Annotated in this window: 56 protein-coding genes (1 of these 56 running past the window's edge); 32 read left to right on the forward strand and 24 right to left on the reverse strand. The window is 64.0% G+C overall.

Translation table 11 applies throughout. The features are described 5' to 3' along the window. Positions 1-304: 304 nt before the first annotated feature. A complete protein-coding gene (locus tag MF4836_RS24885) occupies positions 305-1,057 on the reverse strand; it encodes an ArsR/SmtB family transcription factor (protein ID WP_078472516.1) in 753 nt (250 codons plus the stop codon). A gap of 321 nt (positions 1,058-1,378) precedes the next feature. Here MF4836_RS24885 and MF4836_RS24890 point away from each other — a divergent pair, with 321 nt between their 5' ends. Continuing rightward, the gene (locus MF4836_RS24890; protein ID WP_078472517.1) at positions 1,379-1,897 is read left to right on the forward strand and encodes a GNAT family N-acetyltransferase; all 519 of its coding nucleotides are present in this window, start codon (positions 1,379-1,381) and stop codon (positions 1,895-1,897) included. A 24-nt stretch (positions 1,898-1,921) separates the two neighbouring features. Here MF4836_RS24890 and MF4836_RS24895 read toward each other — a convergent pair whose 3' ends face one another. After that, on the reverse strand, positions 1,922-2,848 hold the full coding sequence (locus MF4836_RS24895) for a LysR substrate-binding domain-containing protein (protein WP_078472727.1): 927 nt from the start codon (positions 2,846-2,848) through the stop codon (positions 1,922-1,924). Between the two features lie 143 nt (positions 2,849-2,991). On the opposite strand from MF4836_RS24895, the gene MF4836_RS24900 reads away from it, so the two are divergent. Further along, positions 2,992-3,639: a LysE family translocator gene (locus MF4836_RS24900; RefSeq protein WP_078472518.1), complete on the forward strand. Its 648-nt coding sequence runs from the start codon at positions 2,992-2,994 to the stop codon at positions 3,637-3,639. 15 nt (positions 3,640-3,654) lie between these two features. Here the strand turns inward: MF4836_RS24900 and dmeF are convergent, their stop codons facing one another. The 4 genes from dmeF to MF4836_RS24920 form a co-directional block, all read right to left on the reverse strand. Then, on the reverse strand, positions 3,655-4,620 hold the full coding sequence (dmeF, locus tag MF4836_RS24905) for a CDF family Co(II)/Ni(II) efflux transporter DmeF (protein ID WP_078472519.1): 966 nt from the start codon (positions 4,618-4,620) through the stop codon (positions 3,655-3,657). 14 nt (positions 4,621-4,634) lie between these two features. Further along, entirely contained in the window at positions 4,635-4,907 is a 273-nt protein-coding gene (locus tag MF4836_RS24910; protein ID WP_020298789.1) for a metal/formaldehyde-sensitive transcriptional repressor, read from the reverse strand. A gap of 183 nt (positions 4,908-5,090) precedes the next feature. Next, positions 5,091-5,432 (reverse strand): FKBP-type peptidyl-prolyl cis-trans isomerase, encoded by a 342-nt coding sequence (locus MF4836_RS24915; RefSeq protein ID WP_078472728.1) that lies wholly within the window; start codon positions 5,430-5,432, stop codon positions 5,091-5,093. 123 nt (positions 5,433-5,555) lie between these two features. Continuing rightward, positions 5,556-5,861 carry an RcnB family protein gene (locus MF4836_RS24920; protein ID WP_078472520.1) on the reverse strand — a complete coding sequence of 102 codons (306 nt, stop codon included), beginning with the start codon at positions 5,859-5,861 and terminating at the stop codon, positions 5,556-5,558. 196 nt (positions 5,862-6,057) lie between these two features. On the opposite strand from MF4836_RS24920, the gene MF4836_RS24925 reads away from it, so the two are divergent. The 5 genes from MF4836_RS24925 (at position 6,058) to MF4836_RS24945 (ending at position 12,347) form a co-directional block, all read left to right on the forward strand. Next, complete coding sequence (locus MF4836_RS24925; protein WP_020298791.1) at positions 6,058-6,654, forward strand: LemA family protein; 597 nt, start codon at positions 6,058-6,060, stop codon at positions 6,652-6,654. A gap of 24 nt (positions 6,655-6,678) precedes the next feature. Next, the gene (locus MF4836_RS24930; protein ID WP_078472521.1) at positions 6,679-8,625 is read left to right on the forward strand and encodes a M48 family metallopeptidase; all 1,947 of its coding nucleotides are present in this window, start codon (positions 6,679-6,681) and stop codon (positions 8,623-8,625) included. Beyond that, a complete protein-coding gene (locus MF4836_RS24935; RefSeq protein ID WP_078472522.1) occupies positions 8,622-9,152 on the forward strand; it encodes a hypothetical protein in 531 nt (176 codons plus the stop codon). The genes MF4836_RS24930 and MF4836_RS24935 overlap by 4 nt, the downstream gene beginning before the upstream one ends. Positions 9,153-9,252: 100 nt before the next feature. Next, entirely contained in the window at positions 9,253-11,076 is a 1,824-nt protein-coding gene (locus MF4836_RS24940; RefSeq protein ID WP_078472523.1) for a monovalent cation:proton antiporter-2 (CPA2) family protein, read from the forward strand. A gap of 161 nt (positions 11,077-11,237) precedes the next feature. Then, positions 11,238-12,347, forward strand: coding sequence for a DNA alkylation repair protein (locus MF4836_RS24945; RefSeq protein WP_078472524.1), 1,110 nt, complete (start codon positions 11,238-11,240; stop codon positions 12,345-12,347). Between the two features lie 78 nt (positions 12,348-12,425). Here MF4836_RS24945 and MF4836_RS24950 read toward each other — a convergent pair whose 3' ends face one another. The 3 genes from MF4836_RS24950 to MF4836_RS24960 form a co-directional block, all read right to left on the reverse strand. Beyond that, a complete protein-coding gene (locus MF4836_RS24950) occupies positions 12,426-13,022 on the reverse strand; it encodes a hypothetical protein (protein WP_078472525.1) in 597 nt (198 codons plus the stop codon). 141 nt (positions 13,023-13,163) lie between these two features. Further along, positions 13,164-13,541 (reverse strand): hypothetical protein, encoded by a 378-nt coding sequence (locus tag MF4836_RS24955; RefSeq protein ID WP_078472526.1) that lies wholly within the window; start codon positions 13,539-13,541, stop codon positions 13,164-13,166. Positions 13,542-13,577: 36 nt separating this feature from the next. Beyond that, positions 13,578-14,210 carry a TetR/AcrR family transcriptional regulator gene (locus MF4836_RS24960; RefSeq protein ID WP_078472527.1) on the reverse strand — a complete coding sequence of 211 codons (633 nt, stop codon included), beginning with the start codon at positions 14,208-14,210 and terminating at the stop codon, positions 13,578-13,580. 153 nt (positions 14,211-14,363) lie between these two features. Here MF4836_RS24960 and MF4836_RS24965 point away from each other — a divergent pair, with 153 nt between their 5' ends. The 3 genes from MF4836_RS24965 (at position 14,364) to MF4836_RS24975 (ending at position 19,504) form a co-directional block, all read left to right on the forward strand. Then, the gene (locus MF4836_RS24965) at positions 14,364-15,857 is read left to right on the forward strand and encodes an MFS transporter (protein WP_178102987.1); all 1,494 of its coding nucleotides are present in this window, start codon (positions 14,364-14,366) and stop codon (positions 15,855-15,857) included. A 220-nt stretch (positions 15,858-16,077) separates the two neighbouring features. Further along, on the forward strand, positions 16,078-17,715 hold the full coding sequence (locus MF4836_RS24970) for a GMC family oxidoreductase (protein WP_078472529.1): 1,638 nt from the start codon (positions 16,078-16,080) through the stop codon (positions 17,713-17,715). A gap of 166 nt (positions 17,716-17,881) precedes the next feature. After that, on the forward strand, positions 17,882-19,504 hold the full coding sequence (locus tag MF4836_RS24975; RefSeq protein ID WP_078472530.1) for an MFS transporter: 1,623 nt from the start codon (positions 17,882-17,884) through the stop codon (positions 19,502-19,504). Between the two features lie 59 nt (positions 19,505-19,563). Here the strand turns inward: MF4836_RS24975 and MF4836_RS24980 are convergent, their stop codons facing one another. The 3 genes from MF4836_RS24980 to MF4836_RS24990 all read right to left on the reverse strand — a co-directional run bounded on the left by MF4836_RS24980 (position 19,564) and on the right by MF4836_RS24990 (position 23,632). Next, a complete protein-coding gene (locus MF4836_RS24980) occupies positions 19,564-22,026 on the reverse strand; it encodes a TonB-dependent siderophore receptor (protein ID WP_078472531.1) in 2,463 nt (820 codons plus the stop codon). 107 nt (positions 22,027-22,133) lie between these two features. After that, entirely contained in the window at positions 22,134-23,111 is a 978-nt protein-coding gene (locus tag MF4836_RS24985) for a FecR domain-containing protein (protein ID WP_078472532.1), read from the reverse strand. Then, on the reverse strand, positions 23,108-23,632 hold the full coding sequence (locus MF4836_RS24990; RefSeq protein ID WP_238596197.1) for a sigma-70 family RNA polymerase sigma factor: 525 nt from the start codon (positions 23,630-23,632) through the stop codon (positions 23,108-23,110). The genes MF4836_RS24985 and MF4836_RS24990 overlap by 4 nt, the downstream gene beginning before the upstream one ends. Positions 23,633-23,817: 185 nt before the next feature. On the opposite strand from MF4836_RS24990, the gene MF4836_RS24995 reads away from it, so the two are divergent. From MF4836_RS24995 to MF4836_RS25005, 3 genes are all read left to right on the forward strand, one after another. Beyond that, positions 23,818-24,555, forward strand: a complete 738-nt coding sequence (locus tag MF4836_RS24995) for a glycine-rich domain-containing protein (protein WP_078472534.1) — start codon at positions 23,818-23,820, stop codon at positions 24,553-24,555. An 87-nt stretch (positions 24,556-24,642) separates the two neighbouring features. Then, positions 24,643-24,939, forward strand: coding sequence for a hypothetical protein (locus tag MF4836_RS25000; protein ID WP_078472535.1), 297 nt, complete (start codon positions 24,643-24,645; stop codon positions 24,937-24,939). 36 nt (positions 24,940-24,975) lie between these two features. Then, positions 24,976-25,305: a DHCW motif cupin fold protein gene (locus MF4836_RS25005; RefSeq protein WP_078472536.1), complete on the forward strand. Its 330-nt coding sequence runs from the start codon at positions 24,976-24,978 to the stop codon at positions 25,303-25,305. Between the two features lie 3 nt (positions 25,306-25,308). Here MF4836_RS25005 and MF4836_RS25010 read toward each other — a convergent pair whose 3' ends face one another. Next, positions 25,309-27,669 carry a DNA polymerase II gene (locus MF4836_RS25010; protein WP_078472537.1) on the reverse strand — a complete coding sequence of 787 codons (2,361 nt, stop codon included), beginning with the start codon at positions 27,667-27,669 and terminating at the stop codon, positions 25,309-25,311. 570 nt (positions 27,670-28,239) lie between these two features. On the opposite strand from MF4836_RS25010, the gene MF4836_RS25015 reads away from it, so the two are divergent. Both MF4836_RS25015 and alr read left to right on the forward strand, forming a co-directional pair. Then, positions 28,240-28,569 carry a hypothetical protein gene (locus MF4836_RS25015; protein ID WP_020298805.1) on the forward strand — a complete coding sequence of 110 codons (330 nt, stop codon included), beginning with the start codon at positions 28,240-28,242 and terminating at the stop codon, positions 28,567-28,569. 283 nt (positions 28,570-28,852) lie between these two features. Further along, a complete protein-coding gene (gene alr / locus MF4836_RS25020) occupies positions 28,853-30,091 on the forward strand; it encodes an alanine racemase (RefSeq protein WP_078472538.1) in 1,239 nt (412 codons plus the stop codon). Between the two features lie 72 nt (positions 30,092-30,163). Here alr and MF4836_RS25025 read toward each other — a convergent pair whose 3' ends face one another. Both MF4836_RS25025 and MF4836_RS25030 read right to left on the reverse strand, forming a co-directional pair. Continuing rightward, on the reverse strand, positions 30,164-30,742 hold the full coding sequence (locus tag MF4836_RS25025; protein WP_078472539.1) for an antibiotic biosynthesis monooxygenase: 579 nt from the start codon (positions 30,740-30,742) through the stop codon (positions 30,164-30,166). A 71-nt stretch (positions 30,743-30,813) separates the two neighbouring features. Further along, on the reverse strand, positions 30,814-31,458 hold the full coding sequence (locus MF4836_RS25030) for a hydrolase (RefSeq protein WP_020298808.1): 645 nt from the start codon (positions 31,456-31,458) through the stop codon (positions 30,814-30,816). A 162-nt stretch (positions 31,459-31,620) separates the two neighbouring features. Here MF4836_RS25030 and MF4836_RS25035 point away from each other — a divergent pair, with 162 nt between their 5' ends. The 9 genes from MF4836_RS25035 to MF4836_RS35620 all read left to right on the forward strand — a co-directional run bounded on the left by MF4836_RS25035 (position 31,621) and on the right by MF4836_RS35620 (position 38,370). Beyond that, entirely contained in the window at positions 31,621-32,520 is a 900-nt protein-coding gene (locus MF4836_RS25035) for a LysR family transcriptional regulator (protein WP_078472540.1), read from the forward strand. A 77-nt stretch (positions 32,521-32,597) separates the two neighbouring features. After that, entirely contained in the window at positions 32,598-33,257 is a 660-nt protein-coding gene (locus MF4836_RS25040; RefSeq protein WP_078472541.1) for a methyltransferase family protein, read from the forward strand. A 130-nt stretch (positions 33,258-33,387) separates the two neighbouring features. Next, on the forward strand, positions 33,388-33,570 hold the full coding sequence (locus MF4836_RS25045) for a hypothetical protein (RefSeq protein ID WP_078472542.1): 183 nt from the start codon (positions 33,388-33,390) through the stop codon (positions 33,568-33,570). A gap of 145 nt (positions 33,571-33,715) precedes the next feature. Beyond that, complete coding sequence (locus tag MF4836_RS25050) at positions 33,716-35,026, forward strand: NAD(P)/FAD-dependent oxidoreductase (protein ID WP_078472543.1); 1,311 nt, start codon at positions 33,716-33,718, stop codon at positions 35,024-35,026. A 180-nt stretch (positions 35,027-35,206) separates the two neighbouring features. Further along, positions 35,207-36,211 (forward strand): hypothetical protein, encoded by a 1,005-nt coding sequence (locus MF4836_RS25055; RefSeq protein ID WP_078472544.1) that lies wholly within the window; start codon positions 35,207-35,209, stop codon positions 36,209-36,211. A gap of 8 nt (positions 36,212-36,219) precedes the next feature. Beyond that, complete coding sequence (locus tag MF4836_RS25060; RefSeq protein ID WP_238596198.1) at positions 36,220-37,203, forward strand: DUF2628 domain-containing protein; 984 nt, start codon at positions 36,220-36,222, stop codon at positions 37,201-37,203. Further along, positions 37,200-37,586, forward strand: coding sequence for a GFA family protein (locus tag MF4836_RS25065; protein WP_078472546.1), 387 nt, complete (start codon positions 37,200-37,202; stop codon positions 37,584-37,586). Before MF4836_RS25060 ends, MF4836_RS25065 begins: the two co-directional genes overlap by 4 nt. After that, complete coding sequence (locus tag MF4836_RS25070; RefSeq protein WP_078472547.1) at positions 37,583-38,047, forward strand: hypothetical protein; 465 nt, start codon at positions 37,583-37,585, stop codon at positions 38,045-38,047. Before MF4836_RS25065 ends, MF4836_RS25070 begins: the two co-directional genes overlap by 4 nt. A 29-nt stretch (positions 38,048-38,076) precedes the next feature. Then, complete coding sequence (locus tag MF4836_RS35620) at positions 38,077-38,370, forward strand: hypothetical protein (protein WP_078472548.1); 294 nt, start codon at positions 38,077-38,079, stop codon at positions 38,368-38,370. Between the two features lie 127 nt (positions 38,371-38,497). Here the strand turns inward: MF4836_RS35620 and nadE are convergent, their stop codons facing one another. From nadE to MF4836_RS25090, 3 genes are read right to left on the reverse strand one after another with little or no spacing between them, the layout of a single operon-like run. Further along, positions 38,498-39,334, reverse strand: coding sequence for an ammonia-dependent NAD(+) synthetase (gene nadE / locus MF4836_RS25080; RefSeq protein WP_078472549.1), 837 nt, complete (start codon positions 39,332-39,334; stop codon positions 38,498-38,500). Between the two features lie 12 nt (positions 39,335-39,346). Next, positions 39,347-40,564 (reverse strand): nicotinate phosphoribosyltransferase, encoded by a 1,218-nt coding sequence (gene pncB / locus MF4836_RS25085; RefSeq protein WP_020298819.1) that lies wholly within the window; start codon positions 40,562-40,564, stop codon positions 39,347-39,349. Between the two features lie 9 nt (positions 40,565-40,573). After that, entirely contained in the window at positions 40,574-41,221 is a 648-nt protein-coding gene (locus MF4836_RS25090; protein WP_078472550.1) for a nicotinamidase, read from the reverse strand. A 191-nt stretch (positions 41,222-41,412) separates the two neighbouring features. On the opposite strand from MF4836_RS25090, the gene MF4836_RS25095 reads away from it, so the two are divergent. Genes MF4836_RS25095 through MF4836_RS25105 form a run of 3 tightly spaced genes read left to right on the forward strand, consistent with a single transcriptional unit; the run spans position 41,413 to position 43,176 of the window. After that, positions 41,413-41,958: an adenylyltransferase/cytidyltransferase family protein gene (locus MF4836_RS25095; protein ID WP_078472551.1), complete on the forward strand. Its 546-nt coding sequence runs from the start codon at positions 41,413-41,415 to the stop codon at positions 41,956-41,958. A 1-nt stretch (position 41,959) separates the two neighbouring features. Continuing rightward, on the forward strand, positions 41,960-42,667 hold the full coding sequence (locus MF4836_RS25100) for an NUDIX hydrolase (RefSeq protein WP_078472552.1): 708 nt from the start codon (positions 41,960-41,962) through the stop codon (positions 42,665-42,667). Between the two features lie 8 nt (positions 42,668-42,675). Continuing rightward, on the forward strand, positions 42,676-43,176 hold the full coding sequence (locus MF4836_RS25105; RefSeq protein ID WP_078472553.1) for an NUDIX hydrolase: 501 nt from the start codon (positions 42,676-42,678) through the stop codon (positions 43,174-43,176). An 86-nt stretch (positions 43,177-43,262) separates the two neighbouring features. On the opposite strand, the gene MF4836_RS25110 is transcribed toward MF4836_RS25105, so the two are convergent. Continuing rightward, entirely contained in the window at positions 43,263-44,171 is a 909-nt protein-coding gene (locus tag MF4836_RS25110) for a LysR family transcriptional regulator (RefSeq protein WP_078472729.1), read from the reverse strand. Positions 44,172-44,273: 102 nt separating this feature from the next. On the opposite strand from MF4836_RS25110, the gene MF4836_RS25115 reads away from it, so the two are divergent. Continuing rightward, on the forward strand, positions 44,274-45,449 hold the full coding sequence (locus MF4836_RS25115; RefSeq protein WP_078472554.1) for an aspartate aminotransferase family protein: 1,176 nt from the start codon (positions 44,274-44,276) through the stop codon (positions 45,447-45,449). Positions 45,450-45,459: 10 nt separating this feature from the next. Here MF4836_RS25115 and MF4836_RS25120 read toward each other — a convergent pair whose 3' ends face one another. From MF4836_RS25120 to MF4836_RS25130, 3 genes are all read right to left on the reverse strand, one after another. Continuing rightward, positions 45,460-46,851 carry an MFS transporter gene (locus tag MF4836_RS25120; RefSeq protein WP_078472555.1) on the reverse strand — a complete coding sequence of 464 codons (1,392 nt, stop codon included), beginning with the start codon at positions 46,849-46,851 and terminating at the stop codon, positions 45,460-45,462. A gap of 102 nt (positions 46,852-46,953) precedes the next feature. Then, the gene (locus MF4836_RS25125; protein WP_078472556.1) at positions 46,954-47,493 is read right to left on the reverse strand and encodes a DUF4174 domain-containing protein; all 540 of its coding nucleotides are present in this window, start codon (positions 47,491-47,493) and stop codon (positions 46,954-46,956) included. Between the two features lie 82 nt (positions 47,494-47,575). Further along, the gene (locus MF4836_RS25130) at positions 47,576-48,508 is read right to left on the reverse strand and encodes a LysR family transcriptional regulator (protein ID WP_078472557.1); all 933 of its coding nucleotides are present in this window, start codon (positions 48,506-48,508) and stop codon (positions 47,576-47,578) included. Between the two features lie 105 nt (positions 48,509-48,613). Between MF4836_RS25130 and MF4836_RS25135 the strand changes: the two genes are divergently transcribed. Beyond that, the gene (locus MF4836_RS25135; protein WP_078472558.1) at positions 48,614-49,354 is read left to right on the forward strand and encodes an SDR family oxidoreductase; all 741 of its coding nucleotides are present in this window, start codon (positions 48,614-48,616) and stop codon (positions 49,352-49,354) included. 7 nt (positions 49,355-49,361) lie between these two features. Here MF4836_RS25135 and MF4836_RS25140 read toward each other — a convergent pair whose 3' ends face one another. Beyond that, positions 49,362-50,393: a suppressor of fused domain protein gene (locus tag MF4836_RS25140; RefSeq protein WP_078472559.1), complete on the reverse strand. Its 1,032-nt coding sequence runs from the start codon at positions 50,391-50,393 to the stop codon at positions 49,362-49,364. 610 nt (positions 50,394-51,003) lie between these two features. Between MF4836_RS25140 and MF4836_RS25145 the strand changes: the two genes are divergently transcribed. The 3 genes from MF4836_RS25145 to MF4836_RS25155 all read left to right on the forward strand — a co-directional run bounded on the left by MF4836_RS25145 (position 51,004) and on the right by MF4836_RS25155 (position 54,401). Further along, the gene (locus MF4836_RS25145; protein ID WP_078472560.1) at positions 51,004-51,993 is read left to right on the forward strand and encodes a response regulator; all 990 of its coding nucleotides are present in this window, start codon (positions 51,004-51,006) and stop codon (positions 51,991-51,993) included. Positions 51,994-51,997: 4 nt separating this feature from the next. Beyond that, entirely contained in the window at positions 51,998-52,945 is a 948-nt protein-coding gene (locus MF4836_RS25150; protein WP_078472561.1) for a sensor domain-containing diguanylate cyclase, read from the forward strand. A gap of 133 nt (positions 52,946-53,078) precedes the next feature. Next, entirely contained in the window at positions 53,079-54,401 is a 1,323-nt protein-coding gene (locus MF4836_RS25155; protein WP_078472562.1) for a YncE family protein, read from the forward strand. A 51-nt stretch (positions 54,402-54,452) separates the two neighbouring features. Here MF4836_RS25155 and MF4836_RS25160 read toward each other — a convergent pair whose 3' ends face one another. Continuing rightward, a protein-coding gene (locus tag MF4836_RS25160) for a TonB-dependent siderophore receptor (RefSeq protein WP_078472563.1) crosses the window boundary here: on the reverse strand, positions 54,453-55,145 show its final stretch. 1,428 nt of this gene lie beyond the right edge of the window; the window shows 693 of its 2,121 coding nt (coding positions 1,429-2,121); its start codon lies off the right edge, out of view; its stop codon occupies positions 54,453-54,455.

The raw sequence follows: 55,145 nt of genomic DNA on the forward strand, positions 1-55,145 counted from the left end.
CAGGCCCCGGTGGGATTGGGCGCGGCTTCATTGATGGCAATGCCGAGGGCGGTGCTGGTGCTCATGAGTAGTTCTCCGCGCGGGGCAGGGAGGTCGCGATGTGGGTCCAGGCCGCGTCGTCATAGGCTTGGGCGATGCCGTGCTGGACGCCCGGGGCGCAGGGTTTTCTCGAGTGCGGGAATTTAGGAGGGAGAACACGCGGGGGGCTATAAGGGGAGTCTGAAACTCACCCTGGTCGGGAAGACAATGAACGGATGATGGGAGCGGCCCCTGGTTATCGCACCAGGGACCGCCCGCTGGCGCTTCATGGCCTCGTCGGCGATTCGCCGTGCATTTCCGACAAGGCCAAGCCCGCCTCGGGCAGTTGCAGGGCGAAGCGTGTCGACAGCTGCTTGCGCCCCTTGGTAGTCAGGGTCAGGGCGCGGCTGTCCAGGTCCTGGCTCAGCCACTGACATTGCAGTGCGTGTTGCAACAAGGCCGCGCCCAGGGCCCCACCCAGGTGCGGGCGGCGCATGCTCCAGTCCAGGCACGGGCAGGCAAAGCGTCGGCGCAAGGTCTTGAGCCCTTCGACCTCGATCCCCAGCCCCGCAAAGAACGCCTCGCCGGACGCGCTTAGGTGGTACTGCCGCGCGCTGTCTTGCAACTCCTGCAACCAACCGGCTTCGCACATCCGATCATGCAGCAGCACAGCCAGGGTGCCGGCCATGTGGTCGTAGCAGGTGCGGGCAAATTGCAGGCGGTCCGGGGTGCGCGGGCTGAAGCGCGGAGCGCTGTTGTGACCGATCACCATCAGGGCTTCCAGGGCCTGGGCCACGCGCGGGTCGGCCAGGCTGTAGTAACGGTGGCGGCCCTGCACTTGCAGGCGTACCAGCGACAGCTCCTTGAGCTTGCCCAGGTGCGCGCTGGCGGTGGAGGCGCTGACATCGGCCAGTGCCGCCAACTCGGTGCTGGTACGGGCATGGCCATCCATCAGCGCACAGAGCATTTTGGTGCGTGCCGGTTCGGCGATGGCTGCGGCCACCTGGGATACCGCGCTGTCGTGTTGTTGCGCACTCATGGTTCGCTCCGGAACGAAGGGTGATCGGCATCGGGAAGTGGATAGTAGCAAGGCGCGGTTTCCGTAGCCGCAGTTGCAGCCCCCCACTGAGAGCGCTGGGGGGAGGATGAGGTCTGGCTGCAACGGTGTCTGCCGAGGAACGGGTCATGAGCGCACTTCCAGGCAGATAGAAGCTCCACGGCCTAGCGGCGGATCCTGTCGAACATTGGTCTGGGATGTGCGCAAATCGGCTGAAAAAATGCACTTTCAGCCCATTCTGTCGGGGTGGCCTGTTTATGATGGGCCGCTGCCATCGACTAACCCTCAAGGAGGACAGGCCCCATGCCCTTTCAGGTTCGCGACGCGCTTTACGCCGACAGCCCGCGCATCAGCCAGATCGCCGCCCAGACCTTTGCCCTGGCCTGCCCGGCCAATACGCCGCCCGCGGAGATCACGGCCTTTATCCAGGACCAGTTGCAGGTAGAGCATTTCAATGCGGCCCTGGATGACCCGGAGCAACAGCTGCGGGTGTTGGTGCACCAGGGCCAGGTCATCGGCTACAGCCTGGTCAAACTGAGTCCGCAGGCCCTGGGTATCGCCGAGGCAGACCAGGTGCCAGAGTTGACCCGCTGCTACCTGGCGGCGGATTTTCACGGCAGCGGCGGCGCCCAGTACCTGTTGCAACAGACGCTGGAATCGCTCACCCAGCCCATTCGGCTGACGGTCAGCGAAGCCAACGCACGGGCGATCCGTTTCTACCAGCGCAATGGCTTTATCAACGTCGGTGAAACCACCTTCCAATGCGGCGCCGACCTACACCGCGACTGGGTCATGCTGCGCCAGCCACCCGCCACGGTCTGATCCGGCGCCAGGCGCGCACTGCGCCTACACCGGGGGCAGGTAATTGAGGTCGATGCCGGCGAGACTTGGCAGGTCGCCGATCAGGAAATCCCGCAGGCGGAGGATTTTCTCCCGGCGCGGGCCGGCCTTGGGCCAGACCAGGTAATAACCGTCCCCCGAGGCCACAGCGCTGTCGAATGGCAAGCCGACCTGGCCGTCACGAATGTCGTCGGCCACCAGGTGCAGGTCACCGATCGATACCCCGTGGCCGCGCATGGCCGCGCTGATGCCCTGATCGAGGGTGTCGAATACCTTGCCGCGATCCAGCCGTACCTGCTCCAGCCACCCTTGCGCTGCGAGCCAGCGCCGCCAATCGCGGCGGTCTGGCGAGGGGTGGATCAATTGCGCTTCCTGCAAGCGCTGCAGGTTCCAGGGCGTGGTCGGCGCGGCTTCGGGGGCGCAGATCGGGATCAGCCATTCATCGAACAGCTTGCAGCCCTCGACCCCGGCGCCGAACTGCCCGTTGCCCAGCAAAATCGCGCAATCGTAGGGCTCGGCCTGGAAATCCACAGCGTCCACATCCATCCACACACTGGCCAGTTGCACCTCCAGTTCGGGCTCGGCCTGCCTGAGGGTCTCCAGGGCGCGCAACAACCAGCGCATGGTCAGGGTCGACGGCGCCTTGAGCCGCAGTTGCAGGGCGTTGCCGCGAAACGGCAGGCAGGCCTCTTCGATAATCCGAAAGCCCACCTTGAGTTCCTGGGCCAGGCGCTGGCCGGCATCGGTGAGCGTCACCTTGGGTCCCTTGCGCTCGAACAGGCGGCAATCGAGGGCGCTTTCCAGGGTGCGGATATGGCGGCTGATCGCGCTCTGGGTCAGTGCCAACTCGGCCCCGGCCTGGGTAAAGGAGCAGGTCCGGGCCGCCACCTCAAAGGCGCGCAGGGCATAAAGCGGAGGAATACGTTCGGCCATCAGCGGCTCCGACAATGATAAATACTCATGCAAGGTTACAGCTTTATCGGTTTTTAAACCCGCCGTCAGCCGGTCAAGCTGTGCCGGACCATGACGCATCGGCCGTTCGATGCACCTCTCACTCGTTACAAGGCGGACCGTTCGTGCAACTCCAACTTTCCCTGGTGGGGCTTTATGTATTCAGCGTGCTGCTGCTGGTGGCGACACCGGGGCCGGTGGTGGCGCTGATCGTCAACACCAGCCTGCGGGCCGGTCCACGGCGCGCCGTGCTGACCGCCCTGGGCACCAACGCTGCGTCGTTGCTGCTGGCCCTGGTGGCGGTGCTGATTCTAGGCGGCAGCCTGAAGCTGGCGCCGTCCCTGCTCAACTGGGTGAGCCTGCTGGGCTGCTGTTTTATCGGTTACCTGGCATGGCAGGGGCTGCGCAGCCTGCGGGCGCCAGAGCGCTCCGCCAGCCCCGAGGGATCACGGCCGCAGCGGGCAGGCGGGAATCTGCTGCAAGGTTTTCTCGTGGGGGTTTCCAACCCCAAGGACATCCTGTTCTTTGTCTCGTTCTTTCCCCGGTTCATCCAGGTCAGCCCGTCGTTCAGCACCAGCGTGAGCGTGCTGATCGGGCTGTGGGTGGTGATCGATTTCGCGGTGCTGGCGGGCTATATCCTGCTTTCGCGCCACGCCCTCACGCTCAAGTACCAGCGGGCCGTGACCTGGGCTTCCAGCCTGGTGCTGCTGGTGGTGGCGCTGAGCGGGATCGCCTACTCGGCCCACGGGCTGTTGGCGCCCGACAATGCCTGAGGGCGCCGGGCGCGATTACAGGCTGCGGTACTCCAGGGTCAGGTGCGCCAACTCGTGCACCGCGGCCAGGCGCTGGCGCAACGCCTCGGCACTCAGCGACGGCTGGGCCAGGACGCTGACAATGGCCGCCCGCGCCTGGGGCCCGACCTGCCACACATGCAAATCGGTGATGCTGGCGTCCCCACTCGACTCCACCAATTGCCGAATCTCTGCGGCCACCTGCTCGTCGCTGGCGTCGAGCAGCACGGCGGCGCTGGTCTTCATCAGGCTGTAGGCCCAGCGGGCGATCACCACCGCGCCGACGAGGCCCATCAGCGGGTCAAGCCAGACCCAACCCAGGTAACGCCCCGCAAGCAACGCGGCAATCGCCAGCACCGAAGTCAGGGCATCGGCCAGCACATGCACATAGGCCGAACGCAGGTTGTTGTCGTGATGGGCGTGGGCGTGTTCATGGGGATGGTCATGGGCATGTTCATGCCCGTGTCCGTGCTCCGCATGCTGCCCATGCCCATGATGGGTGTGATGGCCGCCCAGCAGCCAGGCGCTGAGGATATTCACCGCCAGCCCCGCCACCGCAATCAGTGTGGCCTCGGTAAAGGCCACCTGGGTCGGCTGGAACAGGCGCAGCAGCGACTCGGCAGCAATGCCCAGCGCCACCAGGCCCAGGATCATCGCCGAGGCAAAGCCCGCGAGGTCGCCGACCTTGCCGGTGCCGAAACTGAAACGCGCGCTGCCTGCATGGCGTCGGGCATAGCCGTAGGCCGCCGCCGCAATGCCCAGGGCGCCGGCGTGGGTCGCCATGTGCAGGCCATCGGCCAACAGGGCCATGGAGCCGGTGATATAGCCGGCGGCAATTTCGCCGACCATCATCACCAGGGTCAGCGCCACCACCCACAGGGTTCGGCGCGCGTTATCGTCGTGGCCGGCGCCGAGAAACAGGTGAGGATGAGAAAAATGCCGGGCTTGGGCTGCAATGCTCATGCGGGAGTCCCCTGTCAGGAATAGCGGCGGATGGCTTCGAGCAACTCGTCGACGCCCTTGGCCCGCTCTGCATCGCTGAGCTCGGGGTTGGCCACATGCTCCAGGGCATGGGCCTCGATGATCTCGCCCATCAACCCATTGATGGCGCCACGGGTCGCGGCCACCAGGTGCAGGGTCTTGGCGCATTCGGCGCCGGACTCCAGCGCCCGTTCCACGGCCTGGACCTGCCCGAGAATGCGCCGGACCCGTTTCAGCAGTTCATCTTTCTGTGCATGCGTGTGCGACATACCTATACCCCCTACCCCTATGTGGCAAGCATCTTCACCCCTGGCCGGCCAGCCTGGCAAGCATGCCGCCAAACATTTGGATGGGTGGCAACGCCTGCCCGTTATAGAGCAGCACGGCAATGGCAGGGTGGCCCACGGGCAATAGCCGCCCGGGCCACGGAGTGGAGGTAACTGCGGGTCGGATCAGTCGTCGCGGGTCAGCACTTCCAGCAATTCGATCTCGAAGATCAGATTGGAATGGGGCTTGATATGGGCCCCCATGGAGCGTTCACCGTAGGCCAGGTGCGCCGGTACCAGCAGCTTGCGCTGGCCGCCGACTTTCATCCCCATCAGGCCCTGGTCCCAGCCCTTGATTACCCGCCCGGTACCAATCACGCACTGGAATGGCTTGCCGCGCTCGTAGGAGGAATCGAAGCTCGTGCCATCTTCCAGAAAGCCCCGGTACTGGGTAGTGATCAACGCCCCCTTGACCACGGCCTTGCCGTCGCCCAACTGGGTATCGATCACCTGTAATTGGTCGCTCATCTGCTCGTTCATCATTGCCCCTCGTTCAACGCTCCCCGCCGCCGGGGAATGCGCGCAGGGTTTTCGCAGAATTGCTCGCGCTTGGCAAACCCCGCGACGCGCTGGCGACGTCCGGCCAGTGCCTCAGCGCTTGACCGGCGCCATGTCGAGGATCTTGCCGCTGGTGATTTCCACCAGCACGTACTGGTCCTTGATCTGCACCCACTGGCTTTGCTCCTGCGGTGCCTTCAGGCCTTTTTTCTTCCAGTCGTGGATGGCCGAAACCTCACGCTGATACAAGTCCGGGGCACGGTCGCCGACCACCAGCTCGCGCCCGTTGAAGGTCGAGGACACGCTTTTATCGGCGGCCTCCTGGGCCTGGGCCAGGGGCACCATGGCAGACAGGCAGGCGGTCAGGGACAGGCAGGCAATCAGTGGTTTGACGCTCATGAGGCACTCCAGAATTCAAGGCATACCCTGGGTCGGACCGCGGCGCGGGGAAATCATTCACAGCCCTTGCCGATGGACGTCGGGGCCAGCGCTCCGACGGCAAAAAAGCGATCCCCAGGCGACCAACGCGGCGCGTGAAGAGAAAAAATTCGGTTACCATGCGCCCCACAAAAACCACCTGGATAAGGACATCACCATGGCTATTTCCACCCTCGTCGCCTTGGCCATTCTGGCCGTGCTGGTGATTGGTGCCATCAGCATCTACAACACCCTGGTCAACCGCCGCAATCGCTATCAGAACGCCTTCGCCCAGATCGAAGTCCAGCTCAAGCGCCGCTATGACCTGATTCCCAACCTGGTGGAAACCGCCAAGGGCTATCTCCAGCACGAGCGCGAAACCCTCGAAGCGGTGATCGCCGCGCGCAACACCGCCCTCGCCGGCCTCAAGGCGGTCGCGGCGCAACCGGGCAGCGCCCAGAGCATGGCGCAACTGGGCCAGGCCGAAGGGGCCCTGACCAGCGCCATGGGCCGCCTGAACGTGACCATGGAAGCCTACCCGGACCTCAAGGCCTCGCAGAACATGCAGCAATTGAGCGAAGAGCTGAGCAGCACCGAAAACAAACTGGCCTTCGCTCGCCAGGCCTACAACGACTCGGTCATGGCCTACAACAGCTATCGCCAGAGCTTTCCGCCAGTACTGCTGGCCGGGGTCCTGGGCCATGGCAGCGACGCCAGCCTGCTGGAATTCGCCGACAGCGCGGCGATCCAGCAAGCGCCCAAGGTTGCGTTCTAACCCGCTTTCACCACGGACGGTCCGATGAATTTTTTTGAACACCAGGCCCGTGCCAAACGGCGCACCCTGCAGCTGGTAGTGCTGATGACCCTGGCGGTGATCTCGCTGATCGCCGTCACCAGCGTGGTGCTGATCGTGGGTATGCAGCAGCTCCAGCAGGAAATGAAAATCGAGGCGGGCATCAACTGGCAAATGGTGCCGAGCATCGCCGCTCTGGTACTGGTGGTGGTCATCGGTGCCAGCCTGAGCAAGCACGCGCAATTGCGCGCCGGCGGCAAGGTGGTGGCCGAGCGGCTCGGCGGCCGCTTGATCAACCTCGAACCCCGGGGGCTGGAGGAGCAGCGACTGCTTAACGTGGTCGAAGAAATGGCCCTGGCGTCCGGCACCGCAGTGCCCCAGGTGTACGTGCTGCCGGATGCCGGGATCAACGCCTTCGCCGCCGGGCTCACGCCCCAGGACGCTGTGGTCGGGGTCACCCACGGGGCGATCATGGTCCTCAACCGCGATGAACTGCAGGGGGTCATCGCCCATGAATTCAGCCACATCTATAACGGCGACATGCGCCTCAATACCCGGCTGGTGGCGATCGTCCACGGCATCCTGGTGATCGGCCTGGTGGGCAATGTGATTGCCAGCGGCTCCAGCGCTCTCAATAGCAAGTCCGGGCGCAGCCAGGCGGGGACCGTGGGATTGTTTATCGGCATGGCCCTGGTCCTGCTGGGGTCGGTGGGCACGTTTTTCGGCAATCGGATCAAGGGCGCCATCAGCCGCGAACGCGAGTTCCTCGCCGACGCCTCGGCGGTGCAGTTCACCCGCAACCCGACCGGCATCCTCGGCGCCCTGAAAAAGATCGGCGGCTACTCCGCCAGCTCCAAACTGGACGCCGCCCACGCCGCCGAATTCAGCCATCTCTACTTCAGCGAAGGCGCGACGCTATCCGCCAGCGGTGGCTCGGCGACCCACCCACCCCTGGGCGAACGCATTCGCCGGATCGAGCCGAGCTGGGACGGCAACTTCCCCAGCGTGGCCCTGGTCGAGCTGCCCGCCGCCAGCGGCAGCAGCGATCTCGATTTTTCCGAAGTGCTCAGCTCCCTGCCCAGCGTCGCCCCTGCGCCGGCGGCACTGGTGTTTGACCTGGCCGCCGTGCAGGCCTCGATTGCCACCATCGGCGCGCCGCAACAGGGCCACCTGCACGCGGCGCAACAGACCCTGGCCAGCCTCGACCCACGGCTCAAGGACAGCGCCCGCAGCAGCACCGGGGCCCAGGCCCTGGTCTACGGCCTGCTGCTGTCGCCAATCGCAACGGTCCGCGACCTGCAACGGCAACAGCTGGCCGGCAGCACCGACGCTGTGCTACGGGGCGCCGTCGACTCCCTGAGCCCGGCTCTGGAGCAGCTTGATCCGGGCCTGCGCCTGCCATTGCTGGACCTGGTCATCCCGGCCCTCAAGCAACTGGACAAGGGCGCACTGCAGGTCTTCATGGACAACCTCCGGCACCTGATCGAGGCTGACGACAAGGTCGAGCTGCTGGAGTGGACCCTGTTGCGCATCGTGCAGCGCAATGTCGAAGGCCTGCCGGCCGCCGAGTCCAAATGGACCCTGGCCCAGTGCAGCGCTGAACTGGCGGTATTGCTCGGGGCCCTGGCCAACGCCGGCCAGGCCGACCCGGAGCAGGCACGCCTGGCCCTGACCTGTGCCTGGGCCGAGCTGCCATTCGAGCGCCCGCAAGCAACTGAAACCGACCTTGAACACCTGGACCAGGCCCTGCTCCGCCTGCGCCAGCTGACACTGGAACAACGCCCGACGCTGCTCGGCGCCATGGCCCGCTGCATCGGATACGACGGCGAAGTGACAGTGGCCGAAGCCGAGCTGATGCGCGCGGTGGCCGACCTGCTGGATTGCCCGATGCCACCCCTGCTCGCCCAGGCCCCGGCGCCCCATACTGCCGCTGCCCCCCAGGCCACGGCGTGAGCGGCCAACACTGCCGCACCTCCGGTGCCGAACGCCAGGCCCTCGACCTGCAACGACTGCGCAGCCTGATCGGCAAGCGCCTGGCCGGGCTGGACAACGAGCGCTATTTTTTTGCCGGCGAGCGGGTCATGGATGACTGCGGCGACCTGCAATGGCGCTGCAGCGATGCCAGCCTGCTGTCGATGTTCCTGCTCAGCGACGGCGAAAGCGTCGGCACCGACCACCAGCCCCTGCACCTGACGCCCGCCTTCGAGCTGGAGCCGGGGCAACGCTGCGAATGGCGCGCCGAAGACCTGCTGGCCACCCTCGACGCCGGCCATCTGGCGGGTCAACTGATCACCGATGTCGCCGCGCTGTTCGATACATGGCCGCACCTGGACACAAGCATTCTCAGCGGCTTCATGGTCTGCTTTGAACACGGCGACTTCCTGGTCTATTACAACCAGGGCGACAACGCGGTGGCCCTGCTGAACCGCCTGCCGCCGGCGGCCGCAGAATTTACCAGTACCTGGCGCAGCCAGTTGTGACGCCAGCGGCCATCGATCGGTCGTAACCTTATCCCCCTATCCTGGGTCGCGCCCTGCTGGCCAAGGTCAACCAGCGCTGCCCATCCCCCGGAGTAAGCCCATGCCCCATGAAGGCAACCTGTTACAAGCCGCCGTCGTGTTTCTGTTCGCGGCGGTGCTGACCGTGCCCCTGGCCAAGCGCCTGCAACTGGGGGCGGTCCTGGGCTATCTGTTTGCCGGGGTGATCATCGGCCCGTCGGTGCTGGGGCTGATCGGCAACCCGCAGAGCGTCAGCCACATTTCCGAACTCGGGGTGGTGCTGCTGCTGTTCATCATTGGCCTGGAGCTGTCGCCGCGACGGCTATGGGTGATGCGCAAGGCGGTGTTCGGCGTCGGCCTGGCCCAGGTGCTGCTGACCGGGGTGGTGATCGGCAGCATGGCCCTGCTGGTGTTCGGCCACCCCCTGAACAGCGCCATCGTCCTCGGCCTGGGGCTGGCGTTGTCCTCCACCGCCTTCGGCCTGCAAAGCCTGGCCGAACGCAAGGAACTCAACAGCCCCCACGGGCGCCTGGCGTTTGCCATTCTGCTGTTCCAGGACATTGCCGCCATCCCGCTGATCGCCCTGGTACCGGCCCTGGCCGGCGGCGATCACCACACCAGCACCGCCCAGGACATCACCCACGGCCTGCAGGTGCTGGGCAGCATTGCAGTTGTGGTGGTTGGCGGGCGTTATCTGCTGCGCCCGGTGTTTCGCGTGGTGGCCGCCACCGGGCTGCCCGAGGTATCCACCGCCACCGCGCTGCTGGTGGTCATCGGCACCGCCTGGCTGATGGACCTGGCCGGGGTGTCCATGGCCCTGGGCGCGTTCCTCGCCGGCCTGCTGCTGGCCGACTCGGAATACCGCCACGAACTGGAAGCCCAGATCGAACCGTTCAAAGGCTTGCTGCTGGGGCTGTTTTTCATCAGCGTCGGCATGGGGGCCAATATCAGCCTGCTGTTCAGCGCACCGCTGGCGGTGCTCGGGCTGACCCTGTTGCTGATCGGCCTCAAGCTGCCGTTGCTGTACGTGGTCGGGCGCCTGGCCGGGGGGCTCGGGCGCTTGAGCGCGGTGCGCCTGGGGGTGGTGCTGGCGGCGGGCGGCGAGTTCGCGTTCGTGGTGTTCAAGATCGGCCGTGACCAGGGCCTGTTCGAGGCGCGGCTGTATGACCTGCTGGTGCTGACCATCACCTTGTCGATGGCCATGACCCCGCTGCTGTTGCTGGCCTGCTCGCGCCTGCTGGTGCCCAAGAGCAAGCCGGTGGAAGTGCCGGCGCACCTGCGGGACATCGACAGCGACGCGCCACGGGTGGTGATCGCCGGCATGGGCCGCATGGGGCAAATTGTGGCGCGGATTCTCAAGGCGCAGAAAGTGCCGTTCGTGGCCCTCGACACTTCGGTGGAAACCATCGAACTGACCCGCAGTTTCGGCGGTATGCCGGTGTTCTACGGCGACCCGATGCGCCCCGAGATCCTCAATGCGGCCAAGGTCGGCGAGGCCGAGTTTTTCGTGATCGCCACCGATGACCCGGACACCAACATCCAGACCGCCGCCCTGGTGCGCAAGCTGTACCCGCACATGAAAATCATCGCCCGTGCCCGCAATCGCCAGCACGTGCACAAGCTGGTGGACCTGGGCGCCGAAGCGGTGCGCGAAACCTATTATTCGAGCCTGGAAATGAGCCGGCGGACCCTGGTCGGCCTCGGCTTGAGCCAGGCCCAGGCCGACTCGCGCATCCAGCGTTTCACCCGCCACGACGAACAAGTGCTGCAAGCCCAGCACGCGGTGTACGACGACGCGGCCAAGGTACTGCAGACCGCCCAGGAGGCGCGCAATGAACTGGCACGGCTGTTTGCCGCCGACCAGTTGGACGAGCAGGTCGAAAGCCCATTGCCGCCACCGCGTTAAGCGCCCTGGCGTTGAATCAGGGGCCACAGGGTTTTGCGAGGGCTGCGCCCTCGAACGGGAGCACGCTCCCTCGCCACATCCTCTCCGGCAGCGGCTCCTGACATAAACTGTCAGGGCCCTGCTGTAGAGTGTTCGCGCCCTGCCACTGACTGGATCTGCCGATGACCACCGCCGAGCAAAGCGCACCTGCGCTGAAGGAAATCTTCAACCAGCAACGCCTGGAACATATCGCCGACGAAATGCTGGCGGTGTATCCGGGGTTCGATCGCCGGGGGTTTCTCAAGCACGCGAGCCAGGGCCTGGCCGAGTTATCGGTGATGCAGCGCCTGGCCCGGGTCAGTGACAGCCTGCACAGCGTGCTGGCGCTGGACTACGAAACCAGCCTGGGGTTGCTGGAAGCCCTGGCGCCGCGCCTGGACAGCCGGTTTGTGTGCATGTTCCTGCCGCACTACGTGGCCAGTCATGGCACCCATGCCTTCGAGCGCTCGATGCAGGCGCTGAAGTTTTTCACCGGGTTCGGCTCCTCGGAATTTGCCATACGGCCTTTTCTGCGCAGCGACCCGCAGCGCACCCTGGCGTTGATGCAGCAGTGGGCGCTGGACCCGGATGAGCATGTGCGGCGCCTGGCCAGTGAAGGCAGCCGCCCGCGCCTGCCCTGGTCCTTTCGCCTGGAGCAGATCCAGGCCGACCCGACGCTGGCCGCGCCGATCCTCGACGCGCTCAAGGCCGACCCCAGCCTGTACGTGCGCAAATCGGTGGCCAACCACCTCAATGACATCACCAAGGATCACCCGAGCTGGGTCCTGGACCTGATCGAAGGCTGGTCCCTGGACAACCGCCACACCGCGTGGATTGCCCGGCATGCCCTGCGCAGCCTGATCAAGCAGGGCGACCGCCGGGCCCTGGCAATCATCGGCGCCGGTGCCCGGGCCGAGGTCGAGCTGCTGGACCTGCGGATCGAACCGCCGACCATTCGCCTGGGGGAGCGGGTGAATCTGTCCTTCACCCTGGCCTCGACGGCTGCCGCCAGCCAGAAGCTGGTGGTCGACTACGCCATCGATTACGTCAAGGCCTCGGGCGCCACGTCGGCCAAGGTGTTCAAGCTCAAGGCGCTGACCCTCGCCGCCCATGCCCGCGAAACCCTGAGCCGCGCCCAGCACATCCGCGAACTGAACACCCGCCGGCATTACGCCGGCAGCCACCGGGTGCACATCCTGGTCAATGGCGAATGCCTGGGCAGCACGCAATTTGAGTTGTTGGGGGAGGATTGAGCTGTGCGAGAACCTACGAACACCTGACACTCTGCGGCGTTTTAGAGGGCCAGGGCGGCCTCGCGGGCTCGGCAGCGGCTACAGAGGTGGGGGCCAGGCGCGACGCAAGCGGTCAAAGGCGGGGTTGCCGGTGCGACGCGAGGGCACCGACTCCAGCGCCAAAGGGTGCAGGGTGCGCTTGACCATAGAGGTCGCCAGGTCCTGGCAAGGCCCCGCCTCGGGAAAGTTGCGCTCCAGGGTTGCAACCCGGTACCCGGCTCTTCGATCCCACTGGCTGAAGCGGACCACGGTGCTCCCCTCGATAATCACCGCGCCTTCCCTGCGCTCATCATCAACAAAATAAAACTCCAGGGCGCCCTGGTTCGGTTGCTCCAGCCCCCTGAGCCGTAGGTAGCATGCCAGCAGCGAAGTCAGGCGCAAGCCCTTGCCCAGTTCCAGGCCGGGGCCAAGGCGGCGCTCGGCATCAAAGTAGACCTTCAACAGCACACCCAGCTCACGACCCTTGCGGGTGAGCACCGCCGGCTTTTCGTAAAGATGAAACTCCAGGGGTTCCCCCACCCGATCAAAGCCCTGGGCAAGCAGCTGTGTCGGGCTCAGCGCGGCAAGCTTCAGCAATCTGGGGCCAGCGTCGAAGGCCCCTTGCACCAGGCCGGCGAACAGCGATTCAAACTCCATCTCAAGCCCCCTGCGCCAGGGTCATGGGCCGAGCCTCGCGCACGGCCCCGGCGTCGACACTCGACATCGCGCCCGAGTCGGCTCGGCAGACCCGGAACCCGCTCGCCCTCTCAAGGCGATCGGGCAAGCCGCGATGACGACTCATCCGCCATCCGCCGAGAGTTCCACCAGGTTGTCGTCACTCTCACCACAGCCAAACCCGACAATCGAGTCACCCGTCCAGTGCACCTCGGTCATCGCCACGCAACTGTTGTAGAACTGCCCCTCCAGAGTCCCGTCGGCCCTGAACACCCGTACATAGCCACCGGTGTTGTACAACGACTGCGCGCCATCACCGGGCATGCCGATGCTGGGGATCCAGCGGCTCCAGCTGAACAGCCGGTACTTCTGGTAGTAGAACGCCTTGTTCGGGCTGTAGTCCGGCTTCTGATAGGTGTAGCCGTAATAGAAGGCGTAGTACCCCTGAAACGCCAGGAACACAGCGACCACGGCGCAGAGAATGCGGGTGCGTTTTTTCATCGAGCAGGTAAGTCCTTTTACAGAAAATGACTGGGCCTAAGCCCTGGGTACACCGAGCATGCGCAAGCAGGATTGGATGATGACGTCGGCCAGGGCCTGGCTGTCACCTTGACGGGCGGCGATCACATCGTCAGTGGCGCCGTGCACCCCGGCATAGATCAGCGAGGCCACGATGCCGGGGTGCGACAGCGACCAGGTGCCGGCCTGCTGCCCACCTTCAAGGATGCCCTGCAGTTGGGTGAGGATCGCGCCCTTGTCCGGGTTGTCGCGGTCATGGTGGTGATGGTTGGTGTAGACGATGTCGTGAATCCGGTAGGTCGCCAGGTACGTGTCGACACTTGCGCGGATCCAGCTCGACAGGCGTGCCACCCAATCGTCGGCGGCGCAGGCCTCGACCGCCTGCTCCAGGCGCTGGAGAAAATGCGCGGTGTAGCGCTCGCCAAGGGCCACCAGCATCTCGTTCTTCGAAGCAAAGTAGTGATAGAAGGTGCCCTTGGCGACCTGGGCCCGCTCGACGATTTCACTGATGGTGGTGGCTTCCACACCCTGGCTCAGGAACAGGCTTTCGGCGGCTGCCATCAGTTCGTCCAGGCGCACTTCGGCAGGTTTGGTTCGGGGGCGTGGCAGGTCTGGCGCCTGCTGTTCATCCCTGGTGCGTTTCACGGTCATCGGCGGGTCCGGCCTGGCAGACAAAGGTCGACAGTTTAGGGGAATCGCCGTGCGCTAGCGACAGCAGCGCACTTCATAATCCATTGACCGACGGTCAGTCGAATACTTATGATGCCGTCAATCACTTCCCTTCCCCCCTCCGGGAGTTGTCTCATGCAGCGTTATCGCCGCCCGGCCCTGGTGGCCGCCGCCTACCTCGGCACCTTCCTCGCGACACTGGATATCAGCATCGTCAACGTTGCCCTGCCGACCTTGCAGCACGCGCTGAACACCGACCTTGCCGGGTTGCAGTGGGTGGTCAATGCCTACGCCATCTGCCTGTCGGCCTTCATGCTGTCGGCCGGCCCCCTGGGCGATCGCTACGGTCACAAGCGCTGCTGGCTGATCGGCGTGGGGTTGTTCAGCATTGGCTCGGCACTCTGTGCCTGGGCCGGCGACCTGCCGCAATTGCTGGCCGGGCGCGCAGTGCAAGGGCTGGCCGGGGCGCTACTGATCCCCGGGGCGATGCCGATTCTCAGCCATGCCTTCCCCGACCCGAAGCAGCGCGCCCATGTGATTGGCGGCTGGTCGGCGTTCACTGCCATGGCCCTGATCCTGGGGCCGCTGGTGGGCGGCGTGCTGCTGGACTCGCTGGGCTGGCCGAGCATTTTCCTGATCAACCTGCCGCTCGGCTTGCTGGCCATCGTCCTGGGTACCTGGGGTATCAGCGAACGCAAACACCCCGAGCACGCAGCACTCGATCCAGCCGGCCAGGTGCTCAGCGTGCTGTGGCTGGGGGCGCTGACCTATGGCCTGATCGTCGCCGGCGATGAGGGCTTCAGCGGCCCCACAGCCCTCACGGCCCTGGTCCTGGCTGGCGTGATGCTGGTGCTGTTCGTGCTGGTGGAGCGCCGGGTCAAACGCCCTCTGGTGCCGGTGCAACTGCTGCGCCAGGGCCCGTTTGCCGTGGCCAACCTGGCCTCGTTCATGCTGGGGTTCTCCAGCTACAGCAGCCTGTTTTTCTTTTCGATTTTCCTGCAGCAGATCCAGGGCTGGTCGGCCTCGGAAACCGGGGTGCGCATGCTCCCGCAATTTATCGTCACCGGTTGTGTATCGATGCTTTTCGGCCGCCTGGCGGGGCGCCTGCCGGTGCCGCAATTGATGATCATCGGCTATGGCCTGATTGGCCTGTCGATGTGCGCCATGAGCAGCTTCGACGCCCACACGCCCTACGGGTGGGTGGGCTCGCTGTTTGCGGTATTGGGCCTGGGCATGGGCCTGGCGGTCCCGGCGACCGGGCTCAGCGTGATGGCCACGGCGCCAGCGGAACGCGCGGGGATCGCCTCGGCCACCATGAACGCCCTGCGCCAGACCGGAATGAGCGTGGGCATTGCCCTGCTGGGTAGCCTGATGAGCGCCCAGGCGGTACGCCGGCTCAGTGAGTCGGCCCGGGCCAACGGCTTTACCGACGCCTTGCCGATGGCCCGGGCAGCGGTCAACCAGCACTATTTCCCCAGCCATTGCGGGTTGTTTGCCGAGCTCTACAGCAGCGCCATGAGCAGCGGATTTCGCCTGGCCATGCTGCTCGCCGGCGCCAGCAGCCTGATCGCCATGGGCCTGCTGCTGCACACCCACCGCCGCCAAGAACGACGTCCAACCTCCCCGTAGCCGCTGCGGCCAGGCACGGGCCGCGTGCGGACGCGGGCCCCAACCCGCGCCTCGACAACCCAGCGCCGCCGCTGGCCCATTCAGCGCAACCTCCAGGTCAAAACCGGCAGCAGAAAGTCTGTGATTTAAACCACACAGCCACCGAGCGAAAGCTACCCTTGCAGGGCAACGCAACGAATCAGGACGATTCACCACAACAAGAATCCACACGAGGTCATGGATGCTGCCTGCCTTTGATCAATACGACTACATCGTGGTCGGTGCCGGCCCTGCCGGCTGCCTGCTGGCCAATCGCCTGTCGGCCAACCCGCAACACCGGGTCCTGCTGCTGGAAGCCGGTGGGCGCGATAACTACGCCTGGATCCATATCCCCGTCGGCTATCTGTTCTGCATCGGCAACCCGCGCACCGACTGGTGCTTCAAGACCGAGGCCGAACCCGGCCTGCAAGGACGCAGCCTGAGCTACCCACGGGGCAAAGTGCTGGGCGGCTGTTCATCGATCAACGGCATGATTTACATGCGCGGCCAGGCCGGTGACTACGATGGCTGGGCAGCCGACGGCAACCCGGGCTGGAGCTGGCAGGAGGTGCTGCCGCTGTTCAAGAAGAGCGAAAACCACTTCGCCGGGGCCTCGCCCTTGCACGGTGCCAGCGGTGAGTGGAGGGTCGAGCGCCAGCGCCTGTCGTGGCCGATACTCGACGCCTTTCGCGACGCCGCCGAGCAAAGCGGCATTCCTCGCATCGATGATTTCAACGGCGGTGACAATCAGGGCTGCGGCTACTTCCAGGTCAACCAGAAGGCCGGGGTGCGCTGGAACGCCGCCAAGGCCTTTCTCAAGCCGATTCGCCAGCGCCCCAACCTCACCGTGCTCACCGACATCGAGGTGGAACGGGTGCTGCTGGAAAACGGCCGCGCGGTGGCCGTCCGGGCACGATGCCAGGGCCGGCTGCACAACTTCAAGGCGCGCCGCGAGATCATCCTCTGTGCCGGTTCGATCGGTTCGCCATGCATTCTCCAGCGCTCGGGCATTGGCCCCGCGTCGCTCCTGCAACACCTCGGCCTGGGGGTGGCCCACGAGCTGCCCGGGGTCGGTGCCAACCTGCAGGATCACCTGCAACTGCGGCTGATCTACAAACTGGAAAACGCCCGCACCCTGAACCAGATCGCCGGCACGCTGTGGGGCAAGATGGGCATGGGCCTGCGCTACCTGTACGACCGCAGTGGCCCGCTGTCCATGGCCCCGAGCCAGCTTGGCGCGTTTGCCCGCTCCGGGCCGGAACAGACCTCGGCCAACCTCGAATACCACGTGCAACCGCTGTCCCTGGAGCGCTTCGGCGAACCGCTGCATGCCTTCCCGGCGTTCACCGCCTCGGTCTGCGACCTGCGCCCGCAGAGTCGCGGCCAGGTGGTAATCAGCTCCCTGGACGCCGGCGCGGCCCCCGTGATCCAGCCCAATTACCTGAGCCATCCGCACGACCTGCGAGTGGCCGCCGACGCCATCCGCCTGACCCGACGCATCGTCGCCGCTCCGGCCCTGCAAGCGTTCAAACCCAGCGAGTACCTGCCCGGCGCCGAGCTGCAAAGCCAGGAGCAACTGCAGGAAGCCGCGGCGCGCATCGGCACCACCATCTTCCATCCGGTGGGCACCTGCCGCATGGGCCAGGATCGCCAGGCGGTGGTGGATGCCGAACTGCGGGTGCATGGCATCCCGGGGCTGCGCGTCGCCGACGCCTCGATCATGCCGCGCATCACCTCGGGCAACACCTGTTCACCCACCCTGATGATTGCCGAAAAAGCCGCCGAGCTGATTCTGGCCCCGGCCACCCGGAACATCAGCCAACAGCCGCAACTTGCCTGACCCGTACCAGCGGCTGGCCGGCGAGCACGACCCGAAGCATGGAGCCCGGGCCGTGGAACAAATCGCCGGCACGCCGGCTCCTACCAAGAAGCTGTGACGCGCTAACCGCGCCGATACTGGCGTTGGCAGTGGAACAACAAAAATAATCACTGTGAGGGACACCTGTATGTCAGACCACGCTCAGCCCCTGAACCCGCCCCTGGCCGCCGCCACTGGCAAAGGCAGCCGCAAAGTCATCTTCGCCTCGTCCCTGGGGACGGTATTCGAGTGGTACGACTTTTTCCTGTATGGCGCCCTCGCGGCCGTCATCAGCAAGCAGTTCTTCGCCGGGGTCAACGACACTACGGCCTTTATCTTCGCGCTCATGGCGTTTGCCGCCGGCTTCGTGGTGCGCCCGTTCGGCGCGCTGGTGTTCGGGCGCCTGGGGGACATGATCGGGCGCAAATACACCTTCCTGGTCACCATCATCCTCATGGGGGTAGCGACCTTCGCCGTGGGCCTGCTCCCGACCTATTCGAGCATCGGCATCGCCGCACCGATCATCCTGGTGCTGCTGCGCATGCTCCAGGGCCTGGCATTGGGCGGTGAGTACGGCGGCGCCGCGACCTACGTCGCCGAGCACGCGCCGGCCGGCAAGCGCGGCTTTCACACCAGTTGGATTCAGTCCACCGCGACCCTCGGCCTGTTGCTGTCGCTGCTGGTGGTGCTGGGTTGCCGCTACTTCACCGGCGATCAGTTCGAAGTCTGGGGCTGGCGCCTGCCATTCCTGCTGTCGATCGTGCTGCTGGGGATTTCCACCTGGATCCGCATGAGCCTGCACGAGTCGCCGGCCTTCCTCAGAATGAAAGAGCAAGGCCGCGCCAGCAAGGCGCCGATCCGCGAATCCTTCGGCAAATGGGAAAACCTCAAAGTGGTGCTGATCGCCCTGTTCAGCATCAATGCCGGGCAAGCGGTGACCTTCTACGCCGCACAGTTCTACGTGCTGTTCTTCCTCACCCAGTTCCTCAAGATGGACCCGGCCCTGGCCAATATGCTGTTGATCATCAGCGTGGTGATCGGCGCGCCGTTCTTCATCTTTTTCGGCTGGCTGTCGGACAAGGTCGGACGCAAGCCGGTGCTGATGGTCGGCCTGTTGCTGGCCACTGCGCTGTACTTTCCGATCTTCAAATCCCTGGCGCACTACGCCAACCCGGCCATCGACCAGGCCAGCCGCCAGGCACCGATCAGCGTGATCGCCGATCCGGCCACCTGCACCTTCCAGTTCGACCCGGTGGGCAAGGCCAAATTCGACAGCCCGTGCGACAAGGTCAAGACCTTCCTGGTCAAACAGGGCCTGCCCTACAGCAGCGTCGCCGCCCCGGCCGGGAGCTCGGTACAGGTCAGCGTCGGTGAGTTGAAGCTCGACGGTTTCGACGAAGCGGCCCTGCGCGGCGCGGTGACCCTGGCCGGCTACCCGCAACAGGCTGACGCACAGAACGTCAACAAAACCATGGTGGTGGTGCTGATCGTGGCTCTGATCCTGATCGCGGCCATGTGCTACGGGCCGCTGGCAGCGCTGATGGTCGAGCTGTTCCCGACCCGCATCCGCTACACCTCCATGTCCCTGCCCTATCACATCGGCAACGGCTGGTTCGGCGGCTTCCTGCCCACTGTGTCCTTTGCCCTGGTGGTCTACACCGGCGATATTTTCTACGGTCTGTGGTACCCGGTGCTGGTCACCGGGGTCAGCCTGGTCGTAGGGCTGATCTGCCTGCGGGAAACCAAGGATGTCGATATCGACAATAACTGAGGCCGTTTTGACGCCGCACCGGGCCAGGAGAACCTTGGCCTGGCCCGGCGTTTTTTTGCCTAGTACTTGGCCCTGAGGGCGAGGTTGAAGTTGCGCGGCTCGCCGTAGAAGTTCCAGTAATTGGTGTTGCCGGTGGTCTGGATGTACTTCTTGTCGAAGACGTTATCCAGGTTGTACTGCACTTCCAGATTCTGGTTGATCTCGTACACCGCGTGCAGGTTGGTGAGGGTGTAGGGATCCTGCTGGATCTTGAAGGACCTGCCGGCCTCGGTATAGGTCATGCTGCTCTGGGCATAGAAGCTGCCACCAACCCGGGCCTTGTTCAACACCCCCGGCAGGCGGTAGTCGGTGCTGACCTTGAACAGGTGACGTGGCGATGAGGCCGAAGAGTCCTCACCTTTCTGACTGCCGCCGATGTACTTGGACTGGGTGTAGGTGTAGCCGGCGGACAGGTTCCAATCAGCGCTCAAGGCTCCGTTCAGCTCCAGATCCAGGCCACGGCTGCGGACTTTGTCCGAAGCACGGTAGCAGCCGTTGGGCAAGGCCGGACACAGGGTTGCCGCTTCATTACCGTCAATCGCTTCGGCGCGGCCGGTCTGGTCGGTCTGGAACAGCGCCAGCGCCGAGGTCAGGCGCTTATCGAGGAATTCACCCTTGAGGCCGATCTCATAGTTGCTGCCGGTCATGGGGTCGAGGATCGAACCATCCACCCCGAGGTTGTTCTGCGGCTTGAAGATTTCGGTGTAGCTGGCGTAGGCCGAGAACTGTTGGTTGAGCTCCTGAACCAGGCCGGCATAGGGCGTGAACTGACGGTTTTTCGCGTAGTCGCTCTTGTTGCGTGTGGTGACCTGGGTCAGGTTTTCGCTCTTGAACCAGCTGACCCGGCTGCCGAGGATCAAGCGTGTGGAATCGCTCAGGCTGAAACGGCCGGCAGCGTATACCCCCTGCTGTTCCTGGGTGATGTTGTACTTCCATTTATTGACGCTCAGGGCCGTAGGCGCCGGCGGGTTGAAGGCACCCGGGTCGTTGACGTCAAAGACGTAGTTGTAGGTCAGGTCGTTGCCGCCGTGGTAGTCGAAGTCGTCGATCCGCGCATTGCTGCCCAGGATCAGTTCGTGCTGTTTGCCGAACAACTGAAACGGGCCGGTCAGGTAGCTGTCGACGCTGGTCTGGGTGTCGTTGTAGCGGAAATGACGGGGTTGCAGGCGAAAGCTGCTGTCGGTGTTGGCGACCTTGGTCGTGAAGTTGCCGAGGAAGTCGGACTTGGCCCAGGTCTGGTTGGCGGCCAACACCAGCTTCCAGTCGTTATCGAAGTCATGCTGGATATCACCGAACACCGTGGTGTTGCGCTTGTCGAGGTGGTTCCACTTGCCGGTCAGGGAAGTGGAGCGGGACAAGGGGTAAAACGCACCGTTTTCCTGGGTCGGCAGGCCGGACCAGTCGTAGCCGGAGTTGCGATCCTTCTGGTAGGTGAAACCCAGCGTCGCCATTGTCGAATCCGACAGGTCGGCTTCGACGATGGCGTAGAACACCTGGTTTTCTTTCTGCGCGGTGTCCAGGTAACTGTTGGCGTTGTTGTAACTGATCACCGTCCGCCCGCGCAGGGTGCCCGGCTCGTTGAGCGGCGACGACAGATCGAGCAGGGTGCGGTAGTCATCCCAGGAACCGACCGAGGTTTCCACCAGCACCTGAGGTTCGACAGTCGGGCGCTTGCGCACCAGGTTGATTGCCGCCGATGGGTTACCCGCCCCCTCCATCAGCCCCGTGGCGCCCCGCACGATCTCGACCCGATCGTAGATCTCGGTGGTCGGTTTGGCGATCGCATCCATCGAGTAAGCGTTGCTGATATTGGTGGGGATGCCGTCGATCTGCAGGGTCTCTACCAACTGCCCGCGGGCCATGTACATCGAACGCTCGGCGCCGTTCTTGAGCACGGTGATACCGGTGGCGTTCTGCAGCACGTCATCGAGGTTTTTCATGCCTTGGTCATCCATCCGCTGGCGGGTGACCACGGTGACCGACTGCGGGGTTTCACGCAGCGACAACGGCAGTTTGGTTGCGGTCGCCGAGCGCCCCGTGGTGTAGGAGTGGGTACCCTCGGTAGTCGCCCCCAAGGCACTGCCGGTGACCTGGGTCGCCTCCAGTTGCACGGCCCCGGCCGGCAGCGCCTGCAAGAACCAGGTGCCCTGGCTGCCGAGACTGGCCATCAGGCCGCTGCCGCTCAACAGGCGCTGGAGCGCCGAATCGACGGCAAATTGCCCCTGCAAAGCTGCCGTGCGCTTGTTTCTGACCAGCGCCGGATCAAACGACAAACTGATGGCCGCCTGCTCGGCAAACCGGTTCAAGCTGTCTTCAAGGCTGCCGGCTGGAACATCATAGGGGCGGGCCTGCACCGCATCAGCCGCCTGGACACAGAACGGGGCCGCCAGCAACACGGCGCCCGGGGTGAACAGAGCCACGCGCAGGGCGATTGCCAGGTGACTGCGGCGGGTTTTAATCGGGGTTACAGAACGGGACTTCAATGCAGCGCTCCTTACGATTGGCAGGTGTTATTCCTGTTTGTCGAAGGAGCGGAAAAAAGCCGTAAGTCTTTTTGATAATTATTCCTGTCTGCCTCTGTCGCGTCCGCTCAAGCCGCAACAATGCGCACCCAATAGCGAGTCCGGCGCTCGATACGCACCGGCAGCGACTGGCTCAACCCAGCCAGGGCGCGGTCGATGTCCTCAAGCTGGAACACCCCGGAAATGCGCAAATCGGCCACCGCCCCATCACACAGCAACCACCCCGTGCGATAGCGCCCCAACTCCTCGACCAACTGCTGCAGGCGCATCTGCCGCGCCACCACCGCACCTCGAGTCCAGGCACTGGCCTGCAACACGCTGCCCTGGACCTGCTCGACCCTGCCCGCACGGATCAGGCACTCGTTGCCAGCCGTGATCAGCGGCCCCCGGCCACTGGCCAGATGCACCGCCACTGTGCCCTCCTCCACGCTCAAGCGCGTGCATCCGGGCTCCTGGCGCACGTTGAACGCGGTACCGATCGCCTCCAGACGCGCCTCTGCAGTCTGAACGTAGAACGGCCGACGCCCCTGGAGCCCGTCGGTGTCGGCGCCGGTCCGGATGAATATCTCGCCTTCACGCAGGATAATCAGACGCCGCTCGGCACTGAACTCAGCGTCGGCGCGGCTATGGGTATTGAGTTGCAGCAGCGTGCCGTCGACCAGTTGAAAACGCTGGCGCTCGCCGGTACGGGTGACGTAGTCGGCGCTGGCCCCGCGCCAGGTCTGCTGGATCGCCACAGCCCCCAGCCCGCTGGCGCAGATCCCCAGCCCCAACAGCTTCAAGGCCTGGCGGCGGCTGTGGCTCGCCGCCGCGTTGGCCAGGGTGTCGCGCGCGAGCCCAGCAGTCAGTTGCGCGGCTAACCGAAAGCGCTGCTCGTTGACCTGCAAGGCTTGCCAGGCATTTTCGTGAGTGGGTTGCGCACGCCGCCACTGTTCGCAAGCGGCGTGCATGGCCGGGTCGGCCGCACCGGATTGCAGGCGCACCAGCCATTGGATCGCCTGGTCGAGCACCGCTTCGGGAATATCGTCCCGTGGCAATCCGCTCACATCAGGCCCCGAGCCAGATAGCAATGTCGGATCGCAGTGGCCATGTATTTCTCCACCGAACTTTGACTCACCCCCAGGCGCTCGGCGATCTCCCGATACCCCAGGCCTTCAAGGCGCGAGAGCAGGAAGGCGGTACGCACTTTGGGGCTGAGGCCGTCGAGCAACGCGTCGATCTGGGTCAGGGTTTCCAGCAGGATCAGGCGCTCTTCAGGCGACGGATGCTCGGGCTCGGGGAGCAAGGCGATGGCATTGAGGTAGGCGCGCTCGATCTTCTGCCGCCGGAATCGATCAACCATCAAGCCCTGGGCAATACTGCTGAGCCAGGCTCTGGGCTGACGCAGTTCCGCGACCCGGTCGGGTTTGCCGAGCACGTAGAGAAAAGTGTCCTGGGCCATGTCCGCGGCGTTGTCGGTGTCGCGCAAACGGCGGCGCAGCCAGGCGAACAGCCAGCCGTGATGATCGTGGTAAAGACGGCCGATGTCCTGATGCAACCTAAGCGGGCCGGGGGAAGATGGCGGCACTGGAACCCTCAGCTCATGGCAAGCGCGAAAATGCGGATAAGAATTGATCGCAATCATAGGCACTCGCCGCTGCGGACTCAAGGCATGTGTGTACCGATGCTGCGCATGCACAGGGCCCGACCTCTTGAACAATCCCGCCAGTTGCGCCACTGTCAGCGCACTTTTTTGGCTGATGGATCGCCTGCATGCCGTTTATTCTCCCTGCTGTCCTTGGACTGGTGCTGCTGGCGATGCTTTGGCGGCGCCAGAAAGCCCTGACTGCGCTGCGCCGCGAAGCCTATATCCGCAGTTTCACCTTGCCGCCCAGGTTGTTCGAACCGCTGCGCGCGCAGCACCCGCACCTGGACCTCAAGCACTGCCAGCTGGTGGCCCAGGGCTTGCGCCAGTTCTTCATGGCCTACCTCAAGAGCGGCCAGCGCTATGTGTCGATGCCGTCCCAGGTGGTCGACGATCTATGGCATGAGTTCATCCTTCACACCCGGGACTATCAGGAGTTCTGCGACAAGGCTTTCGGCCAGTTCCTGCATCACACGCCGGCGGCGGCGCTGGGCCAGGGCGCCGAGAAAAAAAGCGACATCGGTTTACGCCGCTGCTGGTGGTTCGCCTGCCACGACGAGAACATCAACCCGAGCAAGGCCACGCGCCTGCCGTTGTTGTTCGCCCTCGATGCCAAGCTGAAAATCGCCAACGGCTTTCACTACGTGGTCGATTGCCAGTCGCTGCAGCGCGTGACCGAGAGCGGCACCCAGACCACGGTTGTCCATTGCGGCAGCGAGCTGTACAGCTCCAGCAGCGACAGCGATTCCGGCTCCAGCTTCGGCAGTGACGACTCCCGATTCGACGGCGACTCCGGCAGCAGTGACGGCGGAGGCGACAGCGGTGGTTGCGGCGGGGGCGGTTGCGGGGGCGGCGGCGGTGATTGAGCAACGACCGCTTCAGCGTGATGAACGAGCACCCGACGTGGCACGCGCTACGCTTTGAGAGTCCATCTGCGTTCAAGGAATCTTGCGATGAAAAAAATCCTTTCCCTCGCCACCCTGTTGCTTGTCGCCGGTGGCGCCCATGCCGAAGGCGTTCCGGCATTCAACGTCGACTGCCCGGGCAATCTGGCGGTCAGCGCCGACCAGGGCGGGCCAGTGTTGATCAATGGCAAGGAAGCCAAGACCCGTGCCGTCAACGAGCGTTTTTTTGAAGCCAAGGCGACGGACGTGACGATTTCCATCAGCCTCTCCGACGATGATTCGGTGATCGTGAGCTACACCGGCAAGCACGGCGCCAATGGCATCTGCACCTCGGTCGATGACTGAGCCCTTCCCCTCCACACCTGAACAGATGAGTGATCGATGGATATTGCTGGCATCCCTTTTGGCACCACCGACTGGTCCGATATCGAGCCTACCGAACACCGTGGCGAGACCGGCTGCGCCTACTGGCGCACCCGGCAGTTTGGCGCGATCCGAGTGCGCATGATCGAGTACAGCGCGGGCTACCTCGCCGATCACTGGTGCTCCAAGGGCCATATCCTGTTTTGCCTGGAGGGCGAGTTGCACACTGAACTGGAGGACGGCCGGCAGTTCGTACTCGGCCCCGGCATGAGCTACCAGGTGGCCGACAACGCCGAACCCCATCGCTCGTTCACCGCGCTCGGCGTCAAGCTGTTCGTGGTCGACTGAGGCCTAGAACAGCCCCAACTGCCCGCCGATCAGGGTGCTGAAATCATCCTGCACAAAGGGCAGGATCGCATCCGCCACCGGCTGCAATTGCCGGGTCACGTAGTGGTCGTAATCGATGGCGGCCTGGCGATTTTCCAGGGGCTCGGGGCCGGCCAGGGTGATCACGTAGCTGATCGAACCACCGTTCTGGTACTGCCGTGGACGGCCGTGCAGGTCGTTGTATTCATCCGCCAGGCGTGCGGCCCGCACATGGGGCGGGACGTTGCGTTCGTAGTCGTCGAGCCGGCGACGCAGGCGCTTGCGATAGACCAGTTGCTGATCCAGCTCGCCGGCCAGGGTACGCCGCACATAGTCGCGCACATAATCCTGATACGGCTGGCGGTGGAAGATCCGCTGGTAGAGCTCCTTCTGGAACTCCTGGGCCAGGGGCGACCAGTCGGTGCGCACGGTTTCCAGGCCCTTGTACACCATCTCCTCGCGCCCGTCGGCGTGCAGCACCAGGCCGGCGTAGCGCTTCTTGCTGCCCTCCTCGGCCCCGCGGATGGTCGGCATCAGAAAGCGACTGAAGTGGGTTTCGAACTGCAACTCCAGGGCACTTTCCAGCCCGTACTCGTCACGCAGGTGATCGCGCCACCACTGGTTGACCTGCTGCACCAGGCCGCGGCCGATGCGCGTCGCGTCCTCCTCGGCATGGGCGTGACCGAGCCAGACAAAGGTCGAGTCGGTGTCACCGTAGATCACGGTGTGGCCCTGGGCTTCGATCAGTTCGCGGGTGCGGCGCATGATCTCGTGGCCGCGCAAGGTGATCGAAGACGCCAGGCGCGGATCGAAAAACCGGCAACCGCTGGAGCCAAGCACACCGTAGAAGGCGTTCATGATGATTTTCAGCGCCTGGGACAACGGCTGGTTGTGCTCGCGCTTGGCCTGCTCGCGGCCTTCGGAAACCCGGGTGACGATGGCCGGCAGGCAATGCCTTGAACGGGAGAACCGCGCGCCGCGAAAACCCGGCACCGACTCGTTGTCCCCGGGGTGGCGCAAGCCGTCCACCAGGCCCACCGGGTCGATCAGGAAACTGCGGATGATCGATGGGTACAGGCTCTTGTAGTCCAGCACCAGCACCGACTCATAAAGCCCCGGCCGCGAGTCCATGACAAAGCCGCCGGGGCTGGCCTCCGGCGGGCGCTCACCCAGGTTCGGCGCAACAAATCCCTGGCGGTGCATCAGCGGCATGTACAGGTGGGTAAAGGCGGCGACCGAGCCGCCATTGCGGTCGGCGGGCAAACCGGTGACGGTGGCGCGCTCCAGGAGAAAAGTCAGCAGCTCGGTCTTGGCGAAAATCCGCGTCACCAACTCGCAGTCCTTGAGGTTGTAGCGGGCCAGGGCCGGTTTGTCCTCGGCGAACATGCGGTTGATTTCATCCATGCGCTGGTAGGGCGTGGAAATCGCCTTGCCCTCACCCAGCAGAGTCTGGGCCACGTTCTCCAGGCTGAAGGACGGAAAACTCCAGGTGGCCGAGCGCAGGGCCTCGATCCCATCGATGATCAAGCGCCCCGCCGCCGAAGCGAAGTAATGGGTGCGGGTGCCGTGCTCGCGCCATTGCATCTCCTCGCCCCCACGCCCCAGGCGCAGCGGCACCGCCAGGCGCCGGGCATGTTCGTGCAGCACCCGCAGGTCGAACTGCACCAGGTTCCAGCCAATGATCGCGTCCGGGTCGTGCCGGGCCAGCCACTGGTTGAGCCGCTCGAGCAATTGCACGCGGTTGTCGCAAAACTCAAGGTCGAAGTCCACAGCGCTGTCGCTGTCCGTGGCACGCCCGAGCATGTACACCTGGCGCTGGCCACAGCCTTCGAGGGCGATGGAATACAGCTCGCCCTGCTCGCTGGTCTCGATGTCCAGGGACACCAGCTTCAGCGTCGGCCGGTATTGCGGGGCGGGTTTCATCTGCGCCTCGAGCAACAGGCCATTGGCGTCCGCCTGGCCGCCGAACCATACCGGCGCCGTAATGAAACGCTCCATCAGGTAGCGCTCCGGCGGACGGATATCGGCCTCGAACACATCGACACCGGCGCGCCGCAAGGTCTTGTCGAGACGAATCAACTGATTGTGCTGCGGGCAATACAGGCCGAGCACCGGACGGTGCTGGAAGTCGCACAGCTCCAGGGGGCGCAACTCGACATCGGGGTCATCGACCAGCAGGCGCTGGGCCTGCTCACGCTGCTGCGCGGCAATGAACGCCACGGAATTCTGCACGGGCAGGCGGATCTGTCGGGGACCGTTGTCGGTCGCCAACCAGAATTCGACTTGCGTGCCTGCCGGCGTGTCACGCCAGTGCCGGGTCAGGACGAAGCCCTGCTGTAAATCCACCGCTGCAACCTCGAGAAGACGTTTTCAAGGGCGCGATTCTACCTGTCATCGCCTGCGATAGCCCGCGCCGGTGATGGCATTCCAGCTTTGTCGGACAATATGTAGTGCTCTAAAATTTTCACTACAAAACCGTTGACGAGGGGAATTTGCCCTTGCATGATGCAGACGTCTCCCCGATCGGGAGACGCGGCAAAGGTGTTATGAGCAAGCTCGTCTGACCGCCGAGCTGTGACCCGGATGTGTACTGCCCACAAGGCAGATTGATGAAACTGACCTGGCATGAACGTCCAGTACAAGGACGAGACGCTAGCGAGAACTCTTCAAGATGCTTGTGGCCGATGGCGGAAATATCGGCAGCTTCATTCAGGTTTGCGCTGCTTCTCCTCGTTGTGACGCTATTGCGTAGCAGTTAATCAAGGCAACTACACGCATCAGGCTCTGGGCCTTATCTGTATCCGACAGACACCCTCTGTCGCCCTGTTTCCGGTATCAGGGTTCAACTTACCGACGTAGCAACATGAATTAGCGACTCAACTAGATAGATCGATAAATGGTCAAGGGGCTTATAAAATGAATCTGAACAACCAACCCACTATTGATGAACTGGCTCACCTCTTTGCTAAGCAGAAGGACAGCCTGGACAGCCATATTCTGTGGATAGCCAAGTCAGGTCAGGTGCATATCGACTGCCTGTCGCCCCACACCCATGAACAAGAGTTCGACCAGCACCAACAGGACCTGGCGGCCCGCCTGAAGATGTACCGTCGCGGCCAGGGTTATGTCGGCAAGAAAGCTGCAGCAGACAAAGACTTCATCGGGCAGGTACTTGAAACCCTGAAGACTGAATGGCAATCGCTGCAGAACAAGTCGGAAGTTCGGGTTATCGATCGTTTCTGTTAAGTACAACTATCGAGCCTTTCCAGGCTGATATGACAAGGGGCCACTCGGCAAATGAGTGGCCCCTTTTTAATGGCTTGATTGTTTTTTAAGCACGTATCGAAGTTGCAGTCGTCCCCCCGCCATCAACAGCGTTATCCGCTGCCTCCACCGCCCAACACCACATAAACCCACCTCGGCTTTGCTGAAAAATTCCCGGGCTGTTCGCTCGGTGCCTGATGGACTTGGTCACGACCTTGCCTGCCAACGCATAGGGCTCATTTCCCCACAGAATGGAAAGCTCGCCATGCAACGTTTCTCCCTCAATACCCTGGCCCTCGCCCTGACCCTGGCCACCGCGTGCGGCACCTTGAACGCCGCCCCGCTGTTGGACCCCAGCCCACAGCTCACGCCCTCCGCCCCCCATGCGAACCCGGCCAACAGCTGGCTGGAGATCGACCAGGCCGCCTTCGAAGGCAACATCGCCAAACTCCAGCAGCGTCTAGCCGGCCGCAGCCAGCTGTGCGCGGTGATGAAAGCCGACGCCTATGGCACCGGCATCGGGTTATTGATTCCCTCGGCGATCCGCATGGGGGTGTCCTGCATCGGTATCGCCAGCAACGAAGAAGCCAGGGTCGCGCGGGCCCAGGGTTTTACCGGGCGCCTGATGCGCCTGCGCAGCGCCACCCTGGAAGAGATGGAAGGCGCCCTGAGCTACAACCTCGAAGAACTGGTGGGCAACCTGGAGGTGGCGCGGCAGATGAACGCCCTGGCCAATCGGCACGGGACAAAGCTGTCGGTGCACCTGGCCCTGAACTCGGCCGGCATGAGCCGCAACGGCCTGGAAATGAGCACGGTCGAGGGTAAGCGCCAGGCCGTGGCCATGACCCGGCTGGACCGGCTCCAGGTGGTGGGGATCATGACCCACTTCCCGGTCGAGGAACGAGAGGACGTGCTGCATGGCCTGGCGCTGTTCAAGGAGCAGTCGGCCTGGTTGATCGAGCACGCCCAACTGGACCGCAGTCGCCTGACCCTGCATTGCGCCAATACCTTCACCACCCTTGAAGTGCCCGAAGGCTGGCTCGACATGGTGCGCCCGGGCGCCGCGCTGTACGGCTACCCGGTGGGTGGCCACCAGGAGTTCCAGCGGGTCATGCAGTTCAAGTCGCGGGTGGCGGCGGTCAACCCCTACCCGGCCGGCAGCACCATCAGCTACGACCGGACCTACACCCTGAGCAAGGACTCGCAGATCGCCAACATCCCGGTCGGTTATTCGGACGGCTACCGCCGAGGTTTTTCCAACAAGGCCTCGGTGCTGATCCATGGCCAACGCGCGCCGGTAATCGGCAAGGTCACCATGAATACCCTGATGGTCGATGTCAGTGCCATCAAGGGCGTCCGGCCCGGGGACGAAGTGGTGCTGTATGGCAAGCAGGGTGATGAGGAAATCACCCAGGGCGAATTGGAGACCATCAACGGCGCCCTGCTGGCCGACCTGTACACGGTCTGGGGCAACTCCAACCCGAAAGTGCTGAAAGGACGCTAGGCAAAGTGCACCCTCGCGCCCCCTGCACAGTACCTTGACCCGCAGGGGCTGCGAGGGCGTGCTGGGGCACGATCAGCCCACGGGCCGCGCTTGCAGCCATTGGCTGAATAAGCGGGTCACGCGGGGCATGAACACATACACCACCAACAGCACGATGCTCAGGGTGATCAGCACATTGGCCTGGACATAACCACCCAGCCACGGCCACCCGGCGAACAGCGGTTTCCACAGCAGCGGCACAAGGAAGGTCAGCGGCAGGATCACCAGGAAGGTGACACAGGCCTGCTTCCAGCGCGGTGGCGGAGTCGGTGCACCGGATTCAGGCGGAGTGAACCAGAACTCGCGTTCGGCGTTGATCTCAGTCTGGTCGCCATCGGCCAGCAACGGCCGGGCCTGCTGCACCAGGTCGCGGCGATCGTCGGAATCCAGCCATTGCTGCAACTGCCCGGTGCTGGCAAAGCGCAGCACACTGGTGAACAGCGCCAGCCCGGCGTGGTGTCCGCGCACCACATCAATGCCCAGGTGGCCCGGGTAGGTGCGGGCCTTGGCGATGATCTGGCGCAACCAGGTTTCGTACTCCTGGTCGCGGCCCTGCTTGATCCGGTGCCGCACCAGCAGCGTGACCACGCCATCGGCAAGTTCGATATCCATGAAAGGCTCCAGCGGTAGGTGACACTGCACACGCGTTCGGGCGCCACCCGGGCGCCCATCGCGGCCTGGCCTTACTTGACCTGACGCTGCGGCGCGCCGTGGACCATGGTGTAGGCGTAGTCCACGCCCATGCCGTAGGCGCCGCTGTGTTCCAGCACTAGGCCCATGACCGCGTCGTAGGTTTCTTTGTGCGCCCAGTCACGCTGGTATTCGAGCAACACTTGCTGCCAGGTCACCGGCACCGCGCCGGCCTGAATCATGCGCTGCACCGACATGTCGTGGGCTTCCTTGGTGGTACCGCCGGAAGCGTCGGTGACGATGTACACCTCATAGCCTTCGGCCAGGGCTTCCAGGGCCGGGAAGTTCAGGCAGACCTCGGTCCACAGCGCGGCCATGATCAGTTTCTTGCGCCCGGTGGCTTTTACCGCCTCGACCAGCGCCTTGTCTTCCCAGGAGTTCATCGAGGTGCGCTCGATGGGCTGCTGGTCCGGGAACACCGCCAGCAGTTCCGGCCAGATGTAGCCGCTGAAGCTCTGGGTTTCCACCGAGGTCAGGATGGTCGGCACGTTGAAGATCTTCGCCGCCTTGGCCAGGGCCACGGTGTTGTTCTTCAGGGTCTGGCGATCGATCGATTGCACGCCGAAGGACATCTGCGGCTGGTGGTCGATCAGGATCAGGGTGGAGTTGGACGGGTTGAGCAATTCACGAATGGACATGGCGCGTTCCTTTTGATGTCGGTGTGTTCGGTTCGATGAGTGAGCCGCGGCGTGCTTCGTGGAAGACTGTTTGCTGCCGGCTTGGTGGCTAATTTAGGCGCTCGACAAAAAAGGGACAATCCCACAAAATCGAGAATCATTAATTCTAAATAAGGGACAATCATGGACCGCATCGAATGCATGCGCGCCTTTGTCGTCACCGTCGGTGAAAACGGCTTTGCCGCTGCCGCCCGGGCGATGGACGTGCCGCGCTCGAAAGTCAGCAAGCAGATCCAGGCGCTGGAAGACGCCATCGGCGTGCAGTTGTTGCAGCGCACCACTCGCAGCCTGCACCTGACTGAAGCCGGCGCCGAGTACTACGACGCGGCACGCGAAGTCCTGGCCTCGCTGGATGAAGCCGAGCAGCGTGCCCGCGACGGCATCGGCGAATTGCGCGGCGTGCTGCGGGTCAACGCGCCAATGTCCTTTGGCTTGCGCCGGCTCGGACGCCTGGTGCCGCTGTTCCATCAATTGCACCCGAACATCGAACTGCAACTGGTGCTCAGCGACCAACAGGTGGACCCGGTACGCGGCGGCTTCGATGTGACCATCCGCATCGCCAGCCTGCCGGACTCTTCGATGGTTGCCCGGCTGCTGGCGCCGGCGCCGAGGATCATGGTCGCCGCGCCGGCCTACCTGGCCCGCGCCGGCGTCCCCCAGGTGCCCCGCGACCTCAGCCAGCACCAGTGCCTGAACTATGGCTACCTGCAAAGCGGAGTCAGCCTGCAACTGAGCAACGGCAAGGACACCCAGCGCGTGACCGTGACCGGCCCGCTGCACGCCAATAACTGCGACCTGCTGGCCCAGGCCGCCGAGGCCGGGATGGGCATTGCGCTGTTGCCCAACTTTATCGTCGAGGACGCTTTGGCCGCCGGACGCCTGGTGCCCGTGCTGTGCGAATGGCAGGCACCGCCGATCACCATCAACGCGGTCTACCCTTCGGCGCGCCGGGTGCCGCAAAAGACCCGGGCCTTTATTGATTTCCTGGTGGAGCAGCTCGCGGAAAAACAGCCGGCGCCCTGACCGGCGATGAAATTCCGATCGGCAGCGAACGGCCTCCTACACTGAACAAGTAGCCCTCGCGAAACAGGAGCGCCGTGATGAAAATCTCCCCCAGGCTGGCTGTTTTCACTGTGCTCGGCACCCTGCTCTACCTGGGGTTGGCGATCATTGGCAGGGGCGGGTTTGCTGCATTCTTCGCCCATCCGGCGTTGTGGGTGTTGGTGCTGGCCACCCTGGCGATGACCGGCGCGACGTTTTTCAGCGAGGGCAACCTCAGCTCCGGCGAACGCGAAGACACCGGCAACCGCTGGGTGCTGCCCGCCTTTGCCGTGATCGGCCTGCTGCAGGCGTTCGTTCCCGCCTACAGCGACCGGCTGCACCTGTGGACATTCAATAAGGGCGATGTGCGCTGGGTGGGCGTGGTGCTGTTCGTCGCCGGTGGCGTTCTGCGGCTGTGGCCGGTATTTGTGCTGGGCAAGCGTTTCAGCGGCCTGGTGGCGATCCAGCCCGGGCACCAGTTGGTGACCACCGGCCTCTACGCCACCCTGCGCAACCCCAGTTACCTCGGGCTGCTGATCAACTCCATCGGCTGGGCCTTGGCGTTTCGCTCCAGCCTCGGCCTGCTGCTGACCGCGCTGATGCTGGTGCCCCTGGTAGCCCGTATCCATGCCGAAGAGGCACTGCTGCGCCAGACCTTCGGCAAGCGCTACAACGCTTATTGCGCCCACACCTGGCGCCTGATTCCGTGGATCTACTGAACGCACCCGGCGCACCGGCAAGCCGGATATTTCACCCCCTCCCCCTTGGCAGCACGGCCCGGCCCCGGTAAAACGGTGTGCCTGTGTTCAGCATTCCCCGACCTGAACCGACCACGAGACGCCTCGGCTGATGCAGCCCTGCCCCCTGCGAGACGCACCGCAAACCTTCGTGCAACTGGCCCAGCCCAGTGGTCGCAGCGTGGGCGTCGGGCTTGGCATCAAGAGTCGCCTGCTGGTCAACCTGCCCATGGCCCTGTGCCGTTCCCGCCTGCGTCATTCCTCGCGCCCTCCGGATCATCCGCAACACGCCTGATCGCCCTCCCGCGCCTCCTGTCTGGCAGCTCCCGTTACCCATTGGTCACGGTCGACGCCGATTGTCGCGGATAGCGCCTCAGGCCTGATTCGGCGGCCGGCTGCCCTGGGCACCGGTCGATTCCCTGTATTGCCGAGGATCACCCATGACTGCTATCCAGAACCCGCTGGCCGCCAGCCAGCGTTGCCCGTCCTACTACAGCGCCACCCTGAATGACCCCACCGCCTACCCCACCCTGCAAGGCCAGGTCGCGGTGGATGTCGTCATCATCGGCGGCGGTTTCACCGGAGTCGCCAGCGCCGTGGAGCTGGCGGAAAAAGGCCTGAAGGTCGCCATCGTCGAAAGCCACCGGATCGGCTGGGGCGCCAGCGGACGCAACGGCGGCCAGGTCACCGGCAGCCTTTCGGGCGACCAGGCGATGCGCAAACAGATGCGCGCCAAACTCGGTGCCGAGGTCGACGATTTCATCTGGCACCTGCGCTGGCGCGGGCACCAGATCATCCAGCAGCGAGTGGACAAATACGCCATCGCCTGCGACCTCAAGCACGGTCACCTGCACGCTGCCTACAAGCCCAGCCACCTGCCCGAGCTGCGGGCCGATCACGAGGAAGCCGTACGCCGCGGCCTGGGTGACCAGGTCAGCCTGCTGGACCGCGAGCAAGTGCGCAGCCTGCTTGGCAGCGAGCTGTACCACGGCGCATTGAAGAACACCCGCAACATGCACCTGCACCCGCTGAACCTGTGCCTGGGCGAGGCGCGCGCAGCCCACAGCCTGGGGGCGCTGATTTTCGAACACAGCCCGGTGCTGGAAATCATCCACGGTGCCCAGCCGGCAGTGATTACCGCACAGGGTCGGATCGACGCCAAGCAGGTGCTGCTGGCCGGCGACGTCTACCACAAACTGGAGCCGGGCCAGCTCAAGGGCAAGATCTTCCCCGCCATGGGCGGCATCGTCACCACCGAGCCCCTGGGCGACCTGGCGCAACGCCTGAACCCCGAGGACCTGGCGGTGTACGACTGCCGCTTCGTCCTCGACTACTACCGCATGACCGCCGACGGGCGCCTGCTGTTCGGCGGCGGCGCCAACTACAGCGGCAAGGACTCGCGGGACATCGCCGGCGAACTGCGACCCTGCATCGAGCGCACCTTCCCGGCGCTCAAGGGCGTGGGCATCGATTTCCAGTGGAGCTGCGCCATGGGCATCGTGATCAACCGCATCCCGCAACTGGGCAAGCTCTCGGACAACGTCTGGTACTGCCAGGGCTACTCCGGGCACGGCATCGCCACCAGCCACATCATGGGCGAGATCATGGCCCAGGCGATCACCGGGCAATTGGAGCACTACGACACCTTCGCCGCCTGCCGCCACATCCGCGTGCCCTTCGGCGACCAGTTGGGCAACCCGATGCTGGCCGCCGGCATGTGGTACTACCAGATGCTCGAACGCCTGCGCTGACGACGCGCTGCACCCAGGGCCGGAGTCATCAAGCCGGGATCGCAGACGCTGCTTGATGACTCGCCCTGTTTTTCAGTAGGCTGCGCCCCGTCAAAGGCATGGATCGCCCCCACTGACGGGAGGTTCAGGCGCACCCTTCAACCTGCACCCGCCACTGGCCGGTGCCAAGCGAGCTCCCCCGTGACCCGAACCCTGGACCAGGCAACCATCGAGCGCATCAATCAGCACCTGATGCGGACCAGAAGGGGTGACGCGCTGGGCGCCTGGTTCAACTTGATCTTTTACCTGCCCCCCTGCCTGTTCGGTATTTACCTGCTCGACGGACCGCTGTTTGCCAAGGTAATCCTGGGTGGTTTTATCTGTTTCCTGGCCGTCGCCTGGTGCCTGGTCAAGCGCACGAACAATCAACAGCGGCCAGCCAGTGATGTCAGCGGCATCGAGGTGCAACAACTGGAGGGTTACTTTGACCGCCAGAGGGTCCGTACCAGCACGGGCCTCGATTACAAGTACAGCTTCGGCTCCTACACCCTGCACTTGCTGACCTTGCCCGGGAGTTTTTTCAGCGGCGATGACCAGTTGAAACTCAACCGCCGCTACCGGGTCGATGCGCTGTATCTCACTGAACCGGTCGCCTACGAAAGCGGCTACTACCTGCTGCGGGAAACCTTTCAGGAAATCACCGACGACAGCGACCTTTCAGCCGAACAGAAAGCACAGGTCGCCGAGCGTGAAACGCGCATCAACCAACAACTCGAAGCCCAATACAAGCGCCTCTACCGTATCTACCAAAACCCTCAGGGCGAATTGGAAGCCATAGGCGAAGGTTTCAACTTCGCGGCGTTTTTTCTCGGCGTGTTGTGGTCGTTCTCCGCACGCGTCGACAGAGCCACCTGGATAGCCCTCGCGGCACTGGGCCTGTCCCTGTTCGCCGCGTGGGCTGACGACAACTACCACTGGTTAACCCTCTGCCTGTTTATCATCGCCGCAGTCTTTGGCGCGTGTGGCAACCTGTGGCGAGAAAAACAGGCCCGAGACAAAGGCTTTGTCGAGGTCGACAGCGTGCTGTCCTGCAACCCGGATCAGGCCAAGGTCGCCTATAAACGCAAGATCGAAGAAGCCCAGTGGCACGTGACCGACCTCACTCCCGAAGGGAGCCCACAAAAGCCCGAGGCTTGCACTCAATGAGCAGCCCCGTGACCCGAACCCTGGACGCGGCAACCATCGAGCGCATCAACAAGCAATTGCTGCGCAACAATTACACTGATGTGGGGGAAGTCGGGGTGGTGTCGACCATCGTCCTGATCCCCTGCCTGATCCTTTTATCGCTGATGGACGGGCCACTGTTTGCCAAGGTCATCCTCATCGCATTTCTCTGTGCCCTGGCCGGCGCCTGGTACCTGGTCAAGCGGGCCGAAGCCCAGGAGCGGCCAGCGCCTGATGTCAGCGGCCTCGAGGTGCAACAACTGGAGGGTTATTTTGACTGGCAGCTCGCACGTCTAGGCGGCAGGCCCATTTTCAAATACAACTTCGGCCCCCACCACCTGCATATGGAGACCTCGGCCGCGAGTTTCTTCCATGGCGACGAGCAGTTGAAACTCAACCGCCGCTATCGGGTCGATGCGGTGTTTATCACCGGCCGGAGCTGGTACGACACCGGCTACTACCTGCTGCGGGAAACCTTCCAGGAAATCACCGACGACAGCGATCTTTCAGCCAAGGAGAAAGGGCTGGTCGCCGCGCGTGAAAAACGCCTCAACAGCATGCTCGAGGCTCGATACAAGCGCCTCCACCGTGTCTATCAAAACCCCCAGGGCCAACTGGAAGCGATTGGCGACGGCATCAACTTCGCGGCGTGCCTGTTTGGCGTGTTCTGGTTGTTTTTCGTCGGTCTCTACGGTCTCGCCTGCATTGCCCTGATGGTGCTGGGGGTGGCCCTGTTCGCGGTGATAGCTGACCCTGACAGCCACTGGTTTGCCCTCGGCATGCTCAGCATCGCCGTCATCTTTGGCGCGTGTGGCAACCTGTGCCGAAAAATGCAGGTGCGGCGCAAGGGGTTCGTCGAAGTCGACAGCATCGTCTCCTGCAACCCGGATGAGGCCAAGGTCGCCTATAAACGCAAGATCGAAGAAGCCCAGTGGCACGCGCCCGTCCACAACCCCGAAGGAAATTCGCAATGAGCGCATCGACTTACCACGGCGGTTGCCTGTGTGGACGCATCCGATTCCAGGCCCGGGGGCCTGCCGAGAACCCGCACACCTGCTCCTGCAAATACTGCCAACGGCACACCGGTTCGCTGACCGCATCCTGGGTCGAGTTCCCCCTTGAGCGGGTAAGCTGGACCGGCCCGGGCGGCGCGCCCTCCACCTTCAGGTCATCGGACTACTCGAGCCGGGCTTTCTGCGCGAGCTGCGGCAGTTCCCTGGGTGCGATCGACGATGCGCCGACCATCGCCCTGCTGCTGGGCTGTTTCGATGACAACCAGCACCCGGCGCTGATGCCCACGGCTCATTCCTACAGCGATGAGCGCCCTACCTGGTGGCATGTCGGGGACAGGCCATGAGCGAAACCGGCCTGGAATCCGCAGAAAAAATCGCCTCGCTGATCTGGACCTGGTACGGCCAGGACGAGTGGCGAAAAATCATTCTGGTGGGTGAACTGGCGCCGACCCTGGTGTTTTTGAGCAGCGATGCCAACGCCCAGCAGCAAGACATCGGCTGTTGCGCCGAATGCAACCTGTGGTCGCACTTCCTCGAATACCTCGACACCTTTGTGCAACGCTTTCCCGCGCACCTGCAACCGCAGTTGTGCCTGCTGCTGCGCAGGTTATTGAGCGCCTGCGAAGCCTTGAGCCCGGCCGCCTACGGCACCCTCGAGAGCAATGGCTTCGAAGACCCGCAATGGGCGCCGTTGCGCGAAATGGCCAGCGAAGCGCTCGAGCAGATGGGCTGGCCGGAGCTGGCCGAACACCTGCCCGCCCTGACCGACGACTGCCGCGCCGCCCTGCGCAAATGGCCGGACTGAAACACACCTTTTGATCGCCGGAGCCTGACATGAGCACACCCCAAGAACGCCTCTTCGCCCTGGCGCTGTACCACATGCGCCAGCAGCTGTCGCACAAGTTCGGCGCCTGCACCGACGGCGACCTGGGGGTCAGCCTCGCCGCCAACCTGGCGTATGCCCTGCACAACAACGCACTGGATGTACTCGAAGGCCGGGCCTTTGATATCGAACAAGCACTGGAAAGAATCGAAGGCATCGACCGCCTCCTGGGCACCCGCGACTGCCGCCAACTGGCCGAGCAGATCCGCACCGACCTCGCCGCCCAAAAACCCGACACCCTGTAGCGTTGCGTAGCCGCTGCCGAGCAGCGCGAGGCGGCGCTGGCCCTCGAGGACGCCGTGGGGTGTCAGGTACATGAGGCGGTGTTGGTGAGGGCCAGCGTCCGAACGCGGCCCGAGCCTTCGGCAGCCGCTACAAACCGCTGTTCGGCGTGCGTGGCAGTTCGCGTTTGTGGGCGGTGTTGCGGTAGGCGGTTTCGATGAGGGTGCGGCTTGGTTCGGTCACCGGGCGTCCCATCAGGTAGGCATCGATCTCCTCGTAAGTGCAGCCGTAGGCCTGTTCATCGAGTTTGCCGGGGGCCAGTTCCTCGAGGTCGGCGGTCGGCGCCTTGCGCACCAGTTGCGTAGGCGCGCCGAGTGCATCGGCCAGCAACCGCACCTGGGTCTTGGTCAAGCCGGACAGCGGCGCCAGGTCACAGGCACCGTCCCCGAACTTGGTGAAGAACCCCATCAACGCCTCCGCTCCATGGTCAGTCCCCACCACCAGGCCCTGGCTGAAGTTGGCGATGGCGTACTGCGCCAGCATCCGTGCCCGGGCCTTGACGTTGCCCTTGGCGAAATCCGTCAGCTCGGCACTGGGCTGCAAGCCCTCGATCTGAATGCTCGCCATCAGCCCATCGACACAGGCCGCAATGTTGCTGGTGGTGATCAGGTCCGGCTGGATAAAGTCCAGGGACGCCTGGGCATCGCGCTCATCGGCCTGGGTCTTGTACGGCAGGCGCACCGCGATAAACCGAGCCTCGGCGCCCTCCTCACGCAGCTGCTCCACTGCCAGTTGGCACAGGCGCCCGGCGGTCAGCGAGTCCACCCCGCCGCTGATGCCCAGCACCAGCGCCTTGCAGCCGGAGCCGCGCAACACCGACTTGATAAACTCGACCCGGCGGCTGATTTCCCCCTGCTCGCCGCCCGCCACCAGTTGCCGATCAATGCCCAGCTCCAGGGCAATCCTGTCTTGCAATTGCGTGCTCATATCCAGCTCCCGTTACTGATTATTCAGATCGACGTTGAACACCTGCGCCGCATAGCGCAGGAACGACACGTCCTCACAGACGTTCTTGATCGGGTCATCGGAGAACTTCACCACCGGCTCGCCGTGTACCCTCACCAGCTTCATCACGATGCTCAGCGGCTCGACGCCATCGACGTCGCAGGCCAGGCTGGTGCCCATGCCAAAACCGAACCGGGCCTTGCCCCGCACGTGACGCAGGATCGGCAGGCATTTCTCGAAGTTCAGGCCGTCGGAGAACATCAGATCCTTGGTCCTGGCGTCGATACCCAGCTCTGCATAGCGCCCCAGCACTTTGTCGGCCCAGACGATGGGATCTCCCGAATCCTGGCGCAAACCGTCGTACAGCTTGGCAAAGTACAGGTCGAAATCCTTGAGGAAAAAGTCGGTGCTGATGCAGTCGGTCAAGGCAATCCCCAAGCGGCCGCGGTACTCGTGCACCCAGTTCTCCAGCGCCGCATTCTGGCTCTCCCGCAAGCGGCCCAGTTGCTGGTGCACCATCAGCCATTGGTGAGCCATGGTGCCAATCAACGGCAGGTCGAACTCATAGGCCAGGTGCGCGTTGCTGGTGCCGACGAACACCCCGGGGAAGTCGCTGCGCATCACATTGACCACTTCGCGCTGAGCCCGGAACGACAGGCGCCGACGGGTCGAGAAATCCGAAACCCGCAACTCGGCGAGTTCTTCGCGGCTGGCGTTTTTTTCCAGCCATTCGAATTTCTGGTACAGCTTGCGGGTGACATCGGCCAGCTCCACATCCGGGTATTTGTCCCGGTTGCGCAACTCGCTGACCATCGCCAGCACCGGCTGCTCGAACATGATGCAGTGCAGCATCGGCCCGCGAACCCGGATATTCAGCTGGCCGTCGACCTCCGAGACATGGATGTAGCGCAGGTTGAAGCGAAACAGACCGAGGAACTGTTCGAAGTCCGGCGTCAGGTACTCGCGAAAGCGCTTGTTGAACAGAAAGCGTTGCTCACCTTCGCGCATCTGCAGGCCTGCGAGCTTTTCCAGCTCTTCGCGGATCTCCGGGATCAAGTGCCCGAGCCGCTCCTTGGAGCGCACGATAAACAGGTACTCGACTTCGACATTGGGGTGCTGGTGCAACACTGCCTGCATCATGGTGAAGGTGTAGTAATCAGTGTCCAGCAGGCTCTGGATGACGCCGTTGCTGCGATCGAATGCACTTTCCATGGTGGTTCCTTATGCGCTTGCCAGTTCGGCGGTCTGTTCACGGGTCTCGCCCATCGAGATACCCGCTTGCTGCATGTCACGAATGGCCTGTTCGGCGCCCGGCTCGCTGATGGCGCGGCAGGCCGGCAAGTGGATGATCACCTTGAACCCGGCGGCGGCCAGTTGCAGGGCGGTGGTCTTGACGCAGAAGTCCAGGGCCAGGCCGCCGACTATCACCTGGGCCACACCCTGGCTGCGCAGGTACTCGATGACCCCTGTGGACAGCTTGCCGTGCAGGTCGTGGTAGCAGGCGCCGTAGGGGTGCAGGTCGGGTTCCACGCCCTTCCACACGAAGTAGTCGTAGTCATAGGGCGTCGGCAGCTCGTCCAGCAGGGTGAACCCCTCGGTGCCGGGAACGCAGTGGCTGACCCAGGTAATGTCGGCATGTTCCAGGCCAGTGGGCTGGAGCATCTGCGAGTGCTCGGCCACGACCCACGGTGCTTGCGGGCTGTGGGCATCCTTGCTGCCGACCCGCAGGCCGGCCAGGCTCGCCATGAAGTTCAGTTCGCCGCCGATGCGATCGCCACCGGCTACCGGCAGCTCGTCAGGGCACAGCGGGGTGAAGCTCTTTTGTGCATCGACATCGAAGGAAGCGGTTTTCAGGGTTGAAGCGTTCATGGCGGGTCTCTCCTCTGCATGGAACATAAGGTACACGTCATGTACTTTCATATCAACAGTTCGTGCCAACTATTTTTCATGCCACTCACAACCTAGCATTTATTATCCAATACATGGGGCAACCTGAGGCATATCCCTTTGCAAAATTCGATGCTAAGGTACACGTCATGTACCAATAGGGAGAGCCCACGATGTACGAGATAGCCCTTTATGGCGGTGCGTTCAATCCGCCCCATGCCGGCCATGCCCAAGTCATGGTCCAAGCCTCGCATCAGGCACGCCGGGTGCTAGTGGCGCCCAGCTTCCGCCATCCTTACGGCAAGCGCATGGCCGATTTCGAGCTGCGCATGAATTGGCTGCAAGCCATCGTGGCCCATGTGCAAAGCCGTTGTGCTGCCGAGGTCAGGGTGAGCCGCATCGAGCAACAGCTGGCGCGCGACGTTGAAGGCGCGATCTACAGCTACACCCTGCTCGATCGCCTGGCCGCCGGCCTCGACATCCCCGACAAGCAGATCGCGCTGGTGGTGGGCGAAGACGTGCAGGCCCTGTTGCCCAGCTTCTACCGCGGCGCCGAATTGCTGCAGCGGTTTTCCGTGCTCTGCGTCGAGGAACAGATCGGCGTACGCAGCACCGCCATGCGTGAACGCCTGGCCCAGGGTGAAAGCTTGCCCAGCCACTGGATGGCACCGGGCATGGATCCGCTAAACTACGGCCTCTACGCCGCCCACGGGAACTGACATGCAAGACCGCACCACCAAACAAAGCGCCTACCTGCACACCATCGACCTGTGTGTATTGCGCTACTGCCGGGACACCCAGGCGCTGGAAATCCTCCTCAACAAACGTGATGGCGAACCCTTCGCCGGGCACTGGGCCCTGCCCGGGATCGTGGTCAACGGCGACGTCGTCGACCTGAGCCTGGAGGACGCCGTGGAACGCCTGCGCGCCTCGAGCAAAGTCGACATGCCCCTGGCCTGGATCGAACAGGTCGGCACTGTCGGCGACGCCTTTCGCGACCCCCGCTGCTGGTCGTCCTCGACCTTTTACCTGGCCATCGTCAGCGACCCGGTGCCGCTGGCCGAGCACCAGGTATTCCAGCCCCTGAACGAGGTGGCCAGCGCCAGCTTCAAACTGCCCTTCGACCACAACCGCCTGGTGGCCGCGGTGCAGGAACGCCTGCTGTCGAAGTCGCTCTACAGCAGCCTGCCACTGATGTTTCTCGGCAACGAGTTCAGCGCCCCGGAAGCGGTGAGCATCTTTTCCCTGGTGCTGGCTCGCCCGGTACTGAAAACCAGCATCCGCCAACGCTTGCTGAAGATGAGTGAAGCCGGCCACCTGGCAGAAACCGGACGCAAGAAAAGCGGCGACGGTGGCCGCCCGCAAGCCACCCTGGCCAACCTCAAGCCTACCCAGCTGTACCTTTTTGATCGCTGCTTTCTGGAGTAATACCGCGCATGAAGCCCGCTGACGAAACCCTGCTGCAAACCCCGTATTTCAAGGTCGTGCGTGAAAACGGCTACTTCATCATCAAGGAACCCCAGGCGGTGAATGGCGTGGTCGCCGTGCCGACCCTGGCCGATGGCCGCCTGATGCTGGCCCACCTCAAGCGCCGGGCCATCGGCGGCATGTCCCTGGAGTTTCCCCGGGGCGCCATCGACCCGGGCGAAAGCCCGCGTGACGCCGCCGTCCGCGAACTGCTGGAAGAAACCGGCTGGCAGGCCCGGGAGGTCAAGGACCTGGGTCTGTTGCACAGCAACACCTCGCTGATCGCCAGTGCGATCGCGGTGTGCCAGGTGTTGATCGACGACCAGACTGCCGGCGACACCGACGGCGAAGTGGATGAGTTGCTGTGGGTGACCCGCCAGGAGCTGATGCGCCTGATTGCCAGCGGCAAGATCACCGACGGCCATACCCTGTCGGCGGCCATGCTGCTGCTCGCCAGCGAGTCGATCTAAGAACCTGTTCACGATCGAGCGAGCGACGCTCAAGGAAGCCATCTTTAACGCCCCATGAGCCAAGTGCAGCGGATCGTGAACCGGCGCTAAGGCGCCCTACCCCATTTCTCCAGGGCAAACTCGACGAAACTGCGCAGCTTGGGCAACCGGTAGCGGTCCTGGGCGTACAGCAGGTGGGTCGCGCGCCGGGGCAGTTGGTAGCCCTGCAGCACCGCCACCAGCCGTCCCTGCTCCAGGTCTTCCTGGACCAGGGCGTCGGGCAGCATCACCACCCCCAGCCCGGCGCGGGCCGCCTGATACAAGCCGGCCGACGAGTTGATCACCAGCGAGCCGGACACCGGCACCAGCACCTCGCCCTCGGGCCCGCTCAGCGGCCACTGGCGGGCTGTGGAACTCCACTCATCCCCGGCCGGATAGGCGAATGCCAGGCAATTGTGCTGCTGCAGATCGCCAGGCGTCTGCGGCGTACCGCAGCGCCGCAGGTAGTCCGGGGCGGCGCAAATGGTCAGGGTGTAGTCCTGCAGCGGCCGGGCGATCAGCGCCGATGGCTCGAGATTGCCCAGGCGGATCGCCACGTCGAAGCCACTGTCGATCAAATCGTGGCGCTGGTTGGCCAGCACCACGTCGACCTTGACCTGGGGGCAGCGCTGCAAGAACTCGCTGAGGGCCGGCGCCAGGCGTTCGGTGCCGAAGGTCAGTGGCGCGGTGATGCGCAAGATCCCCGCCGGCTCGCCCTGGGCCTGCTCGGCCAGGCGTTCGGAGTCGGCCACCAGCCCCAGCACCGCGAGGCAGCGCTGGTAGTAATCGGCGCCGAACTCGGTGAGCCGTTGGCGGCGTGTGGTGCGATTGAGCAGGCTGACGCCCAGGCGCTCTTCCAGTGCCCGCACGTGGTTGCCGACCATGGTCGTCGACAGCCCGCACTCATTCGCAGCAGCCGTCATGCTGCCGCTCTCCACTACCTTGACGTACACCGACATCGCCAGGAACACATCCATTATCAAGCCCTGATTGAAGATCATTAAAGGTTTAGCGCGTTTATCCAGCATTGGTGGCCAAAGATACTGGAAAAACCCCCACCCGAGATGGAGTTTCAGCCCATGCCCGCCACCAGCCTGATGCACACCTACCAACCCCAGCCCCTGAGTTTCATCAGAGGGCTGGGCACCCGTCTCTGGGATCAGGCCGGCCGCGAATACCTGGATGCGGTGGCGGGCGTCGCGGTGACCGGTGTCGGCCACTCCCACCCGAAGCTGGTCCAGGCCATCAGCGAACAGGCCGGCTTGCTGCTGCACACCTCCAACCTCTACACCATCGACTGGCAGCAACAACTGGCGCAAAAGCTCACCGCCCTGGCCGGCATGGAGCGCGCGTTCTTCAACAATTCCGGGGCCGAGGCCAATGAAACCGCGCTCAAGCTGGCGCGCCTGCACGCCTGGAACAAAGGCATCCAGCAGCCCCTGGTGGTGGTCATGGAAAACGCCTTCCACGGGCGCACCCTGGGCACACTGTCAGCCAGCGACGGGCCTGCGGTGCGCCTGGGGTTCGGCTGCCTGCCGGGGGATTTCATCAAGGTGCCGTTCGGCGACATCGTCGCCCTGGAACACATCGCCAGCGAATACGGGCAACGCATCAGCGCCGTGCTGATGGAGCCGATCCAGGGTGAAAGCGGTGTGCAACTGCCGCCGCCGGGTTACCTCAAGGCGGTCCGCGCCTTGTGCCATCGGCGCGACTGGTTGCTGATGCTGGATGAGATCCAGACCGGTATCGGTCGCACCGGCCACTGGTTCGCCTGCCAGCATGAACAGGTGGTGCCGGATGTGATGACTCTGGCCAAGGGCCTGGGCAACGGCATTCCCATCGGCGCCTGCCTGGCCCGGGGCAAGGCCGCGCAACTGTTCACCCCCGGCAGCCACGGCAGCACCTTTGGCGGCAATCCCCTGGCGTGCCGGGTGGCCTGCACCGTACTGCAGATCATCGAGGAACAGGGCCTGCTGGCCAACGCCCGGCGCCAGGGCGAGCAACTGCTGCAACGCTTGCGCAATGAACTCAGGACCCATCCGGAGGTGCTTGAGGTGCGCGGCCTGGGGCTGATGATCGGCATCGAACTCAAGCGCCCGCAGCCTGACCTGGTGGGGCTCGCGGCCCGCGAACAAGGCCTGCTGATCAATGTCACCCGGGGCCAGACCATCCGTTTGCTGCCGCCCCTGGTGATCGATGCCGACGAGGTGGAACTGATCGTCCAGGGCCTGTGCCGGGCTCTGGGTCGAGCCTGAGCACGGCGCCTTACCTGGATTGCAGCACCGCCTCCCCGGCCTTGGCCGGCAGGCGCAAAGTGCCCAGCAACGCCAGCAAGGCGATCAGCGCAACCCACAGAAAGCTCAGCTGAAAATCCGCCGTGGCGGCCTGCCCATCATTGCCATGGGCAGTCATCGCCAGACGCAGCAGCAAGGCACCGATGGCCACCCCCAGGCCCATGCTCAGCTGGAAAAACATACTGAACAGGGTCGAGGCATCGCTCATCTGCACCTTGGGCACATCGGCAAATCCCAGGGTGTTGAACGCGGTGAACTGCATCGAGCGAGACAAGCCGCCGACAAACAGGATCAACATAATCAGCGGCCACCCCATGCGCGGCTCCAGCCAGGCGCAGGCGGCAATCGCCAAGGCGCCGAGAATGCCGTTGACCAGCAGCACCGGACGAAACCCCCAGCGCTGCATCACCGCCGTGGTGAAGGGTTTCATCGCCAGGTTGCCGGCAAACACCGCCAGCACCAGCAGCCCGGCATCCAGCGCCGAAAGGCCGAACCCGAGCTGGAACATCAGCGGCAACAGAAACGGCAAGGTGCTGATGGCGATGCGAAACAGCGAACCGCTGAACAGGCTGACACCAAAGGTGCGCACCCCGATCACCGCCAGGTGCAACAGCGGCTCTTCACGGCGGCGCATATGGGCCCAGGCCAGGGCCGCCAGCAGCAGCCCGGCACCGGCCAGGATCAGCCCCGGCCACCACTGGGCGCGCCCCAGGCCGAGCAGCTCGACCCCATACAGAATCGCCGCACAGGCGCCGCCCACCAGCACGAAGCCAGCCAGGTCGAAGCGGCGCGAACGAAGCTCGTCGCGCCTGGGCAACAGCACCAGGGCGGCGATCAGGGCCAGCAGGCCGAGGGGCAGATTGAGGTAAAAGATCCAGGGCCAGGAGGCATGGGTGACGATCAACCCGCCCAGCGGCGGCCCCAGGATCGGTGCCACCAGGCCCGGCCAGGTAATGAATGAAATCGCCCGCACCAGGTCCTTCTTTTCAGTGACCCGCAACACCGCCAGGCGCCCCACCGGGACCATCATCGCGCCGCTGATGCCTTGCAGCACCCGGGCCGCGACAAAGGTCTGCAGGCTGTCGCTCAAGCCGCACAGCAGGGACGAGACACTGAACAGGACGATGGCCGAACCGAAAACCCAGCGCGAACCGAAGCGATCGGCCAGCCAGCCACTGATGGGGATAAACACCGCGAGCGCCAGCATGTAGGCGCTCATGCCGATGTTCAGGTCCACGGCGGCCACGCCAAAGGTGCGGGCCATGTCCGGCAGCGCGGTGGCGATCACCGTGGCGTCGAGGTTTTCCATGAAAAAGGTCACCGCCACCAGCAGGGCGATCAGGGTGGAGCGGCGTGAAGACATGGGAGGCGGTACCCGGCCAGAGAAACGAGTGGCCTAAGGTACCCGATGGGGTTGGTTGCCGGTCAAGGGGCGCACGGCCTCGCCCCTGCCCGCGTTTGGCGTTCAGTCATCCAGGGGCTTGGCCGGGCCCGCCGGTTTCGCGGCCTTGCCCGCCTTGCCGGCGTGGGTCGGCTTGGCTTCGGGTTCCGGGGCTGGCGCGGGGGCAGCGGCTTCTTTTTCCGCCATGGGCATCTGGTCGATGGTGGCGAAGACTTCCTTGAGTTCAATGGCGCCGGAGTGTTCGAGCTTCTTCTCGCCGTCCTTGCCCACCAGGATCACTTTGGTCTGGGCCCCCGCCCCGAGCTTGAGGCTGCGGATCAGGGCCATGGTGGATTGCGGATCGAGGTCCTTGCCGTCGCGCTGGCCCATGGTGTTGATCACCGTGTAGAGCACCATGTTGCGTTCGGTAAAGGCCTGGCGATTGGCCGGCTCGTCCAGCGACTTCTTCAGGCTCATCAGTGTCGGATCGACGCTGCTGGGGGCGATGACTATCAGCGGGCGCGCCTTGCCCAGCTCCTGGGCCAACGGGCCGTCATTGTCGGCGGCCAGCAGGGGACCGGCGACAGCAAGCAGGGTTGCGAGGGTCAATGACCGAATGAACATGCGTCTCTCCTGTTGATTTTCCACGTTCTAATGATTGCGCATTGCGGGAAAAGGTCCAGGCCGCGACTCAAAATCTGACATTTTAATCGGCCAAAAGCGCCTTCCCGGCCTGAATCGACGGCAGCGCCTGGCCCACGAAATCGATAAACGCGCGCACTGCCGGGGCCATCTGCCTTTGGCTGAAGTAATACAGATAGAACCCGGGAAACGCCGGCGTCCAGTCGGCCAGCAGGTGCACCAGCCGCCCCTGCTCCACCAGGGCCTGGACCTGATGGGCGAATACATAGGCGATACCGGCCCCCGCCAGCACGATCGGGGTCAGCAGTTGCGGATCACTGACCACCAGGGCGCCCTCCACCGCCACTTGCAATGAGCGGCCACGCTTTTCGAACTCCCAGCGATAGACGCTGTTATCGGTCGGCCAGCGGTAGGACAGGCACTGATGCCCGCGCAGGTCCTGGGGAGTGCGCGGTGTGCCATGGCGCTGCAGATAGCCGGGGGCAGCCACCACCATCATCCGCAGCTCACCGCTCAGGCTCAGGGCGTGCATGTCCTGCTCCAGGCACTCGCCCAGGCGGATGCCGATATCAAAGCCGCCGGCGACGATGTCCACCAGGCGATCGTCGACCTCCACATCCAGGCTGATCAGCGGATGGGCCTGCATAAACCCGGCCAGCAGCGGCGCCAGGTAATGCACCGCGGCGTCCCGGGTGCTGTTGATTCGCACCCTGCCGGCCGGCACAGCGTGGGCTGCGCCCATGGCCGTCGCTACCGCCGCATCGATATCGGCCAGGGCCGGCCGCAGCCGATCCAGCAGGCCACTGCCGATCTCGGTCAGGCTCACGCTGCGCGTGGTTCGGTTCAACAAACGGGCGCCGAGACGCTCCTCCAGATGACGGATGGTCTGGCTCAGCGCCGAGGCCGAAACGCCCAGATGGGCCGCCGCACGGGCGAAGTTGCCCTGCTCGGCGACTGCGACGAATGCCCGCAGCTCGGCATGTTCACTGCCACGCATTATGTATCTCCAGCTTAATAAGCCATGGCGATACTACGGCATTCTCTAATCAATCCAAGGGTGAAATCCTGGCGCTTCCGCTATCTATCGAGGAGCTCGAGGACCATGGGCAGGTTTGAAGGGAAACGCATTCTGATTACCGGCGGCACCCGCGGCATGGGCCACGCCGCCGCCCAAAGCATCATTGCCGAAGGCGGAGAGGCCTGGGTCACCGGTGTCGATCCCCAGCGGGTGGAAGCCGTTGCCGCAACCTTGGGCGCCCATGGCCGAGCCCTGCGCAACGACGCCGCAGCCGTCGACACCGGCCAGGCCCTGGCGAACTGGGTGGCCGGCGCCGGCTTGCTCGACGGCCTGTGGCTGAATGCCGGTTACGCCGAGCTGGGGCCGCTGGAACAGGTCGACGCCCAGGCGTTCGACCGCATGCTGGCGACCAATGTACGCGGCCCGGCCTTGCAGTTGGCGGCCCTGTCGCCGCTGCTCAAGCCGGGGGCGTCGGTACTGGTAAGCGCCTCCAGCTCCGCCTACGAAGCCGCCGCCATGGCCAGCCTGTACGCCGCCAGCAAAGGCGCGCTGGTGTCCATGGCTCGCTGCTGGGCCAGTGCCTTGAGCACACGGCGGATTCGGGTGAACGTACTGCTGCCAGGGCCCATCGCCACCGGCTTTCGTGATTTTCTCGGTCCCCAGGCGCAGCAGGACTTTGATCGACACATCACCCGCCAGGTGCCGCTCGGACGCATGGGCAGCGCCGATGAAGCGGCAGCGGTGGCGTTGTTCCTGCTATCCGATGCCGCCTCGTTCGTCACCGGCAGCCAGTACCCGGTGGATGGCGGGCTGATGATGCGCTGAGCGCCCGTTACTGCAACTGCCACTCCAGCCCTTTGAAGCCGGCCAACCGGTATTCACCGGCCTGCGGCTTGAGGGTGCGCAGCAACTCGTCGAGGCTCGCCGGCGTCAGGGTCAGGGTCAGCAACTGGTCTTCGATCTGCAACTGGTCCTGTTCCCCGGCCACGAAACGCAGTTGCCAGTCGGCCCCCGCCACCAGGAACGGCTTGCCGAATGGCAGGCGCAATGGCAACAGGGCCAGCAGTTCATCGGCTTGGCGCGCCGCCAGGGTGATGCGGGTCTGGGTCGAGCGCAGCAGGCGTTCCTGCTGGGTCACTTGCAGCAGGTCGGTGTACAGGTAGCCGCTGGCGGATCCGTCGCGGCTCAGGCCTTCGGCAATCTGCTGGCGAACCTGGCCCCGGTCGAGCAGCGACTCACGCTCAAGATCGGTGATCCAGAGCGGCATATAAGGCAGCAGAACATCCAGCAGCTTGTGGGTGCGCCAGCGCTTGGCGGCCTGCTCTTCGTCATCGGTCAGGCCCACCACCTGCAGGAACGTCAGGCTGCCATTGGCGGTGTCCAACTCGGGCAATTGCGGGTCGCTGATAAAAGCCATGGAGCAGATCTGCGTCGGCTGGTCGCGAGCAATCGGACCGTTGGCCGGCATCCAGTCGCCATCACGGAACACATTGCCGCTGCCGAATACATAGCGCGCCAGGTTCTGCAAAAAGTTCATCGCCCAGGTTGGCGGATGGGCTTCATCCGCGGCGCAGGCCAAGCGAAAGGTCAGCTCGAAACCAAACCCGCTGGTCTGCGCATTATCGTTTTCCTTGGCGTACAGCTCGGAAAAGCCGTAGGTGATGAAGTGCCAATGGGGCAGCGGCTCCAGGTTCTTGTAGACGCTGATGCCGTCCAACGGATCGTTGCCGCCGAGGCTATAGGAAATGATGGTGCCGAAATGCTGGGGTTCCTGGCCGGGATACAGCGCTTCCAGGCGCTGGGAAATCCCGTCCCAGCCCACGGTCGATGGCAGCTCGTCTTGCTCGAGGGGGGTGTCGGACATCATGTCGCTCCTTGGGGTCGATCGTACGGGTCCGCCTATTGACGGCATCGACGGTGAAAAGTGCCGGCAATCTTAACCTGCGGCCCCAGGGTCGAGCACGGGCGTGTCCCAACAACTCGCGCAGATCGACCCGAACCCGGCCACTCATGAAGTAAACAATTGCATTACCCGAGCACCACAAGAGTGCAACACAACAGTGCAACGCCCATGAACAACTCACGAACGGTAATTGCCAACAATTGCCAGGCAAAGTTGCTGTTCAATCAATAAAGACTGATTCAGCTCAATCGCTTGATTTCAAACTTTTGTTAATCGAAGTTCCTCCTCCAGTGCCAGCCGCCAATTGCCTGACGCCAGAGAATACGCACCATTCACACGCCTGGCCCGAGACTTGTGGCGCGGAATAAACCACGCGATTAAATAAGCCGATTGGCACTCCTTATATAAGCCCGATACAGCGTCAAACTGGCTTGTTCTATAAGCATCGGCCGCTCTATAGTGCGCGCTGCATAAAAAACCCCGTTCAAGAAGTGGCCGCGCAAGGACCGCACTGCACTTCCTGAAACAGTCCGCGGCTGCCTGGATATTTCGCAATGAACTCTGTCTACCCATGATCCCGTTATTGGTCTGTGATGATTCGAGCATGGCCAGGAAGCAGGTGCTGCGAACCCTGCCCAGCGAATGGCGAGTGTCCGTCACCCAGGCCTGCAACGGCCAGGAGGGGCTTGAGGCATTGCGCCAGGGGCTGGGCCAGGTGGTGCTGCTGGACCTGACCATGCCGGTGATGGATGGCTATCAGTTGTTGAGCGCGGTCCAGGCCGAAGGCATCGAGGCGCAGATCATTGTGATCTCCGGTGATGTGCAGGAAGAAGCCATTCGCCGGGCCCGCGAGCTGGGCGCCCGGGCCTTCCTGAAAAAGCCCTTCGACCCGGACCAGTTGCGCGCGCTGCTCGGCGAACTGCGCCTGCTCGACGGCACGGTCCAGGTCCCGGCCCTGGCGCCCTCCCCAGCCCCGCAAGTGACCTTTCGCGACGCGTTCCGCGAAACGGTCAACGTATCCATGGGCTACGCCGCGGCGCTGATCGCCAAGGTGCTCGAAGTGTTCGTGCACCTGCCGATTCCCCACGTCAATGTGCTCGAAGCCGGCGAGCTGCAGATGCTGCTGGCCGACGCCAACCGCGCCCAGCAACTGACCGCCATCTGCCAGAGCTACATCGGCAGTGGCATCGCCGGCGAGGCCTTGCTGATGTTCTATGACTCGGAGGTCGCCGACATCGCCAAGCTGATGGAGCACGGCACCGCCGAGTACCAGGAAATGGAAGTGCTGATCGACCTCTCCAGCGTCCTGATCGGCGCCTGCCTGAGCAGCATCGCCGACCAGCTGGATGTGTTCTTTTCCGTCGGCCACCCGCAGGTGCTGGGGGAGCAGACCTCGATCGATGAATTGATCCGCCTCAATCAGCAACGTTGGGCCAAGACCCAGGCCGTGGAAATCAGCTACAGCCTCGAAGAACAGAACATCCACTTCGACCTGTTGCTGCTGTTCACCGAAGGCTCCATGGAGCTGCTGGAGCAAAAACTTTCCTACCTGATGAGCTGAGCCCATGCGCAACCGAATGGATTTTAGTGAGCTGCACTGGCTGCTGGCGATCGTCCAGAGCATTGACGTCGGCATCGTGGTCCTGGACCTCGAATGCCAGGTCCAGGTGTGGAACAGCTTTATGGAGAACCGCTCAGGGGTGCAGTCCAAGGACGCCATCGACCGCTCGTTCTTCGAGCTGTTTCCCGAGGTCGACCAGGAGTGGTTCAGCCGCAAGCTCGGCCGGGTGGTGGCCCTGGGTACCCCGGCCTTCACCATCTGGAAGCAGCGTCCGTACCTGGTGCGATTCAAGAACTACCAGCCAATCACCGGCCAGGGCGAGTTCATGTTCCAGAACACCACCCTGCTGCCGCTGCGCTCGTCCAACAGCGAAATCCACCACGTGTGCCTGGTGATCTATGACGTCACCGATGTGGCGATCAACAGCCAGGCCCTGCAAGGCGCCAATGCCCAGTTGCAGCACCTGTCGCGCACCGACCACCTGACCCAGCTCTACAACCGTGGACACTGGGAGCAGAGCGTGGAGTTGGCCTACCAGCGGCAGAGCCACGGCATGTCCCTGGTGATGCTCGACATCGATCACTTCAAGTCGATCAATGATCGCTACGGCCACCCCGCCGGCGACGCCGTGATCCGCCAGGTCTCGACCCTGATCCGCCAGCACGTGCGCGCAGGTGACGTGGCCGGGCGCTATGGCGGCGAAGAGTTCGCCCTGCTCCTGCCCCACACCGACCATGACGGCGCCTGCAAACTGGCCGAGCGCCTGCGCCAGGCGGTCGAGCACCAGGAAGTCATCCATCAGGGCCAGAGCATTCGCTTCACCATCAGCCTCGGTGTCGCCAGCCTCGACCGCCCGACCCAGGACCACCGCTGCCTGATCGGCTGGGCCGACCAGGCGCTGTACGCCTCGAAACATGCCGGACGCAATCGGGTGTCCAGCTACACGGGCTGACTCCGGGCGCCAAGTGCGGCGCCGGGCTAAAAAAAAGCCCGGGCTGCGGATATAGTGCGCCAGCTCGCGGTCCACATTGGCTGCATCAATGCGACCTCTCCCCTGAATTGCCGGAACAAGGAGTCCTCTGGCCATGGCCGATCCTCGAACAGCCTCCCCTCAACAGCAGTGGCACAACGCCGTACTGCAATACACCCGCGCCATCAACCAATACGTGCAAGACGGCATGGCCCAAGGTTGGGACGGGCTCGAAGAGCCGACACTGCCGGAAACCGAACACCTGCTGAATGCCTGGCGAGCCGCCCTCGAAACCCTCAACCAGCAACCCCGGGATGCCGCCGCATTCGCCGCCTGGCGTGAAGAGTGGCCGCCGGCGCACTTCCCGCTGCATTCGCGCCTGGAGCAGGAGGGCCGCTCGATCCCGGCCCTGGCACTGCTGGACGACGGCACCCTACTGGCACGCATCGGCGCCCCCTATGAAGGTGGCCATGTGGTGCATATCGACGGACAGCACATTGAAAAGGTCAGCCAGGGCGAGTTCTTCGGACGTTGCCCGCAGCGCCGATTCTTTGCCTGGTCGGTACCCAGCGGCGTGCGTGTTACCGACGGCTGGAATGGCCCGCAAGTGGCCGAGTTTCCCTGGCCCACCGGGCGTGAAGGCTTGCCGGACAGCCTGGTACTGGAAGAAGAGGCGCAAATACTGCCCAGCGCGCTGATCCCCTTCCCCGATGGCCAGCGGGTGCTGCTGGTGAGTTCGGACGGGATCTTCGTGCTGCACGCCGAAGGCGCCACCCGGGTCCTGCGGCGCCCGGAAGAACTCGACAAAGACCTGGCCGACGGTGTCGCCCCCGATGACCTGGCCGTGGGCCTGTCCATGGAGCACGGGGCGATCTCCCCTGACGGCCAGTGCATCGCCATCGGCGAACAGTGCGGGCATCACCTGGTGCTCAACGCCCAGCTGGAGGTGGTGGCCGAAGTCGGCCCGGCCGGTGAATACCCGCACTTCGCGATGTTCAACCAGGCCGGCGACCGACTGATCCTCAATGCCTGCCACTTCTATAACGGCGGCACCCTGGGGGTGGCGGTGGCCGATCTGCCGGGCCTGCGCACCGACTTTTACAGCGATGACCCCCGGACCCCGGTGTTGCAGGAAGGTGCCCGGGTCTATGCCGGCGCGGCCCGCCACGATGAGTTCATCGTCGGCGACGCCTACGGCTACCTGCGCGCCTTCAGTGAAACCGGCGAGGAGCGCTGGCAGCACTACGTCGGCTCGTCCTTCAGCGCGATGGACATCAGCCCCGACGGCAAGACCCTGGTGGCGGCCACCTGCGCCGGGATCATCGTGCAGATCGACCTGGACACCGGGCGCCCGCAATGGCAGATCGGCACCGGCGATCACCACGAAGTGCGGCGCTGGATGTTCTGGAAGAGTTTCGTCAAACCCCTGGTCTGCTAAGCCTCGGCCGGCGCGCCGGGGTTGCCGCCCGCGTGCCGGAACAAGGGCGCCCTACAGGGTGTAGGCAATCCCCATCTGCACCGTACGCGGCGCGCCCGGGTAGGCGTAGACGTTGCCGAAGGCACCTTCGTCATAGTCGGCGTTGAACAGGTTCTTCACGTCCAGGTTCAGGCGCACGTGCTGGTTGAGCTTGTAGTAGCTGAGCAGGTCGAACACCCGGTAGCTGTCCATGCTGAAAGCGTTGGCCGCGGTCTGCCCGGCGCGCTCGGCGACGTACTTGGCTCCCAGCCCCAGGCCCAGGCCCTTGAGCCCGCCGTCCTGAAACTCGTAGACATTGAGCAGGCTGAAGCTGTTGCGCGGAATGTTCAGCAGGCGGGTTCCCGAGGCCAGGCGGTTGTCTTTGGTGACCTCGGCGTCGACATAGGCGTAGCCACCGATCATCCGCCACTCCGGGGTCAGGTTGCCGGCCACGTTCAGGTCCAGGCCACGACTGCGCACTTCGCCGGCGGCGACACTGAACGTCGAATCCACCGGATCGGCCGTCAGCACGTTGCGCTTTTCAATCTGGTAGAGCGCCGCATCCACACTCAACTGGCGCTCCAGGGCTTCCCACTTGACCCCCACTTCATAAGACTTGCCCTCCTCCGGCTTGAAGCCGCCACCGGTACGCGCCGCGCCGGTGTTCGGCTTGAAGGAACGCGCGGCGTCGGCATACACCGCCACGGTCGGCGTCAGGTTGTAGAG

The organism is Pseudomonas sp. MF4836 (genome assembly GCF_002018875.1).
GTDB lineage: Bacteria > Pseudomonadota > Gammaproteobacteria > Pseudomonadales > Pseudomonadaceae > Aquipseudomonas.

Bases quoted from the DNA above. Each gene is read 5' to 3' on its own strand.
- MF4836_RS24885 (WP_078472516.1), bottom strand. From the start codon at position 1,057: ATGAGTGCGCAACAACACGACAGCGCGGTATCCCAGGTGGCCGCAGCC.
- MF4836_RS24890 (WP_078472517.1), top strand. From the start codon at position 1,379: ATGCCCTTTCAGGTTCGCGACGCGCTTTACGCCGACAGCCCGCGCATC.
- MF4836_RS24895 (WP_078472727.1), bottom strand. From the start codon at position 2,848: ATGGCCGAACGTATTCCTCCGCTTTATGCCCTGCGCGCCTTTGAGGTG.
- dmeF (WP_078472519.1), bottom strand. From the start codon at position 4,620: ATGAGCATTGCAGCCCAAGCCCGGCATTTTTCTCATCCTCACCTGTTT.
- MF4836_RS24910 (WP_020298789.1), bottom strand. From the start codon at position 4,907: ATGTCGCACACGCATGCACAGAAAGATGAACTGCTGAAACGGGTCCGG.
- MF4836_RS24915 (WP_078472728.1), bottom strand. From the start codon at position 5,432: ATGAGCGACCAATTACAGGTGATCGATACCCAGTTGGGCGACGGCAAG.
- MF4836_RS24920 (WP_078472520.1), bottom strand. From the start codon at position 5,861: ATGAGCGTCAAACCACTGATTGCCTGCCTGTCCCTGACCGCCTGCCTG.
- MF4836_RS24925 (WP_020298791.1), top strand. From the start codon at position 6,058: ATGGCTATTTCCACCCTCGTCGCCTTGGCCATTCTGGCCGTGCTGGTG.
- MF4836_RS24930 (WP_078472521.1), top strand. From the start codon at position 6,679: ATGAATTTTTTTGAACACCAGGCCCGTGCCAAACGGCGCACCCTGCAG.
- MF4836_RS24940 (WP_078472523.1), top strand. From the start codon at position 9,253: ATGCCCCATGAAGGCAACCTGTTACAAGCCGCCGTCGTGTTTCTGTTC.
- MF4836_RS24945 (WP_078472524.1), top strand. From the start codon at position 11,238: ATGACCACCGCCGAGCAAAGCGCACCTGCGCTGAAGGAAATCTTCAAC.
- MF4836_RS24950 (WP_078472525.1), bottom strand. From the start codon at position 13,022: ATGGAGTTTGAATCGCTGTTCGCCGGCCTGGTGCAAGGGGCCTTCGAC.
- MF4836_RS24955 (WP_078472526.1), bottom strand. From the start codon at position 13,541: ATGAAAAAACGCACCCGCATTCTCTGCGCCGTGGTCGCTGTGTTCCTG.
- MF4836_RS24960 (WP_078472527.1), bottom strand. From the start codon at position 14,210: ATGACCGTGAAACGCACCAGGGATGAACAGCAGGCGCCAGACCTGCCA.
- MF4836_RS24965 (WP_178102987.1), top strand. From the start codon at position 14,364: ATGCAGCGTTATCGCCGCCCGGCCCTGGTGGCCGCCGCCTACCTCGGC.
- MF4836_RS24970 (WP_078472529.1), top strand. From the start codon at position 16,078: ATGCTGCCTGCCTTTGATCAATACGACTACATCGTGGTCGGTGCCGGC.
- MF4836_RS24975 (WP_078472530.1), top strand. From the start codon at position 17,882: ATGTCAGACCACGCTCAGCCCCTGAACCCGCCCCTGGCCGCCGCCACT.
- MF4836_RS24995 (WP_078472534.1), top strand. From the start codon at position 23,818: ATGCCGTTTATTCTCCCTGCTGTCCTTGGACTGGTGCTGCTGGCGATG.
- MF4836_RS25000 (WP_078472535.1), top strand. From the start codon at position 24,643: ATGAAAAAAATCCTTTCCCTCGCCACCCTGTTGCTTGTCGCCGGTGGC.
- MF4836_RS25005 (WP_078472536.1), top strand. From the start codon at position 24,976: ATGGATATTGCTGGCATCCCTTTTGGCACCACCGACTGGTCCGATATC.
- MF4836_RS25015 (WP_020298805.1), top strand. From the start codon at position 28,240: ATGAATCTGAACAACCAACCCACTATTGATGAACTGGCTCACCTCTTT.
- alr (WP_078472538.1), top strand. From the start codon at position 28,853: ATGCAACGTTTCTCCCTCAATACCCTGGCCCTCGCCCTGACCCTGGCC.
- MF4836_RS25025 (WP_078472539.1), bottom strand. From the start codon at position 30,742: ATGGATATCGAACTTGCCGATGGCGTGGTCACGCTGCTGGTGCGGCAC.
- MF4836_RS25030 (WP_020298808.1), bottom strand. From the start codon at position 31,458: ATGTCCATTCGTGAATTGCTCAACCCGTCCAACTCCACCCTGATCCTG.
- MF4836_RS25035 (WP_078472540.1), top strand. From the start codon at position 31,621: ATGGACCGCATCGAATGCATGCGCGCCTTTGTCGTCACCGTCGGTGAA.
- MF4836_RS25040 (WP_078472541.1), top strand. From the start codon at position 32,598: ATGAAAATCTCCCCCAGGCTGGCTGTTTTCACTGTGCTCGGCACCCTG.
- MF4836_RS25045 (WP_078472542.1), top strand. From the start codon at position 33,388: ATGCAGCCCTGCCCCCTGCGAGACGCACCGCAAACCTTCGTGCAACTG.
- MF4836_RS25050 (WP_078472543.1), top strand. From the start codon at position 33,716: ATGACTGCTATCCAGAACCCGCTGGCCGCCAGCCAGCGTTGCCCGTCC.
- MF4836_RS25065 (WP_078472546.1), top strand. From the start codon at position 37,200: ATGAGCGCATCGACTTACCACGGCGGTTGCCTGTGTGGACGCATCCGA.
- MF4836_RS25070 (WP_078472547.1), top strand. From the start codon at position 37,583: ATGAGCGAAACCGGCCTGGAATCCGCAGAAAAAATCGCCTCGCTGATC.
- MF4836_RS35620 (WP_078472548.1), top strand. From the start codon at position 38,077: ATGAGCACACCCCAAGAACGCCTCTTCGCCCTGGCGCTGTACCACATG.
- nadE (WP_078472549.1), bottom strand. From the start codon at position 39,334: ATGAGCACGCAATTGCAAGACAGGATTGCCCTGGAGCTGGGCATTGAT.
- pncB (WP_020298819.1), bottom strand. From the start codon at position 40,564: ATGGAAAGTGCATTCGATCGCAGCAACGGCGTCATCCAGAGCCTGCTG.
- MF4836_RS25090 (WP_078472550.1), bottom strand. From the start codon at position 41,221: ATGAACGCTTCAACCCTGAAAACCGCTTCCTTCGATGTCGATGCACAA.
- MF4836_RS25095 (WP_078472551.1), top strand. From the start codon at position 41,413: ATGTACGAGATAGCCCTTTATGGCGGTGCGTTCAATCCGCCCCATGCC.
- MF4836_RS25100 (WP_078472552.1), top strand. From the start codon at position 41,960: ATGCAAGACCGCACCACCAAACAAAGCGCCTACCTGCACACCATCGAC.
- MF4836_RS25105 (WP_078472553.1), top strand. From the start codon at position 42,676: ATGAAGCCCGCTGACGAAACCCTGCTGCAAACCCCGTATTTCAAGGTC.
- MF4836_RS25110 (WP_078472729.1), bottom strand. From the start codon at position 44,171: ATGGATGTGTTCCTGGCGATGTCGGTGTACGTCAAGGTAGTGGAGAGC.
- MF4836_RS25115 (WP_078472554.1), top strand. From the start codon at position 44,274: ATGCCCGCCACCAGCCTGATGCACACCTACCAACCCCAGCCCCTGAGT.
- MF4836_RS25120 (WP_078472555.1), bottom strand. From the start codon at position 46,851: ATGTCTTCACGCCGCTCCACCCTGATCGCCCTGCTGGTGGCGGTGACC.
- MF4836_RS25125 (WP_078472556.1), bottom strand. From the start codon at position 47,493: ATGTTCATTCGGTCATTGACCCTCGCAACCCTGCTTGCTGTCGCCGGT.
- MF4836_RS25130 (WP_078472557.1), bottom strand. From the start codon at position 48,508: ATGCGTGGCAGTGAACATGCCGAGCTGCGGGCATTCGTCGCAGTCGCC.
- MF4836_RS25135 (WP_078472558.1), top strand. From the start codon at position 48,614: ATGGGCAGGTTTGAAGGGAAACGCATTCTGATTACCGGCGGCACCCGC.
- MF4836_RS25140 (WP_078472559.1), bottom strand. From the start codon at position 50,393: ATGTCCGACACCCCCCTCGAGCAAGACGAGCTGCCATCGACCGTGGGC.
- MF4836_RS25145 (WP_078472560.1), top strand. From the start codon at position 51,004: ATGATCCCGTTATTGGTCTGTGATGATTCGAGCATGGCCAGGAAGCAG.
- MF4836_RS25150 (WP_078472561.1), top strand. From the start codon at position 51,998: ATGCGCAACCGAATGGATTTTAGTGAGCTGCACTGGCTGCTGGCGATC.
- MF4836_RS25155 (WP_078472562.1), top strand. From the start codon at position 53,079: ATGGCCGATCCTCGAACAGCCTCCCCTCAACAGCAGTGGCACAACGCC.